The following is a 55,499-nucleotide window of genomic DNA, read 5'->3' as shown; positions in this document are numbered from 1 at the left end:
TGACCAACGGAGAGGTCGGCTCGAGCCGCGTCAAGCGCGGACTCGCCGAGATGCTGAAGGGCGGCGTCATCATGGACGTCGTCACCGCCGAGCAGGCGCGAATCGCCGAGGACGCAGGGGCGGTCGCCGTCATGGCGCTCGAACGTGTCCCTGCGGACATCCGCGCCCAGGGCGGCGTCGCTCGCATGAGCGACCCCGACCTCATCGACGAGATCATCGCGGCGGTGTCGATCCCCGTCATGGCGAAGGCGCGCATCGGCCACTTCGTCGAGGCGCAGGTGCTGCAGGCGCTCGGCGTCGACTACATCGACGAGTCCGAGGTGCTGTCACCCGCCGACTACGTCAACCACATCGACAAGTGGAACTTCACCGTGCCGTTCGTGTGCGGCGCCACCAACCTCGGCGAGGCGCTGCGACGCATCAACGAAGGCGCCGCGATGATCCGATCAAAGGGCGAGGCCGGCACCGGCGACGTCTCAGAGGCGACCAAGCACATCCGCAAGATCACCTCTGAGGTGAACGCGCTCAAGTCGATGACGAAGGACGAGCTCTACGTCGCCGCCAAGGAGCTGCAGGCGCCCTACGAGCTCGTCGCCGAGATCGCCGAGACCGGCAAGCTTCCGGTCGTGCTGTTCACCGCGGGGGGCGTCGCCACCCCGGCCGATGCCGCGCTCATGATGCAGCTCGGCGCCGACGGTGTCTTCGTCGGCTCCGGCATCTTCAAGTCGGGCGACCCGGCGAAGCGCGCGGCCGCCATCGTCAAGGCGACCACCATGTACGACGACCCGCAGACGATCGCCGAGGTCAGCCGCGGGCTGGGCGAGGCGATGGTCGGCATCAATGTCGCAGATCTCGCCGCGCCGCACCGACTGGCCGAGCGCGGGTGGTGAGCCCGGCGCCTCGCGTCGGCGTTCTCGCCCTTCAGGGTGACTTCCGCGAGCACCTGGCGGTGCTGCGCGAGCTCGGGGCGGAGGCGGTTCCTGTTCGCCGACCCGATGAGCTGGTATCCGTCTCTGGTCTCGTGATCCCCGGCGGCGAGTCGACCGTCATGGACAAGCTCTCGCGCGCTTTCGGCCTGCGCGAGCCGCTGCTCGATGCGATCGCCGCCGGGCTTCCGGTCTACGGCACCTGCGCCGGCCTCATCATGCTGGCCGACCGGGTGCTCGACGCGACCCCGGGCCAGCAGACGCTCGGCGGCCTCGACGTCACCGTGCGGCGCAACGCCTTCGGCTCGCAGCTCGACTCGTTCGAGACCGACCTCAAGATGCCGGTGCTCGGCGACCCGCCCGTGCACGCCGTGTTCATTCGCGCACCCGTGGTGGAAGCACTGGGCGAGAAGGCGGCCGCTCTCGGCTCGCTCGACGACGGCCGCGTCGTGGCCGTCGAGCAGGGCAATCTGCTCGGCACGTCGTTCCACCCCGAGGTCACGGGCGATCTCCGCTTCCACGACCACTTCCTCTCGAAGGTGCGCGCCGCCTAGCGTTGGGGCATGCCCTCGTATGTCGCTCTGCTGCGCGGGGTGAATGTCGGTCGCATCACGATCAGGTCCGCCGACCTCGCCGAGCTGTTCCGCTCGCTCGGGTTCGCCGCAGTGCGCACGGTGCTCGCAAGCGGCAACGTCGTCTTCGAGAGCGACGAGACGGATGCCGCAGCCCTCACGTCCCGCATCGAGGGTGCTCTCCGCGACCGTTTCGGCTACGACGCGTGGATCGTGCTGGTGACGCGCGATCGGCTTGCTCAGATCGTCGAGGCGTTCCCGTTCGATGCCGAGCGCGAGGGGTGGCATCCCTATGTCCTGTTCGCATCGGACGCGGCGCACCTGGCCGAGCTCGCCGCGCACGCTCCCGAGCTGGACCCGGCAGAGGAAGCGGTCGAGCCGGGGGAGGGGGTTCTCTACTGGCAGCTCAACATCGCCGTCGGAAGCACGAACACCAAGCTCGCGAAGATCGTCGCGAAGCCGCGCTTCAAGCCGACCACCACGAACCGCAACCTGCGAACGCTGAGGAAGCTGCTCTAGCGGCGGGCGTTCGCCGCCCAGTGCTCGCGCACGATCGCGGCCACCGCGTCGGGGTCCTCGAGCGGCGCGATGTTGCGCACGCCGTGCAGCGTGCGGGTGCGCGCGTTCTGCATGCGATAGGTGACGGCCTCGGCCTCGGCCGGCCCCCAGCCCGTGCGCGCGTCACCGGCGACGAAGACCGTAGGCGCCTCGACGGCGAGGGCGGCTTCGTCGAGCGAGGGGCGGTCGAGCACGAAGGAGCGAGCGGCCCGCACGAATGCCCGGCGGTCTGCGCTCAGGAATCCGTTCTTCACGATCCGCACCGCCTCCGGATCGACCGCGATCGTGCGCTCGGTGAGAATCGAGCGCAGCAGCCGCGTCTGAAGGGGCCCCGGGAAGCCGAACAGGCGGATGAGCGGCAGCGCGGCCGCGAGATCGCGGCGCTCGGTGCCGCCGAGCGGCTCGGTCGGCGCGCCGATGGACACCAGCGAGCGGATGCGCCGGGGTCGCTCTACCGCGGCCGCGATACCGACCTGACCGCCCCACCCGTTGCCGACCCAGTCGACGCGGTCGATGCCCAGCGAGTCGAGCACGTCGAAGGTCGCCAGCGCGCACTCGGCGATGGTCGACGGGCGGTGCAGCGGCTCACTGGCGCCGAAGGACGGGCCGTCGATCAGCACGACGGTCCGCAGGCGCGTGAGTACCGGAAGGACGCGGTCCCAGCTGTGCGAATCCACGAAGAAGCTGTGCCACAGCACCGCGACCCGCTTCGGGCCCTCTTCCACCCGCACGCCGAGCCGCCCGAGGCGCGTCGCGAGCTTCACCGGCATAGCTCAAAGCCTAGGCGCGCCGAGCGGGCCTTCGCGCACGGCCCGGCGCCGCGCCGCCCCGGTAGAATCGAACGAACGCTATTTCAACCAGGAGACGTATGTCCGGGCATTCCAAGTGGGCAACGACCAAGCACAAGAAGGCCGTCATCGACCAGCGCCGTGCCAAGTCGTTCGCGAAGCTGATCAAGAACATCGAGGTCGCGGCCAAGATCGGCGGCGCCGACCTCACCGGCAACCCGACCCTTGCCGACGCGGTTCAGAAGGCGAAGAAGACCTCTGTCCCCAACGACAACATCGATCGCGCGATCAAGCGTGGCGCGGGTCTCACCGGCGAGACCATCGACTACTCGACGATCATGTACGAGGGCTACGCCTCAGGCGGCGTCGCGCTGCTCGTCGAGTGTCTGACCGACAACAAGAACCGCGCGGCCGCTGAGGTGCGCACGGCCATGTCGCGCAACGGCGGCACTCTGGCCGACCCGGGCTCTGTGGCCTACAACTTCAGCCGCAAGGGCGTCATCGTGGTCCCCGCAGAGGGCACCACCGAAGACGACGTGCTGGCCGCCGTGCTCGACGCCGGCGCAGAAGAGGTCACCCCGCAGGGCGACACCTTCGAGGTGCTGACCGAGGCGAGCGAGCTCGTCGCGACGCGCACCGCCCTGCAGGAGGCCGGCATCGACTACGACTCGGCCGACGTCGAGTTCGTGGCATCCGTCAAGGTCAACGCCGACGCCGAGACCGCTCGCAAGGTCTTCCGCCTGATCGACGCGCTCGAGGACAGCGACGACGTGCAGAACGTCTACACCAACCTCGACCTGTCGCCCGAAGTCCAGGCCGAACTCGAGGAAGACGAGGACTAAGACCTCATGGCGCTGCGCGTGCTCGGGGTCGACCCCGGGCTCACACGCTGCGGTTATGGAGTCATCGACGCCGACCGCGCACCGAAGCTGGTGCGGGTCGGCGTCGTGCGTACGCCCGCCGACCTCGAGCACGGCCAGCGCCTCGTCCGGATCCTGGCGGGGTTGCGCGAGGTGATCGACGAGACGAAGCCCGACGCGCTCGCCCTCGAGCGCGTGTTCGCGAACAATCAGCTGAACACCGTGATGGGCGTCGCGCAGGTGTCCGGCCTCGTGATCCACGAGGCTGCGAGCCGCGGCCTCCCGCTCGAGCTGTTCACGCCGAGCGAGGTGAAGAACGCGATCACGGGGTACGGCGGCGCAGACAAGCCGCAGGTGGGCGAGATGGTACGGCGCATTCTGCGCCTGGAGGCCGTGCCGAAGCCGGCGGATGCCGCGGATGCGCTCGCGCTGGCGATCGCCGCGTCCTGGCGAACGGCGCGGGGGATTCCCGGCGCGGCGGCGCCCCGCGCGGCATCCGGCGCCCTCACGCCTGCACAGCAGGCCTGGCTCAACGCCGAGAAGGCGACCAGAAAGCAGTTCTGAACAGATGTTCTAGTGTCGCTGCCGGTGAATGTCTGCAGAGACACATAGCCTGACTGCATGATCAGCTCACTGCGCGGCACCGTTCTGCGCGCCTCAGGCGCCGAGCTCGTGATCGAGGTGGCCGGAGTCGGCTACCTGGTCAGCGTCACGCCGGAGCATGCGCTCAGCCTGCGGGTGGGTGACGAGGCGCTCGTGCACACGGCGCTCATCGTGCGCGAAGACGCGCTCTCGCTGTTCGGCTTCCAGGATGCAGATCAGCTCGAGGTCTTCCAGCTGCTGCTCGGTGTGAACGGCGTCGGGCCGAAGTCTGCGCTCGGCGTGCTGTCGGTGATGACGCCCGACCAGATCGCGGCGGCGGTGCAGGCCGATGATGACGCCGCCTTCCGCAAGGTGAGCGGCATCGGGCCGAAGACCGCGAAGCTCATCGTGGTGCAGCTCACCGGGAAGCTGCACGCCGTCGCGCCGGCCGCGGCTGCGCCGGCGACGAAGCAGAAGAACACGGTCGGCGACGACGTGCGCGTCGCGCTGGTCGGGCTGGGCTGGCCGGAGAAGGTCGCAGCGGATGCCGTGGCCGAGGTCCTTGCAGAGCTGGGTGAGGCCGCGGCCGACGCCTCCGCCGCCTCGGTGCCTGCGCTGCTGCGCCGCGCGCTCGCCCTGCTCGGGCCCGCGCCACAGCATCAGACCGCGGGGGCCGGCCGATGAGCGACGACCTCACGACGCCCCAGGCGCAGAACGAGGCGGAGCTCGCCTTCGAAGGGGCGCTGCGCCCCAAGTCGCTCGGCGAGTTCGTCGGGCAGTCCAAGGTGCGCGGCCAGTTGCAGCTGCTGCTGACTGCGGCGCGGATCCAGGAGCGCACGGCCGACCACATCCTGCTCGCCGGGCCGCCCGGGCTCGGGAAGACGACGCTCGCGATGATCGTCGCCGCGGAGAGCGACCGGCCGCTGCGCATGTCGAGCGGGCCGGCGATCCAGCATGCGGGCGACCTCGCGGCCGTGCTGTCGTCCTTGGTCCCCGGCGAGGTGCTCTTCATCGACGAGATCCACCGCATGGCGCGCTCGGCCGAAGAGATGCTCTACCTCGCGATGGAGGACTTCCGCATCGACATCATGGTGGGCAAGGGCGCCGGCGCCACCAGCATCCCGCTGGATCTCGCCCCCTTCACGCTCGTCGGCGCGACCACGCGCTCTGGCCTGCTGCCCAATCCGCTGCGTGACCGCTTCGGGTTCACCGCGCACCTCGAGTTCTACTCCGACGATGAGCTCGAGAAGGTGCTCGACCGCGCCGCCGGAATGCTCGAACTCGACATCGACCGTGAGGCGCTGGCCGAGATCGCGGGCCGCAGTCGCGGCACACCGCGTATCGCCAACCGGCTGCTGCGCCGCGTGCGCGACTACGCGCTCGTCCACACCGGGCGGGCCGACCTCGCCGCCGTCCGCGCGGCGCTCGAGCTCTACGACGTCGACGCGCTCGGCCTCGACCGACTGGATCGCGCCGTGATGGAGACCGTGCTCAGGCGGTTCGACGGCGGCCCCGTCGGACTCTCGACTCTTGCCGTCTCGGTGGGGGAAGAGGCCGAGACGATCGAGTCGGTCGTCGAGCCGTTCCTCGTACGCATCGGGCTGATCTCACGCACGCCGCGTGGTCGAGTGGCGACCGCGCAGGCCTGGCGGCACTTCGGGCTGGAGCCCAGCCGACCGACAGGCGGCGCCCAGCAGGCCCTTTTCACCGATGACCTATAATCCAACGAAGGCCCGCTCTGGGTCGCAGCACCCGCGTGAGGTGAGTGTTTCCCTCACATCGAAAGGACTTCCCCTTTATGGGTAACAACCCGACTCTGCTCATCGTGATGGTCGTCATCATCGGCTTCTTCTTCTTCTGGTCGTGGCGTGGCAACCGCAAGCGCCAGGCGGCCGAGGCCGAGAAGTCGGCGCAGCTCGTCAAGGGCGTCGAGGTCATGACGAACGCCGGCATCTTCGGGACCGTCGAGTCGGTCGACCTCGAGAACAACAAGGTGGTGCTCGAGACGAGCCCGGGCAACTTCCTCACCGTGCACCGCCAGGCGATCTCGCGCATCGAGACTCCGGCCGAGTCATCCGTCGACTCCGCGTCCACCGACGCGGCCGGAACGGCGACGTCCGCGAGCGCGATCGACGCGGCCAACGCCGAGGCCCACGCTCAGGCGGCGAACACCGCCGACCAGAAGCCCGCGTTCGGCGAGCGCGTCGACCAGCCCAAGAACGACGAGTAAGCCCCGCCCGACCCCGTAGCCGCGCGGCGACCCCTTCGCCGCCCGGAAGAAAGCTGAGTTCCGCCTGTGGCCAAGACGTCACCCGTTCGGCACGCGTCCCGCTCCCTGATCTGGCTGGGCGTGCTCGTCGTCGCCCTGGCAGCCGCCCTCACGAGCGGCGTGCTCTGGGGCAGCGCGACCGTCGCACCCAAGCTCGGCCTCGACCTGCAGGGCGGCACCGAGGTCATCCTGACCCCGGCGCTCGAGGGCAACAGCCAGATCACGAGCGACGAGCTCAACCAGGCGGTCTCCATCATCCGCCAGCGCGTGAACGCCTCCGGCGTCTCCGAGGCCACTGTCTCGACCCAGGGCAACACCAACATCGTCGTCGATGTGCCCGGGCGCCTCGACGATGCGACGAAGCAGCGCATCGAGGCCTCGTCGAAGATGGAGCTGCGGCCCGTGCTGCTCGCGCAGAGCCCGGCCACCACCTCGTTCACCGGCCAGGACGGCAAGCAGACGCCGTACCCCACGCCGGCACCAACCCTCGCGAACACGCCGACCGCGAAGCCGACCGACGCGAGCGACACGAACTGGGTCACTCCGTACCTGCAGGCGAAGTACGACGCCTTCGACTGCGCGAGCCTCAAGACCGCGACGACGAACGTCGCGCCCGCCGACGAGCCGCTCGTCACCTGTGACGACGCCGGGCAGACCAAGTACCTCCTCGGCCCGGTCGAGGTGCAGGGCAGCGACATCACCAACGCCACGGCCGGCATGATCTCGAGCCAGCAGGGCGTGAACACCGGCCAGTGGGGCGTCAACCTGACCTTCAACTCGGCGGGTGCCAAGGCGTTCGACAAGGTGAGCCAGCGCCTCAACGGCTACTACGCCGCCGCCCAGAGCGCCGGTACGTCAGACCCGCGTTCGCAGTTCGCCTTCGTGCTCGACGGCCGGGTGCTCGAGGCGCCGCAGATGCAGGGCGTCATCACCGGCAACACCTCGCAGATCACGGGCAACTTCACCCAGGAGAGCGCGCAGACGCTCGCCAACCAGCTCAAGTTCGGCGCGCTGCCGGTGAGCTTCAAGGTGCAGAGCTCCAACACCATCTCGGCGACGCTCGGTTCCGCCCAGCTCCTCTCCGGCATGATCGCCGGCGCCATCGGCCTGCTGCTGGTGTTCATCTACACGCTGATCCAGTACCGCACGCTCGGCTTCGTGACGATCTTCTCGCTCGTCATCGCCGCGGCGCTCAGCTACCTGACGATCGCGCTGCTGTCGTGGCAGATGGGCTACCGTCTCTCGCTCGCGGGCGTCGCGGGTCTGATCGTGGCCATCGGCTTCACGGCAGACTCGTTCATCGTCTATTTCGAGAGAATCAGGGACGAGCTGCGCGAGGGCCGCGGCCTCGAGTCGGCCGTCGAGGCGGGCTGGAAGCGCGCCCGGCGCACCGTGTACGCGGCGAAGACGACGAACCTGCTGGCCGCGGTCGTGCTGTACATCTTCGCCGTCGGCGACGTGCAGGGCTTCGCCTTCACTCTGGGACTCACGACGATCCTCGACGTGATCATCGTGGTGCTCTTCACCCACCCGATCATGCAGCTGTTCGCGCGCACCGAGTTCTTCGCCTCGGGCCACCCGCTGTCGGGCCTCGACCCGACGGCTCTCGGCGCGGTGTACCGCGGCGCGGGCCAGTTCCGCCCCGCCAGCACCGTGGGCTCCGCCAAACTCGCGTCGAGCAGTCGAGAGGCCGCAAAGCGCCAGACCATCGCCGAGCGGAAGGCCGCAGAGCTCGCGGCCGCCGGCACCCGTCGTAACGGAAAGGACGACTGATGGCCTCCCCGTTCCAGCGGTTCGGAAACGACCTCTTCACCGGCGCCCGGTCGATCAAGTTCGTCCAGCGGCGCAAGCTGTGGCTCGGCATCTCGGCCATGCTGATGATCGTGTGCATCCTCATCCCCGTGGTACGGGGCTTCAACTGGGGCATCGACTTCCGCGGCGGCTCGCAGTTCCAGATCTCCGACGTGCACTCGACCGACCAGAACATCGCGACGGAGGCCGTGCAGAAGGTCGACTCGGACGCGATCGTGCAGGTGTCGGTCGTCAACCGCACCGGCATCCGCGTCACGACCGACCAGCTCACCACGACCCAGACGAAGCAGGTCACCAACAACCTCGCCGACGCGTACGGCGTGAAGGCCGACGACATCACCTCCGCGTACATCGGGCCCGCCTGGGGCCAGGATGTCTCACGCAAGGCCCTCGAAGGTCTCGGTGTCTTCCTCGCGCTCGCCTTCATCGGCATGGCGCTCTACTTCCGCACGTGGAAGATGTCGCTCTCGGCGATCATCACGCTGTTCCACGACCTGATCTTCACCGCCGGCGTGTACGCGCTCAGCGGCTTCGAGATCACGCCGGCCACCGTCATCGGCTTCCTCACGATCCTCGGCTACTCGCTCTATGACACCGTCGTCGTCTTCGACAAGGTCCGCGAGAACACCACAGAGGGCGCCGACAAGCTCACGCGCACCTTCGGCGAGTCCGTCAACCTCGCGGTGAACCAGACCCTGGTGCGGTCGATCAACACCGCGGTGATCGCGGCGCTGCCCGTCGCAGGCATCCTGTTCATCGGTGGCTTCGTGCTCAACGCGACGACCCTCGAGGACATCTCCCTCGCGCTGTTCGTCGGCATTCTGATCGGCACCTATTCGACCGTGTTCGTGGCCGCGCCGCTCTATTCGTGGCTGCGCGACGGCGAGCCGGCGATCGTCAAGCACAGCCGCCGCGTGCTCGCAGCGCGCACCAAGGCGCCCGTCGACACCGAGAAGGCCGTCACCGCCTGATAATGGTGGGAAGGAGGCGGCGCTGATGGTCGATACGACGACGAGCAACAATCAGACCGCCTCACTGCGCCGTCTGGTGCCCCGCCTGTTCTCGCGGTCTGTGCAGAACGGCGCGCTCGACACGCTGCTGCGCACGGTGCGCCAGCACCACCCGCGCGCGGACATCGCGCTGATCGAGCGGGCGTATGCCACGGCCGAGCGGGCCCACGCGGGGCAGACCCGCCGCAGCGGCGAGCCCTACATCACGCATCCGCTCGCCGTCGCCCAGATCCTCGCCGATTTGGGCATCGGGTCGAAGACGATTGCCGCGGCGCTGCTGCACGACACGGTCGAAGACACCGACTACGCCCTCGACCAGCTGACCGCCGACTTCGGCACAGAGATCGCGATGCTGGTCGACGGCGTCACGAAGCTCGACAAGGTCAAGTACGGCGACAGCGCGCAGGCCGAGACCGTGCGCAAGATGATCATTGCGATGTCGAAGGACATCCGCGTGCTCGTCATCAAACTGGCCGACCGCCTGCACAACGCGCGCACCTGGGGCTTCATGCCCTCGGCCAGCGCCGAGCGGAAGGCGAAGGAGACCCTCGAGATCTACGCGCCGCTCGCGCACCGGCTCGGAATCCAGACCATCAAGTCCGAGCTCGAGGACCTGAGCTTCGCGGTGCTGCAGCCGAAGCTCTACGTCGAGATCGAGAACCTCGTGAAGCAGCGCTCGCCCGAGCGCGAGCGGGTCGTTCAGCAGGTCATCGACGCGATCGACGACGACCTGCGGTCGGCGCGCATCCGCGGCAAGGTCGTCGGGCGGCCGAAGCAGTACTACTCGATCTACCAGAAGATGGTCGTGCGCGGGCGCGAGTTCGATGAGATCTACGACCTCGTCGGCATCCGCGTGCTCGTCAACACGGTGCGCGACTGCTACGCCGTGCTGGGGCAGATCCATGCCAGGTGGACGCCGATGCCCGGCCGCTTCAAGGACTACATCGCGACCCCGAAGTACAACCTCTACCAGTCGCTGCACACGACGGTGATCGGGCCGGGCGGCCGCGCCGTCGAGATCCAGATCCGCACGGAGGAGATGCACCAGCGCGCCGAGTACGGCGTCGCGGCGCACTTCAAGTACAAAGAGCGCGCAGCGGGCGGCAAGGACGACAAGACCAGTGCGGATGCCGACCTGACCTGGCTCGCGCACATCACCGACTGGCAGGCGGAGACCGAGGATCCGAGCGAGTTCCTCGACTCGCTGCGCTACGAGATCGGCGCGAAAGAGGTCTACGTCTTCACGCCGAAGGGCAAGGTCATCGGCCTTCCGCAGGGAGCGACGCCGGTCGACTTCGCCTATGCGGTGCACACCGAGGTCGGCCACCGCACGATGGGCGCCAAGGTCAACGGGCGGCTCGTTCCTCTCGACTCGGGTCTGTCGACGGGCGACGTCGTCGAGGTCTTCACCTCGAAGAACCCCGACGCGGGCCCCAGCCAGGACTGGCTCAACTTCGTCAAGAGCCCCAGGGCCCGCAGCAAGATCCGCCAGTGGTTCACCAAAGAGCGCCGCGACGAGGCGATCGAGCAGGGCAAAGACGCGATCGCCCGCGCGATGCGCAAGCAGAACATGCCGCTCACCCGGCTGATGAGCCCCGAGTCGCTGGCCGAGGTCGCGCACACGTTGCACCTCGAGGGCGTCGAGGCGCTCTTCGCGGCCGTCGGCGAGGGCCATGTCTCCACCCAGTCGGTGCTCGAGAAGCTCGTCGCCGGCCTGCAGACCGAGCCCGAGAGCTCGGGCACCGAGGTGACGCAGGCCGTGCGCGGCCGTCGCCCGCGCAGCTCGAGCGACTCCGGCGTGCTCGTGCGCGGCGCGCCCGACATCCTGGTGAAGCTCGCGAAGTGCTGCACGCCGGTTCCCGGCGACGAGATCGTGGGATTCATCACCCGCGGCGCGGGCGTCTCGGTGCACCAGGCGAGCTGTCAGAACGTGAAGAGCCTGATGGACCAGCCCGAGCGGATGATCGAGGTCGAGTGGGCCGAAGAGAACAAGGGCGTCTTCCTGGTGCAGATCCAGGTCGAGGCGCTCGACCGCTCAGGCCTGCTGTCCGACATCACCCGCGTGCTCTCCGAGCATCACGTCAACATCCTGTCGGCGTCCGTGAACACCTCGCAGAACCGCCTGGCGCTGTCGCGCTACGTATTCGAGATGGGTGACACCACGCACCTCGACCGTGTGCTGAACGCGGTGCGACGCATCGACGCGGTCTATGACGTGTACCGCGTGAGCGCGGGATGATCGGCTGACTGCGCACTCCATTCGCGCAGACGGCTGACCGCGCGCAGCTTTCCACGGGTGTGCCCGAGCTGCAGCGCGATCGTCACCGCTTCGGCCGCGACCACGGGCGCCGCCAGCAGCTCGCGCACCGCCTCTTCCCGGGCGGGCGGCACCTCGTCGAGCAGGGCGACGTCGACCGCGGTGCGCGGCTTGGAGGTGATGCGGATGCCTGCGAGCAGCACGATCTCTTCATCGGGAACCACCGTCTCACGCACGCTCACACGCATCGTGGACAGAAGACGACCACGGACGTCTCGGCGCACCGCACCGGTGTGGACGACGGGCGGCCGGCTCAGGCATCCGTACACCCATAACGCCGTGTCGAGCTCGGCGACCATCCGCGGCGTGAACAGGCCGGCGAGTGCGGCCGCCCGGTTCACGGAGAGCTCGGGCTCGTCAACGGCGATGACCGCCTCGTCGATCGCGAACGCTTCGCCGTCGAGCCGCAGCGCCGACAATTCGGCCACCGGGAAGTCGAGCCTGGTCAGCACGGGGGAGTAGCGCATGACAGCGAGTGTCGCAGGAACGCGGAAGGCCCGGGCGGACCCGGGCCTTCCTGTGGACAACCGCCTCAGCGCAGGGCGTTGAGCCACGCCTTGCGTGCGTCGATGGCTTCCTGCGCGTCGGCGATCGCTTTGGGATCTCCGGAGGCCTGCGCCTCGGCGAGCTCGGCCTCGAGGCGCTCGATGGCCTCGCTGAGCTGGGCGGCGAGGCCGGCGCTGCGCGCCTGCTTCTCGGGATTGTTGGCACGCCAGTGCTCTTCGTCGAGCTTGCGCACCGCAGCCTCCACGCGGCGTAGGCGGTCTTCGATCGCGCGCACCTGGTCGCGGGGGACCCGGCCGATCTCGTCCCACCGGCGCTGGATGTCGATCAGCTTCGACTTCGCGACATCGCGGTCGGTCTCGGTGAGCAGCGGCTCCGCCTCGTCCAGCAGCGCGAGCTTCGCCTCGAGATTCGCCGAGTACTCCTCGTTCTCGACGGCGACCTCCTGCGCCTTGGCGGCGTAGATCGCGTCGCCCGCGGCCTTGAAGCGCGCCCACAGCGCGTCGTCGTCGCGGCGGCCGGCGCGGCCGGCGCGCTTCCATTCGTCGAGCAGCTCGCGGTACTGGGGGATTCCCTCTGTGCCGCGCGGCACGAGCGCCTCTGCCCGCTCGATCAGCGCCGTCTTCACGGCACGTGCGTCGCGGTGCTGGGCGTCGAGCTCGGCGAAGAACGCCTTGCGGTTGCGCTCGATCACCGAGCGCGCGGCACGGAATCGCTTCCAGAGCTCATTGGCCTCGTTCTTCGGAAGGCGCGGGCCCTCCTTCTGGTGCTGCTGCCAGCGGGCGAACAGCTCGTCGAGCTGGGCGCTCGTGCGCTTCCACTGGGTCTTCGCGGGGTCCTCGGCGGCCAGCGCCTCGACCTCGACCACGATCTGCTCGCGCACGGTCAGCGCCTCTGCCAGGGCCGCCTTGGCCTCGGCGGTCTGCTGCTCGGTGAGCTCGTCGACGGCGCCGCCGAGTTTGTCGAGCCGCGCCGCAAGCGAAGCCAGATCGCCGACCGCACTGGCGCCGACGATGCTCGACTTCAGCGAGGCGACGGACTTCGCGATGTCTGCCGCGGGTGCGCCACGCCGCGCACGCTGCTCGAGGATCGACACCTGGCCGGCGAGATCGGCGAACTTCCGCTCGTAGTAGGCCAGCGCCTCTTCGGGCGTTGCGCCGGGGAACTCGCCGACGGCGCGCTCACCGTCGCCTTCGCGCACGTAGACGGTGCCGTCCTCGGCCACACGGCCCCAGGGCTGCTGTTCGGAATCGGACAAGATGCTCCACCTTGCTCACGGGTCGACCCAGGGGAAGGTCGATGCTGACACTCGCTGGTCAGCCTATTGCAACCCCGCGCGAGGCGTGCCGATCTACTTGAGCGTGAAGCCGGTGATGGTCGTGGCGACCTTCGGCGTGCCGTCGTCCGAGCCGTCCGAGGTTCCCTTCGACGCCACGGAAGAGACGAGCTTGTCGAGGCCGCTCGTGACCTTGCCGACGACGGTGTAGCCGCCCGCGGAGTCGTTCGGGATCGTCGTGTCGCCGTACACGATGAAGAACTGGCTCCCGTTGCTGTAGGCGTTGTCTCCCTGTCGCGCGAGCGCTATGTCGCCCTTCGCGTAGAGCGATGATCCGTACGGGTTGTCGCTGGTCTTAGAGCCCGACGCCACCGCGGGCGCGTTCTCGATCGGCCCGAAGCTGAAGCCGGGGCCACCCGTGGGGCCGTCTGCCACGGTCTTCGCGCCGCCGCACTGCAGCACCTTGAAGGTGTCGCCGGTGGTGAGGCGGTGGCACACGGTGCCGGTGTAGAAGCCCTTCTGGACGAGGCTGATCACGGCCGACGCACCCTGCGGCGCCGCCTTGCCGTCGATCGTCACGCCGAGCGGAATGCTCTTGTTGAGCGTCAGCGTTCCCGTCCAATCGCGGCCAGCGGCCAGCGACTTGTCGGGCACGTCCCCCTGGTTCGCGCCCGTCGCGGTCGGTGACGGCGTCGGCGTCGCAGTGGCGGTCGACTTCGGCTTCGCCGCCGGCTTGCCGGGCCCGACGCCGAAGTAGGCGAGCTGGGCGCCGACGGCGGCTGCGGCGACGACGACGATCGCGATTCCCGCGATCAGGTTGTCGCGGCGCCGGCGCTTCTTGCCGGTCTCGTGCACGGCCTGCCTGGCTTGGTAGGAGCGCAGGCGCTCACGCGCGATACGTGCTTCGCGGTCGTTCTTCGAGGGGGCCACCCGCGCACTTTATCGGGTGCGCTTATGTCGATCGAAATCGATGAAGAGAGCGGATGCCTGCAGCTCGCCTCACCGCAATGTCGGCGGAGTCTCGTAGGCTTGTTCTATGAGTGACACGCGGGTGGGTCTGCGCAGCGGCGCGACTCCGCTCGCCGTGCGCATGCGGCCAAAGAGCCTCGACGAGGTGGCCGGCCAGCGCCACCTGCTCACGCCCGGCTCACCGCTCGTCGCTCTCGCGAACGACAAGACGGGCGAGCGCGGCTCGGTCTCCGTTATTCTCTGGGGTCCGCCCGGCACCGGGAAGACGACGCTCGCGCAGGTCATCGCGCATTCGTCGGGGCGGCGCTTCGTGGAGCTCTCCGCGGTCACCGCCGGCGTGCGCGACGTGCGCCAGGTGATGGAAGAGGCGATGTCGAACCGCGACCTCTACGGCATCTCGACGGTCCTCTTCCTCGACGAGATCCACCGCTTCACGAAGGCGCAGCAAGACGCGCTGCTGCCCGGCGTCGAGAACGGATGGGTCATCCTCGTGGCGGCGACGACCGAGAATCCGTCGTTCTCCGTCATCTCGCCCCTGCTCTCGCGCTCCCTGCTGCTCACCCTCGAGACGCTCACGGAAGACGACCTCGGCACGCTCATCGACCGCGCCGTCGCCGACCCGCGCGGGCTCGGCGGCCGCTTCGAGCTCGAGCCGGAGGCCCGCAGCGCGATCGTGCAGCTCTCCTCCGGCGACGCGCGCCGCGCGCTGACCGCGCTCGAGGCGGCATCCATCACCGCCGACTCAGAGCAGCAGACGACCATCACCGCCGAGCAGGTCTCGCGCGCCGTCGACCGGGCGCTGCTGCGTTACGACCGCCAGGGCGACGAGCACTACGACGTCATCAGCGCGTTCATCAAGTCGATCAGGGGCTCAGACGCCGACGCGGCGCTGCACTACCTCGCGCGCATGATCGAGGCGGGCGAGGACCCGCGCTTCATCGCGCGCCGGCTGATCGTCTCGGCCTCAGAAGACATCGGCATGGCCGACCCGACGGCGCTCGGCGTCGCGGTCGCCGCGGCCGACGCCGTGCAGTACATCGGGATGCCCGAGGGGCGCATTCCCCTCGCACAGGCGACCGTGCACCTGGCCACCGCGCCGAAGTCGAACGCCAGCTACCTGGCGCTCGACGCTGCCCTCGCCGATGTGCGCGCAGGCAAAGCTGGCCGAGTGCCCAAGCATCTTCGCGACGCGCACTACGCGGGCGCGAAGAAGCTCGGGCACGGCAAGGGCTACGTCTACCCCCATGACGACGAGCTCGGCGTGGTCACTCAGCAGTACCTGCCCGACACGCTGAAGAACGTCGAGTACTACCGGCCGACCGACCACGGGAACGAGCGCGACATCGCCTCCCGGTGGGAGAAGCTGAAGCGCATCATCAGGAGACGCTGAGCAGCTCCAGCGTGTCGACCACACGGTTCGAGAAGCCCCACTCGTTGTCGTACCAGGCGACCACCTTCACGTGGCGGCCGTCGACGCGCGTGAGGGCGGAGTCGAAGATCGAGGATGCCGCGACGCCGACGATGTCCGACGAGACCAGCGCGTCCTCCGAGTACTCGAGGATGCCGACGAGCGGGCCGGCTGCCGCGGCGCGGTAAGCGGCGAGCACCTCGTCACGCGTGACGTCGCGCGCGACGACAGTGTTGAGCTCGACGATCGAGCCGACGGGAACCGGCACACGGATCGAGTCGCCAGACAGCTTCCCGTCGAGCTGCGGCAGCACGAGGCCGATCGCCTTTGCGGCCCCCGTCGTCGTCGGCACGATGTTGACGCCGGCGGCCCGGGCGCGGCAGGCGTCGCGGTGCGGGCCGTCCTGCAGGTTCTGCTCCTGCGTATAGGCGTGCACGGTGGTCATGAAGCCGTGCTCGATGCCGGCCAGCTCGTCGAGCACCGCCGCCAGGGGAGCCAGCGCGTTCGTCGTGCACGACGCGTTCGACACGATCGTGTGCGCCGCCGGGTCGTAAGCGGAGGTATTGACGCCGTAGGCGAGGGTGACGTCGGCCCCGTCGGAGGGCGCGCTCACGAGCACGCGCTTCGCGCCGGCCTCGAGGTGCGCCCGGGCGGCCGCAGCCGAGGTGAAGCGCCCGGTCGACTCGAGCACGAGGTCGACCTCGAGCTCGGCCCACGGCAGCTGCGCCGGCTCGCGCTCGGCGGTGACGCGGATGCGGCGCCCGTCGACCACGAGGGTGTCGCCGTCGACCGACACCGGGCGGCCGAGGCGGCCTGCCGTCGAGTCGAACGCCAGCAGGCGGGCGAGGGTCGCCGGCTCGGTGAGGTCGTTCACGGCGACGACCTCGAGCGCGGAGTCGCGCTCGAGCAGAGCGCGCAGCACGTTGCGGCCGATGCGTCCGAAGCCGTTGATGGCGATGCGGGTCATGAAGATTCCTTCCACGTGAGATCGTTCTGAGGCTCGCGCTCGGCGCGCCCCCAACGATCGTCAGCCGAGTCAGGCATCCGTGACATAGGCGTGATCGCCAAGCTGCGCAAGGATCGCGCCAGGGGCCGCGACCGCCTACACGCCGCGCGAGAACGTGCGCCGGTACTCGCTCGGCGTCGTGCCGAGGATGCGCTGGAAGTGAAGCCGCAGGTTCGCTGCAGTGCCGAGTCCGACGCCGGCGGCGATCTGCTCGATGCTCTGCTCTGACCGCTCGAGCAGCTCGCGCGCCACGTCGATGCGCGCCCGCATGACCCACTGCATCGGCGTGTAGCCGGTGTCGTCGACGAAACGGCGCGAGAAGGTGCGCGGCGAGACCGCCGCGTGCCGCGCGAGCGCCTCGAGCGTCAGCGGGTCGCCGAGGCGGCGCAGCGCCCACTCCCGCGTCGCGGCGAACCGCTCGCCGAGCGGCTCGGGGACACTGCGCGGCACGTACTGCGCCTGGCCGCCGCTGCGGTACGGCGCGGCGACCAGCCGCCTGGCTGCGTGATTCGAGACCGCGACTCCCTGCTCCCCACGCAGGATGTGCAGGCACAGGTCGATACCCGACGCGGCGCCGGCGGAAGTGAGCACGTCGCCTTCGTCGACGAACAGCACGTTCTCGTCGACCGTGACGAGCGGATGCTTCGCCTTCAGCGCCCTCGTGTAGTGCCAGTGCGTCGTCGCGCGCTTGCCGTCGAGGAGGCCGGTCGCAGCCAGCGCGAAGGCACCGGTCGAGATCGCCGCGAGCTTGGCCCCGCGATCGTGCGCAGCCCGCAGCGCCTCGACCGCCGCGGCGAGCGGCTCGTCGCGGTCGGGGAAGCGATAGCCGGGCACGAACACGATGTCGGCCCACGCGAGCGCCTCGAGGCCGTGGGCCACGTGGTACGAGAGCCCGTCGCCGCCGGTGACCAGGCCGGGCGCCGGGCCGCACACGCGCACCTCGTACGGCATGCTGGCTCTGGTCGTGAACACCTGCGCAGGAATCCCGACATCCAGCGGCTTGGCGCCCTCGAGCACGAGCACGGCGACGCGGCGCAACGGTTCGGCCACGTCTGGTAATCTAGTCAGGTTGTGTTGGAGTCCCTCGGACCCCGCGACAGTCCCATTAGACGATGACCGGGCCACACGGGCCCGGTTCACGTGCGCATTCGAAGCACGCGCTCCTCAGCGGAGATCACAGAATCGAAAGGAAACACGTGTCCTCACAGTCACGTAGCAAGACCCGCCTCTCCCGTGCCCTCGGTATCCCGCTCACCCCGAAGGCTGCGCGCTACCTCGAGAAGCGCCCCTACGCCCCGGGCGAGCACGGCCGCACCAAGCGCAAGGCCGACAGCGACTACGCCGTCCGTCTGCGTGAGAAGCAGCGTCTCCGCGCCCAGTACGGCCTCGGTGAGAAGCAGCTCCGCATCGCGTTCAACGACGCGCACCGCCGTGCCGGCATGACCGGTGACAACCTGGTCGAGGCCCTCGAGACCCGTCTCGACGCCCTCGTGCTGCGCGCCGGCTTCGCCCGCACCACCGCGCAGGCCCGCCAGTTCGTCACCCACCGCCACATCCTCGTCGACGGCAAGATCGTCGACCGCCCGTCGTTCAAGGTGAAGCCGGGCCAGCTCATCCACGTCAAGCCCAAGTCCGAGGGCACCGAGCCCTTCCAGGTCGCGGCAGCCGGCGGTCACGTCGACGTCCTGCCCAAGACCCCGGCCTACCTCGAGGTCGAGATCGACAAGCTGCAGGCCCGCCTCGTGCGCGAGCCGAAGCGCGCCGAGGTGCCGATCCAGTGCGAGACCCAGTTGGTCGTCGAGTACTACGCGGCCCGCTAGGGCTGCGCCCTGTGCCGCCGAAGCGGCGGCACAGGGCAACACAGCTCGCTGAGTAGCAGCACCGATAGTCTGGGGAGCGGATGCCATGCGGCATCCGCTCTTCGGCTTTAAATCACGCGGACAACGGAGCTAACCCATGAAGACCTTCCTCGCGCTAGTTTTCGGCGTCGTTCTCGGATTCGTCGCGGCCCACCAGTTCAACCGCACTGAGCAGGGCCAGCGCTTCTTCAGCGACCTCGACGCGAAGGCCCGCGAGTTCGGCGCGGCGGTGGCCGACGGGTACCACGCCCGCGAGGCCGAGCTGCGCACGCCAGAGGCCTGAGCCGCGCGCTCCACCCGTTTCGCACATTCGCTTTCGCACCCCAGGTAGAACCCTCTCTCGATGCTCACCTCTGAGATCCACCGCCGCTTCCTCGACTTCTTCGCGCAGCGCGACCACACGATCGTGCCCTCCGCCTCGCTGATCAGCGACGACCCCTCGCTGCTGTTCACGGTGGCCGGAATGGTGCCCTGGGTGCCGTACCTGACGGGCGTCGTGCCGCCGCCGTACCCGCGCGTGGCCGATGTGCAGAAGTGCATCCGCACCCTCGACATCGAAGAGGTCGGCAAGACGCCGCGCCACGGCACCTTCTTCCAGATGCTGGGCAACTGGTCGTTCGGTGACTACTTCAAGGCAGAGGCGATCGCGTATGCCTGGGAGCTGCTGCTGACGCCGGAGAGCGCCGGCGGTCTCGGCTTCGACGAGAAGGACCTCTGGTTCACCGTCTATGAGGACGACGACGAGGCCTTCAACGAGTGGGTGAAGGTCGGGGCATCCCCTGATCGCATCCAGCGCCTCGGCAAGGACACGAACTACTGGTCGACCGGCCTGCCGGGGCCCGCCGGCCCCTGCTCGGAGATCTTCTTCGACCGCGGCCCCGCCTACGGTGTCGACGGCGGCCCCGCCACCGACGACGACCGCTACGTCGAGATCTGGAACCTCGTGTTCATGCAGTACCTCATCAAGGACGTGAAGTCGAAGTACGACTTCACCGTGGTGGGCGAGCTGCCGCAGCGCAACATCGACACGGGCGCCGGGCTCGAGCGCATCGCCTTCATCAAGCAGGGCGTCGGCAACTTCTACGAGATCGACCAGGTGCGCCCCGTCCTCGACCGCGCGGCCGAGATCGCGGGCAAGACCTACGGCGCGAACCACGACGACGACGTGCGCCTGCGCGTCGTGTCCGACCACGTGCGCTCGTCGCTCATGCTGATCGGCGACGGGGTCACCCCGTCGAACGACGGCCGCGGCTACATCCTGCGCCGCCTGCTTCGCCGCACGGTGCGCGCCATGCGCCTGATGGGCGTCGACACCGCCGTCTTCCCCGAGCTGTTCACCGCCAGTCGGGATGCCATGAAGGGGGCGTACCCCGAGGTCGAGACGGACTTCGCCCGCATCTCGCACGCGGCGTATGCGGAGGAGGAGACGTTCCTGCGCACGCTCGCCGGCGGCACCACGATCCTCGACACGGCGGTCGCCGAGACGAAGGCCGCGGGCAAGTCGCAGCTCTCGGGCGACACCGCGTTCCTGCTGCACGACACCTGGGGCTTCCCGATCGACCTGACGCTGGAGATCGCCGACGAGGCCGGCCTCGCCGTCGACCGAGCCGCCTTCGACTCCCTCATGCAGGAGCAGCGGCAACGCGCGAAGGCCGACGCGAAGGCGAAGAAGGGTGCCATTGCCGACCTGACCGTCTACAGCCAGTTCCGCACGCTCGGCGAGACGGTGTTCACCGGCTACACCGACTTCACCACCGACTCCGAGGTGCTCGGCATCATCGTCGACGGCGTCTCGGTCGACCGCGCCCGCGAGGGCCAGACGGCCGAGGTGATCCTGAAGGAGACCGCGCTCTATGCGGAAGCGGGCGGCCAGGACGCCGACCAGGGCACCATCGTCGGACCCGGCTACGAGCTCGAGGTGCTCGACGTACAGCGCCCCGTCGCGGGCCTCATCAGCCACACCGTGCGCGTCAGCGTCGGCGAGGTGGGCGTGGGGTCGAAGGCGACGAGCATCGTCGACCAGGACTACCGCCGCGGCGCCAACCAGGCGCACTCGGGCACGCACATCGTGCACGCCGCGCTGCGCCAACTGCTCGGCCCGAACGCGCATCAGTCCGGCTCGTACAACAAGGCCGGCTACCTGCGCCTCGACTTCTCGTGGAACAAGCCGCTGTCGGCCGAGACCCGCAGCGAGCTCGAGGAGATCTCGAACAACGCGATCCGCGAGAACCTGCAGGTGACGACCCGCGTTCTGCCGCTCTCGGAGGCCAAGGCGCTCGGCGCCATGGCGCTCTTCGGCGAGAAGTACGGCGACCAGGTGCGCATGGTCGAGATCGGCGGACCCTGGAGCCGCGAGCTCTGCGGTGGCACGCACGTCGCCGGCAGCTCGGAGATCGGCATGATCAACCTGATCGGCGAGTCGTCGGTCGGCTCGACCAACCGCCGCGTCGAGTCGCTCGTCGGCATCGAGGCGTTCCGCGACCTCGCCGCTGAGCGCGCGATCGTCACCGAGCTGACCACGAACCTCAAGACCCCGCGCGAGAAGCTGCCTGAGCGCATCTCCGAGCTGGTCGCGAACCTCAAGGCAGCCGAGAAGAAGATCGCCCAGTTCGAGGCGAAGCAGCTGCTCGAGCGCGTCCCCGCGCTCGTCGAGACGGCTCACCGCGTCGGCGCCGTGCGCCTCGTCGCACAGAACGTCGGGGAATTGCGCGGAGGCGACGAGCTGCGCCAGCTCGCCATGAGTGTGCGCGAGCGCCTCGGCAGCGACCCGGCCGTGGTCGCGCTCACCGCGACCGTGTCGGAGCGCCCGATCGTTCTCGTGGCCGCGAACCAGGCCGCGCGCGACGCGGGGGCCAAGGCGGGCGCGCTCGTCTCGGTCGCCGCAGGTGCACTCGGCGGTCGCGGCGGCGGCAAGGACGACCTCGCCCAGGGCGGCGGCTCAGACGCCTCTGCGATCCCGGCCGCGCTCTCGGCGATCGCCGACGCGCTGGCCGCGTAGGGGAGCCATGCGCACCGGCATCCGTCTCGGCATCGATGTCGGCACCGTCCGCATCGGCGTGAGCCGGTCGGATCCGTCCGGCTTGCTCGCGTCGCCGCTCGAGACCGTGACGAGATCGGATGCCGGAGCCGATGTGGCCCGCATCGGCCAGCTCGTCACCGAGCACGACGCGATCGAGCTCGTCGTCGGGCTGCCGCTTGCGCTGTCGGGGCGGCGCACCGCCAGCACCGAGGACGCGGTCGCGTTCGCCGAGCGGCTCGCCGGCACGGTGGCGATTCCCGTGCGGCTGGTGGACGAGCGGCTGTCGACCGTGACCGCCACGGTGTCGCTGCGCCAGTCGGGGAAGAACTCGAAGAAGTCGCGTAGCGTGGTAGACCAGTCTGCGGCTGCGGTTATCCTGCAGCACGCGCTCGACGCCGAGCGGTCGACTGGCCGGCCGGCGGGCAGCGAAGTCCTGCCGCCGAGCGTCTGACCCGAAGGAGCGCCCCCACGTGACTTTCCGAGCCACGCCCTCCGATCAGCACGGCCCCGGCCCTGAGCCGGGCCGGCCTGAGACGGGGCAGCCGCGGCAGCCCATGACGCGGCGCGAGGCACGCGAGCTGGCCCGTGCCGAGGCGGAACGCGCTGCGCGGGGGGCGCACGCGACGCCCCCGGAGGCGGCGCCTGTCGAGGAGCCGCAGGCCGAGGCATCCCCGGCCCCTACCGGTGCGGCGGTGTGGGCGGCTTCGCCCGTCACGGCGCAGACCGAGGTTCAGCGGCCGGTCGCGGCGGCGCCAGCTGCGCAGGAGACACAGGCCGAGGAATCCGCCGATGACGCAGACGCCGACTTCTCATGGCTGCACGCCGCAACCCACGATCACGACGGCGGCCGTGGCGGCCGTGGCGGTCGGAAGCCGCCGAAGCCTCCGCGCAGCGGCGGCGGCGGCCGGCGCGCCCTGACCTGGATCATCTCGACCGTCGTGATCCTCGGCCTCATCGGCGGCGGTGCCCTGTTCGCGTGGAACACTTTCCAGCCGCAGGTGAAGGCGGTGCTCGGGCACTTCGACAACAAGCCCACCGACTACAAGGGCGACGGCACGGGCACGGTGCGCATCACGATCAACCAGGGCGACACCGGCGAGTCGATCTCGAAGACTCTCGCGACCTCAGGCGTCGTCATGACGCCGCAGGCGTTCTACTCGCTGCTGCTGCAGACCCATCCCGACCCGGTGTTCCAGCCCGGCGTCTACCAGTTGCGCAAGAGGATGAGCGCGAAGAGCGCCCTCGCGCTGCTGCAGGACCCGAAGTCCAGGCTCGAGCACACGCTGCTCATCCGCGAGGGCGATCGCGAGGCGACCGTGCTGCAGAACGCGGCGACGGCCACCGGCATCCCGCTCGCGCAGCTGCAGGCGGCGGCCAAGAACCCCGCGTCGTTCGGACTGCCGCCGCAGGCGAAGACGCTCGAGGGCTTCCTGTTCCCGGCGACCTACAACCTCGACCCCGGCTTGACGGCGCAGCAGGTGCTCACGAAGCTCGTGGACCGCACGAAGCAGGCGTTCCAGGAGGACGGGATGCCGACCGATCCGGCGAAGCTGTGGAGCACCGTCATCCTCGCCTCGGTCGTGCAGTCCGAGGCCGGTCCGAACCCCGACGATCTGCCCAAGATCGCGGGTGTGTTCCAGAATCGGCTCAACAAGGGCATGCTGCTCGAGTCCGACGCGACCGTCACCTACGGCCTCGGCAAGCACGCCGTCTTCACGACGCCCGAGCAGCGCGCCGACGCGTCGAACCCGTACAACACGTACGTGCACAAGGGCCTGCCGCCCGGGCCCGTCGGCAACCCCGGCGACGGCGCGCTGAAGGCCGCCGCGAACCCGCAGGGCGACTACCTGTTCTTCACCGTGGTGAACCTGCAGACCGGCGAGACGGCGTTTGCGAAGACCGCCGACGAGCAGAACGCGAACGTCGCGAAGCTGCAGGCGTGGTGCCAGGACTCCGCGAACAAGGCGTACTGCCAATGACGCGGGCACCGGACACGCGCCTCGCGGTTCTCGGCAAGCCGATCGCGCACTCGAAGTCGCCGCTGCTGCACGCGGCCGCCTACGACGTGCTCGGGCTGCAGTGGATCTACGAGCGGGACGAGATCGACGAATCGCAGCTGGCCGCCTTCGTCAAGTCGCGGGATTCCGCCTGGCGCGGTCTCTCGCTGACGATGCCGCTCAAGCAGGCGATCCAGCCGCACCTCGATCGCATCGATCGCATCGGCGAGCTCACGGGCGCCGTCAACACCGTGCTGTTCGAGTGGGGCGGCGACACCGTGCATCGCGCCGGCTTCAACACCGACGTGCCCGGGATCGTGCGGGCCCTCGGCGCCGCGGGGGTCGAGCGGGTGCGGCACGCGCACATCCTCGGCGGGGGAGCGACGGCGGCGTCCGCCATCGTCGCCGCGAGCGAGCTCGGCGCAGAGAGCGTGCTCGTGAGCGTGCGGGCGCCAGAGCGCGCCGCAGGGCTCGTGCCGCTTGCGGCATCCGTCGGCCTCACCATCGACCTCGCGACGTTCGACGACCCGCGTGACGATGACGCGACGGGACTGGTCGTGAGCACGCTGCCGGGGGGCGTGGACGCGCCCGTCACGTTCGACGCGGATTTCCGCGCGCGCGTTCCGCTTCTCGACGTGGCCTACGAGCCGTGGCCGACGACGCTGGGGCAGGCGTGGACGGATGCCGGGGGAGTCGTGCTCAGCGGCCTGGCCATGCTCGTTCACCAGGCGCTGCTGCAGGTGCGCATCTTCGTCGCAGGCGACCCGTTTGCGCCGCTGCCCGACGAGGACGCCGTGCTCGCGGCGATGCTCGGCGCGGTGGGCCTCGCGGCCGATGGCACCCCGCGCGGCCAGTAACCTTTTCATATGCTTCGTTGGCTCACCGCAGGGGAATCGCACGGACCCGAACTGATCGCCATGCTCGAGGGTCTTCCCGCCGGTGTGCCGGTCAAGCTCGACGAGATCCAGGGCGACCTGGCGCGGCGCAAGCTCGGCTACGGCCGCGGTGCCCGCATGAAGTTCGAGCAGGATGAGCTGACGCTGTCGGGCGGCGTGCGTCACGGCTTCAGCATGGGCAGCCCCGTCGCGCTGCGCATCGGCAACACGGAGTGGCCGAAGTGGGTCGACGTCATGAGCCCCGAGCCGGTCGACCCTGCGGTGCTGAGCGGCGGCCGCGGTGCGCCCCTGACTCGCCCGCGCCCCGGCCACGCCGATCTCGTCGGCATGCAGAAGTACGGCTTCGACGAGGCACGCCCCGTGCTCGAGCGCGCGAGCGCGCGTGAGACCGCGGCCCGCGTCGCGCTCGGCGCGATCGCGAAGTCGTTCCTGCGCGAGCTCGGCATCACGACCGTCGCGCACACGCTGTCGATCGGCCCGGTGCGCGTTCCGGAAGGCGCGGCGCTGCCGCTGCCCTCCGACGTCGATGCGCTGGATGCCGACCCGCTGCGGTGCTTCGACCCCGCCACGAGCGCGCTCATGGTCGCCGAGGTGGACGCCGCGCACAAGGCGGGCGACACCCTCGGCGGCATCGTCGAGGTGCTCGCGTACGGCGTTCCGGTCGGCCTCGGCTCGCACGTGCAGTGGGACCGCAAGCTCGACGGCCGCCTCGCCCAGGCTCTCATGAGCATTCAGGCGATCAAGGGCGTCGAGATCGGCGACGGCTTCGAGACCACGCGCCGTCGCGGTTCGCAGGCGCACGACGAGCTGGTCGTTGAAGACGGCCTGATCGAGCGCACGAGCGACAAGGCGGGCGGCACAGAGGGCGGCATGTCCACCGGAACGGTGCTGCGCGTCCGCGCCGGCATGAAGCCGATCGCCACCGTGCCGCACGCGCTCAAGTCGATCGACGTGTCCACGGGCGAGGCCGCACCCGCGCACCACCAGCGCTCCGACGTCTCCGCGGTTCCCGCCGCAGGCGTCGTCGCCGAGGCGATGGTCGCGCTGGTGCTCGCCGACGCCGTTCTCGAGAAGTTCGGCGGCGACTCGCTCGCCGAGACGAAGCGCAACCTCGAGGCATACCTCGCCGCGATCCCGGCCACGCTTCGCACGGCCGTCGCGAGCGCGCAGCCCGCAACGGGCGCCGAGGCCTAGGCATGGCGATCGTCCTGATCGGGCCGCCGGCCGCGGGCAAGTCGAAGATCGGCAAGAAACTCGCCAAGCTGCTCGGCAAGTCGTTCATCGACACCGATGCGATCATCGTGCGCGACCACGGCGCCATCACCGACATCTTCAGAGAGCACGGCGAGGCGCACTTCCGGCGCATCGAACGCACCGCGGTGATCGAGGCGCTCAGCCAGGACGCGATCATCGCGTTCGGCGGCGGCGCGGTGCTCGACGAGAACACCCAGCGCGACCTCGAGCAGCACATCGTCGTGCTGCTCGACGTCGACGCGGAGTCGGTCGAAGGCCGCATCAAGGCAGACGGCAAGCGCCCTCTCGTGCCGGACATCGACGCATGGAAGGCCCTCGTGGCTGCGCGCCGGCCGCTCTACGAGCGCCTCGCCGATCGCCGGGTCGAGACCGCGAACCGCCCCCGCGACGAGATCGCCCAGGAGCTCGCGGACTGGGTCCACAACGGAGGAGCTTTCACCGAATGAGCAGCGACATCACCCAGATCCAGGTGCCGGGAGCCGACGCCTACACCGTAACCGTCGGCTACGGCGTGCGCGAGAGCCTCGCCGACAAGCTCGGCGGCGACGTCTCGAAGGTGCTGATCGTGCACGCGCCGACGCTCGCCGCAGCCGCCGCCGAGCTGCGCGAGACGCTCGCCGACCGCTACCAGGTGCTGCTCGCCGAGGTGCCCGACGGCGAGGCTGCCAAGCGCGTCGAGGTCGCCGCGTTCTGCTGGCAGATCATGGGCCAGGCCGACTTCACGCGCTCCGACGCGGTCATCGGCTTCGGCGGGGGAGCCACCACCGACCTCGCGGGCTTCGTCGCGGCGACGTGGCTGCGCGGCGTGAAGCTCATCCAGGTGCCCACCACCGTGCTCGGCATGGTCGACGCCGCCGTCGGTGGGAAGACCGGCATCAACACGGCAGAGGGCAAGAATCTCGTCGGCTCGTTCTACGCGCCGTCGGCGGTCATCGCCGACCTCGAGACGATCCCGAGCCTGCCGCGCAACGACCTGCTCGCGGGCTTCGCCGAGATCGTGAAGTGCGGCTTCATCGCCGAGCCCGAGATCCTCGAGATCGTCGAGGCCGATGTGGACAAGGCGACGGATGCCTCCTCCGACGAGTTCCGCCGCGTGGTCGAGCTGTCGATCGCGCTCAAGGCGCGCGTCGTGGGCGAGGACTTCAAAGAGGCCGGGCTGCGCGAGATCCTCAACTACGGCCACACACTCGGCCACGCGATCGAGCACGCCGAGCGCTACCAGTGGCGGCACGGCGCCGCGATCTCCGTCGGCATGGTCTATGCGGCAGAGCTCTCGAGGCTTGCGGGGCGACTGTCGGATGCCGCGGCCGATCGGCATCGCAGCATCCTCACGTCCTTGACCCTGCCGACCACCTACCCGCTCGGCCGCTGGCAGACGCTGCTGGCGACCATGCGGCGGGACAAGAAGGCGCGCGGCGCGATGATGCGCTTCATCGTGCTCGACGAGATCGGGCGCCCTACGGTGCTGCGCGGGCCGGACGAATCGCTGCTGTTCGCCGCCTATCAGGAGGTCGGCGTCTAACGCGCCCGGCGGGGGTACCGTCAGGGCATGACCGCCCCCACGCCGCCGCGACGGCATTCGCGGCACCCGCTGGTGGTGGTCTGGGTCATCGTCGGCGCCGCGATCGTCGCAGTCGTGGCGCTGCTGGCGAGCGGGCGGCTCAATGCCAATGTGCTGCCGAAGGCGGCCGAGAAGCCGGTGCCGCTGAGCGTGGAGTGCTTCGATGCGGGCGGCGACCCACTGTCGGGGTGGTCGGCGACCGCGGCTGAGGCGTCCGCGCACCCGCGCGTCGACCCGACCGCGGTGTGCGCAGGACTCTATCGGGATCATTCGGCGACCGCGACGATGGATCGCATCGCCGCCCAGCAGCAGAGACTCGGCCACGACTGCGTCGAGTTCGACACGAGTGACGGCGAGCACTGGTTTCTGACCGAGCTCGTGGTCTCGCCCCAGGGCACCTACTTCGCCAGCGGTGGCCCGGCACCCGGGCACGTGCCTGACTTCGGGACGGTGCAGCAGCCGGCCCCGCTCGAGTCTGCGTCGCCACGACCGGTGCCTGCCCCCTCGGGCAGCTGCGCGGTGCTGCCGACCGTGACGTGGGACCTCTCGGTGCCGCCGATGGCGGCGTGCACGAGCGACGGCACCGCCGTGTCGGTGTACGTGCGCGAGGGGTCGCGGTCGGCGGCGGATCTCTGCGCAGCGAAGGGTCTCGTCGTCGCGGGCTGAGCGGTGGGATCGGGTCGATACGCAGAGATGATTCGCTACGCAGAGCAGATCGAGCCGGAGGTCTGCGTATCGGCCCATCTCTGCCGATCGGCACGCGGCACGGGGCCGATCGCGGTAGGTTCGGCGCATGGCCGACACCGTTGCCGAGCATCTGCAGGTGAAGAAGGGCGAGAAGATCGCCATCGTCGAAGCGACCCCCGAGCAGCGGGCGCTCCTGCTTCCTCTTCCGGAAGGCTCGGTCGAGGCATCCGTCGCCGAAGCGGACGCCGTGTTCGCGTTCGCGACGTCCCTCGAGCAGCTGCACGCCGAATTCGCCGAGCTGCTGCCGCAGCTCGCGGATACCCGCGTCGTCTGGTTCGGATATCTCAAGGGCGGCAAGGGCGAGCTGAACCGCGACGTGATCGCGAAGGCGGTGCTCGAGCACGGCTGGCGCGCCATCGGCAACCGGCCGTTCAACGACGAGTGGTCGGGCATCCGGGTGCGTCCGCTCAAGCCGGGCGAGGCCGAATCGCTAAAGTGAGCGCGTGACCCACGTCCTCGTTCTGAACGGCCCCAACCTCGGCACCCTCGGCACTCGCGAACCCGAGATCTACGGTAGCGAGACGCTCGACGACCTGCGCGCGCTGCTCGAAGCCGACGCGACGGCCACCGGCGCCACCGTCGAGGTGCGCCAGACCGACCACGAGGGCGAGCTGCTGGGCTGGCTGCACACCGCGGCGCAGCAGAAGACCCCGGTCGTGCTGAACGCCGGCGCGTGGACGCACTACTCGATCGCCGTGCACGACGCCGTGCAGTACGTGACGAGTTCGGGCGTGCCGCTCATCGAGGTGCACATCTCGAACCCGCACGCGCGCGAGGAGTTCCGGCACACCAGCGTCATCACCGCCGTCGCGACCGGGGTGATCGCCGGCTTCGGCTTCGACTCGTACCGTCTAGCCCTCGCGCAGCTGACCCGATAGGGCAATGATTCTCCTGTGAGCCACCCATCAGGGGGCCAGCGACAGTGAGGGGACAGCATGCTCGGCACGATTCTCTGGATCATCATCGGCGGCATCATCATCGGCCTGATCGCGAAGTGGATCGTGCCCAGCAGGCACGATGACATTCCCTTCTGGCTGACCGCCATCTGCGGCATCCTCGGCATCATCGTCGGCAACTGGATCTATGCGGCGATCTTCCACAACGGCCAGTTCGTGGGCACGGGCGGCTTCGACTGGTGGCGGCACATCTGGCAGGTGGCCGTCGCGATCGTCTTCGTGATCATCGCCGCCTCGATCTCGGCGAGCATGCGGGGGCGGCGCCGCGCCTGACCCGGCTCGGCCGAGCCTGAACGGATGCCTCGGGCCGCCCGTGCCCGCGCTGGTAGGCTCTTCGGGGCCCGGTTTCGAGAGAGACCGAGGCCTCGCAGCTTCCTTCCAGCGCCATTGCGCGTTGTCAAACGACCTGAACGGATCCATCCATGGCATCTACCGCTGACATCAAGAACGGCGTCGTGCTCAACATCGACGGCCAGCTCTGGAGCATCATCGAGTTCCAGCACGTCAAGCCGGGGAAGGGCGGCGCGTTCGTCCGCACCAAGATGAAGAACGTGCTCACGGGCAAGGTCGTCGACAAGACCTACAACGCCGGCACGAAGATCGACATCGAGACCGTCGACCGCCGCGACTTCCAGTACCTCTACAACGACGGCGACTCGTTCGTCTTCATGGACCAGACGGACTACGACCAGATCAACGTGCCCGCCGCCACCGTCGGCGACGCGGCGCACTTCATGCTCGAGAACCAGATCGTGACGATCGCGATGAACAACGGGAACCCGCTGTACGTCGAGCTTCCCGCGTCGGTCGTGCTCGAGGTCACCTACACCGAGCCGGGCCTGCAGGGTGACCGCTCGAGCGCCGGCACGAAGCCCGCGACGGTCGAGACCGGCTACGAGATCCAGGTCCCGCTGTTCCTCGAGACCGGCACCAAGGTCAAGGTCGACACCCGCACGGGCGAGTACCTCGGCCGCGTGAACGACTAGGACTCATGAGCGCACGCACGAAGGCCCGCAAGCGGGCCCTCGACATCCTGTACGTCGCCGACCTGCGGGGCATCTCGATCCCGCAGGCTCTGGCGGCCGAGGCCGAGCGCGCGGCGAACGAGCCCGCGCGCGAGGCATCCTGGCTCTACGCCCGCGAGATCGTCGACGGGGTCAACGACCACCGCGACGAGATCGACGAGCTGATCGAGACGTATGCACACGGCTGGACGCTCGCGCGCATGCCGATCGTCGACCGCGCGATCGTGCGCATCGGGGTGTGGGAGCTGCTGTTCAACCCCGAGGTGCCGACCGGCGTCGCCATCTCCGAAGCCGTCGAGGCCGCGACCGTGCTGTCGACCGAGGACTCGTCGGGCTTCATCAACGGACTGCTCGCCAAGATCGCGCAGACCGTCGGCGACGATGACGCGAGGGATGCCTCACGCGCAGCTCGCGAGGAATAGCCGGCTCGCCCGTCAGGGCTGCACGGGCATCGTCGCGCAGTTCGAGCCGGCCGTGATGCCGTCGACCCGTTGCGTGAGCCACGCGATCGCCGCGCCCTGGTCCGCCAGCAGCGGGCTGATGTGGTTCGTCAGCAGCCCGTCGCCGAGGTTCGGCACCGGAATCGGCACGTAGCTCACGTCGCCGCCGCGCTTGCACCAGTCGACGGCGAGCTGCCGCGCCTGCGCGTGCGGCACGATGTCGTCGGCGATGCCGGTGGCCACGCGGACCGGCCCTGACGGCGCGAGCGTGCCGAGCTTCTGCGCGGCCAGCGCCTGCTGGATGGCCTGCTCCTTCGCGGCGATCTGCATCAGCGTCTCGCCGTCGTTCGTCCACCCGCTGCTCTTCTGGAAGGCGAAGCCCGCGAGACCGTCGCCGATGCACGCGGTCGCGAGGTCCGTGAGGGCGGCGCGGCCCGCGTCGTTCACGTGCGCCGCGACGATCGGGGCGAGCGACGGGTACGACTGCACGAGGCTGTTCAGCGTCCACCCAAGGGCGCCGGCGAGGGCGCTGCCGTCGATGCCCGCCGCAACGGCGGCGAGGTCGGCCGGCGGGGCGCCGACGTAGCTGCCGGCGAGGTTCACGTCGGGGGCATACGTGCTGCGCAGTTCCGCTGCGGCTGCCGTCGCGCCGCCGCCCTGGCTGTAGCCGTAGAGCCCGACGCGCGAGCTGCGGGTCACGGAAGCCCCGGGCACCTGGAGCGCCGCCCGCGCGGCATCCAGCACCGCGTGCCCCTCATCGACGCGGTTGACATAGGTGTGCACGCGATCGGTCGTTCCGAACCCGAGGTAGTCGGTGACCATCACCGCGACGCCCTCCGCCAGCAGGCGGTAGGCAGCGACGTCTTCGTAGCCGACCGACACGGTCTGCCCGTTGAAGGTGATCGGATGCTGCAGCGCGAGTGAGGGCGCACACTGATCGCCCTGGCCCATCGTTCCCGGGGCCAGCACCACGAGCGGCCGCGCGCCGACGCCGTGCCACCTGGCGGCCGGCTCGATGTAGGCGCCCGTGACCGCGGCGCGCACGCCGTTGCTGTCGGTGGTCGTGTACATGACCCGCGTGGCCGTGCCCGGCAACGCCCCGACGGCGGGCAGAGTGAGCCCCGCGCCGAGGGCGAGCGGCTCGCTGCGGATCAGCGCGCCGTTGCGCGCAGGCAACGCCGCCGGCGGGTTGTAGAACGCGGGAATCGTGACTCCGCGTGACACCTCGAGCTGCGTGCTGCTCTCGGCCGCATGCGCCGGTGCCGTGGTCATCGCCGCCGCGGCCACCGCCGCCGCCGCTGCCACCGCGGCGAGCATTCGCGAGCGCCCGCCCCGCGCCTGTGAGCTGGACTTCGACCGGATCATCTGTGCCCCCACACTGCCGGCTCCGTTGCCGGCTCCTTATTGAACCTAGAGTCAATAGCGGGGATTCGGCAAGTGACGACGGTCGGGCGCGCCGCTTACGCTCGAGGCGATGGACGATGACGAGCGGCTGCAGGCGAACGGGGCGCGGCGCGAGCCGCTCGACTACGACGCGTTCCTCGCGCACCGCACGGTGAGCCGCCTGCGGGGTGTCGTGCGTGTCGACGGCGCCGCCGTGCCGGGGTCGCTCATCGAGAAGTCGACGGACCTGGCTCACGCCTCGCCGTATCTGCGCGCCAACGCCCAGCGCGAGTTCCAGGCGTATGCCTCAGGGCTGCTCGACGAGCTCGCGCCGGCCGTTCGGGCGCCACGTCTCCTCGGTTCTCGGGCGGTGCCCGACGGCGAGCTGACGCTGTTGCTCGAAGAGGTCGTGCACGACGGAACCCGGCCGCTCGACGCACCGGCGCTGCTCGCGGCGGCGCACGACCTCGGCACCATGGCGGGACGGTGGTGCGGCCGAGTGCCGGGGGAGCCGTGGCTCTTCACGGGCTGGATCGACCGGCACAGCCAGCCGGAAGCTGCCACCACCGGGCGACAGGTGCTCGGGCAGCCGAGCGCCGACGCCATGACACTGCTCGGCGATCGCCTCGCCGCCGGACTGCGGCTGATCGAGGCGCAACCGCGCCTTCGCACCACCCTCGATTCCCTGCCGCAGACGCTCTGCCATCACGACGCGGTCGGCGCGAACGTCTTCATCTCGTCGGGGCAGACGGTGCTCATCGACTGGGAGTCGGTCGGGCCGGGCCCGGTCGGCGCGGATCTCGCCTCGCTGCTGTTCTCTTCCGTGCGACGCGGTGATGCCCAGGCATCCGTCGTCGCCGCGATCGTCGACGACGCGGTGGCGAGCTATGCGGCGGGCGTGCGCGCAGAGGATCCGGCCATCACGGAAGGCGACGTCCGACTCGGCTTCGATGCCGCCGCCGGCCTGCGGTGGAAGCTCATCGCCGACCTCGCGGTGGCGGTCGAGACGGGACGCCCGGTGCGGCGGGGGAGCCTCCCCGACGAGTCGCCCGCGCAGGCACAGGCCGAGCTCGTCGCGCTCAGCGACCTGCTGCTGGCGTCGGCACGCCGTGCGCTCAGCGCGGGCGGGTGACCGTCACCTCGACGGCCTCCGCGAGCCGGGCGACGGCAGCTGCGTCGGCCGCGCTCGCGCCGAGCCCTGCGGAGGCCACCGCGATCGCACCCGCCGCTGAGGCCTCGGCCAGGGCCTGCGGCACGACGGCGCCGCGCGACAGCCCCATCAGCAGCCCGGCCACGAACGCGTCACCGGCGCCTTCGGTGTCGACGACCTCGTCGGCCGGGGCCGGCCCGACGTCATACCAGCGCTCGCCCGTCTCGTCGGCGTGCACCGCCCGTGCCCCGTCGCCGCCGCGGGTGCACACGGCCAGCTGCGCCCCCTCGGCGATGCGATCGCGCAGGTAGGAATCGACGTCGGCCAGGCGCACCTCGCTCGCGACGACGACGTCGGCCGCAGCGGTGAACGGGCGGGCGTAGCCGTCTGCCGCGCCGTCGTCGTCGTGCACATCGCACCAGACCGGAACGCCGATCGAGCGGTAGGCCGAGAGCAGCGGAACGCTGTGGTCGCAGAGATCGAGCACGGCGGCCGTGACATCGGGGTCGACGGTCGGCGGCGCGGCCTGGTGCACCTGTTGCGCCTGCGGCAGCTCGAGGTAGATCGAGACCCGGCCGCCCGAGGCATCCAACAGGTTCAGGTGGCGCTCCGTGCGCCTGGAGACGCTCCCGGTCGCGCGCACCTCGACGCCCGGGACCTCGAGCGCCCGCAGCACCTGACCGGCGACCTCATCGACGCCCACCACCGTCTGCAGCACCACCTCAGCGCCGAGGGCGGCGAGGGTGAGCGACTTCCCGGCCGACGTGCCGCCCACACCCTCCGACCAGCGCTCGGCGAACAGGGTCTGCGACACCGGCTCGGGCAGCGCCCCGACCCGCGCGGTGACATTCCACGAGGCCGGCCCGTTCACGAGAACGCGCACTCGGGCATCCCCGACCTTGTTGATGAGCATCAGACGGTTATATCCGACGGGGCGCACTCAGCCCGTTCGACACTTCGCCGCCGGCGCGCTGATAGGGTTGAGCCATAGTTAGGCACTCTTTAAGACCGTCCCGTGAGGCGGAGAAGGGAGTCGGCGGATGAGCACGAGAACCGTGCTGAGTGAGGCTGACATCGCCCGAGCGTTGACTCGGATCTCACACGAGATCCTTGAGTCCAATCGGGGAACGGAGGGCCTCGTGATCCTCGGGATTCCCACCCGCGGCGTCACGCTGGCCCAGCGAATCGCCGCGAACATCGCCAAGATCGAGCCGGACAGCCGCGTCTTCGCCGGCAGCCTCGACGTCACGATGTACCGCGACGACCTGGCCCACACGCGCACCCGCACGCCCGGGCGCACGAGCGTGCCCGCGTCGATCGACGGCGCCACGGTGGTGCTCGTCGACGACGTGCTGTTCTCGGGTCGCACGATCCGCGCCGCCCTCGACGCGCTGAACGACATCGGCCGCCCGGGCATCGTGCGCCTTGCCGCGCTCGTCGACCGCGGCCACCGCTCGCTGCCGATCCGCGCCGATTTCGTCGGCAAGAACCTGCCGTCTGCGCTCGACGAGCGCATCAACGTGCACCTGAACGAGGTCGACGGCGACGAGTTCGTCGCGATCGAGTCCAAGCGCAGCGACAGCCAGGGCGAGGTGGATGCCTGATGCGGCACCTCCTCTCGACGAAAGACCTCTCCCGCGAGGCCGCGATCCGGCTCCTCGACATCGCCGAGGACATGGCCGACGTGCAGAACCGCGAGGTCAAGAAGCTGCCGACGCTGCGCGGCAAGACGGTCGTGAACCTCTTCTTCGAGGACTCGACCCGCACGCGCATCAGCTTCGAGGCCGCCGCGAAGCGCCTGTCGGCCGACGTCATCAACTTCAGCGCGAAGGGCTCGAGCGTCTCGAAGGGCGAGAGCCTGAAGGACACCGCGCAGACGCTGCAGGCGATGGGGGCTGACGGCGTGGTCATCCGGCATCAGGCATCCGGTGCGCCCTTCACGCTCGCGACCAGCGGCTGGATCGACGCCGGCGTGATCAACGCGGGCGACGGCATGCACGAGCACCCGACCCAGGCGCTGCTCGACGCCTTCACGATGCGCCGCCGGCTGCACGGCGCCGCCAGCCGCGGCAAGGCGCTCGACGGGGTCGCGGTGACGATCGTCGGCGACATCCTGCACTCGCGCGTCGCGCGCTCGAACGTGTGGCTGCTGAACACGCTGGGCGCCGAGGTCACACTGGTCGCGCCGCCCACGCTGGTGCCGGTCGACACCTCGAGCTGGCCGGTCACGGTGGGCTACGACCTCGACGCGGCGATCGACGACGGCGTGCCCGACGTGCTCATGATGCTGCGCATCCAGGGCGAGCGGATGCATGCCGCGTTCTTCCCGAGCGAGCGCGAGTACGCCCGCACCTGGGGTCTCGACGACGAGCGCCTCGCGCGCCTCGCCGACGACACGATCGTGATGCACCCCGGCCCGATGAACCGCGGCCTCGAGATCTCGGCGGCAGCCGCCGACTCGCCCCGCTCGACCGTGCGGGAGCAAGTCGCGAACGGGGTATCGATCCGCATGGCCGCCTTGTACCTGCTGCTCGCCGGCGAAGAGGAGAACTGATGTCAGAGAGCTTTCTGATCGCCGGAGCGACGCTTCCCGACGGGTCGCGTGCCGACCTGCTCATCGAGGACGGCACAGTCGTCGAGCTGGGCGCGAGCGTGAGCGCAACGGATGCCACGCGCGTCGACGCGGACGGCCTGATCGCCCTTCCCGGGCTGGTCGACCTGCACACGCACCTGCGCGAGCCGGGCTACGAGCAGTCCGAGACGGTGCTCACCGGAACGCGCGCCGCGGCCGCAGGCGGCTACACCGCGGTCTTCGCGATGGCGAACACCTCGCCGGTCTCCGACACCGCCGGCGTCGTCGAGCAGGTGCTCTCGCTCGGCGAGGCCGCCGGTTACGCGACCGTGCGCCCGATCGGCGCGGTGACCGTGGGGCTGGGGGGCGAGCAGCTCGCCGAGCTCGGCGCCATGGCCGCGAGCCGCGCGCAGGTGCGTGTCTTCAGCGACGACGGCTTCTGCGTCTCCGACCCGATGCTGATGCGCCGTGCCCTCGAGTATGTGAAGGCCTTCGACGGCGTCATCGCGCAGCACGCGCAGGAGCCGCGGCTCACGCAGGGGGCCCAGATGAACGAGGGCGTGCTCTCGGGCGAGCTCGGCCTCGCGGGCTGGCCCGCGGTCGCCGAGGAGTCGATCATCGCCCGCGACGTGCTGCTCGCCGAGCATGTCGGCAGCCGCCTGCACGTGTGCCATGTCTCGACCGCGGGGTCGGTCGAGGTCATCCGCTGGGCGAAGTCGCGCGGCATCCGGGTCACGGCCGAGGTCACCCCGCACCACCTGCTGCTCACCGAAGACCTCGTGCGCGGCTACGACGCCCGCTACAAGGTGAACCCGCCGCTGCGCACCCGCGACGACGTCGAGGCCCTGCGCGAGGCGCTCGTCGACGGCACGATCGACATCGTCGCCACCGACCACGCCCCGCACCCCGTTGAGGCGAAGGACACCGAGTGGGATGCCGCGGCCAACGGCATGGTCGGGCTCGAGTCCGCGCTCTCGGTGGTGCACGCGGCGCTCGTCGCCGACGGCCGCCTCGACTGGGCGGACGTCGCGCGGGTCATGAGCTCGAAGCCGGCCGAGATCGGGTCGCTTGCCGGCTACGCCGACGGGCTCGTCGTCGGCGCGCCCGCGAACCTCACGCTCTACGACCCCGAGGCCAGCCGTTCGTTCTCGACCGAGGACCTCGCGGGCAAGGGCGTCAACTCGCCCTACCTCGGCCTCGAACTGCCGGGCCGCGTGCTGCACACCTTCCACCAGGGCCGCCGCACGGTCGCCGACGGGACCGTGGTCGATGTCGCGGAGGTGGCCCGTGCCTGAGTGGGCCTCGACGATCATCGTCGTCCTCGTCCTGCTGCTGATCCTGTTCGGCATGTGGCAGGGCTGGCGGGCGCTCGTGCGGCGCTCAGCCCACCTCGAGCCGTCGCATGACATGCCGGCCGGGCTGGGGGAGCCGCTCGTCGAAGCGCGCGTGCTCTACGTCGCGACCACGGCGCAGGGCAGGCCGCTCGAGCGCCTCGCGATCACGGGGCTGGGCTTCCGCGCGCAGGGCGTGCTTACCGTGCACGGCTCGGGTCTCGTGGTGTCGCTGGACGGGGCAGAGGATGTCTGGATTCCGGCATCCTCGATCGACTCGGCTCAGCCTGCTCAGGTCGTCATCGACAAGGCCGTGGAAAAAGACGGGCTCGTCGTCGTGACCTGGGGTCTCCATTCGCTTCGCGAGTCGACCGGCGAAACGGTCCTCGTCGACAGCTACTTCCGCGTTCTCGAGCCAGAAAAGACCGGCTCGCTGTACAACGCGATCGATTCTCTCACCGCACAAGAAAGCGAGGTCTGACGTGCCTGTTCCTTCCCCCGCCGTCCTGGTGCTCGAAGACGGGACCCGCTACGAGGGTCGCGCCTACGGCGCCCAGGGCCGCACGCTCGGCGAACTGGTGTTCGCCACGGGCATGACCGGCTACCAGGAGACGCTGACCGACCCGTCCTACGCGGGCCAGATCGTCATCCAGACCGCGCCGCACATCGGCAACACGGGCATGAACGACGAGGACATGGAGTCGCGCCGGATCTGGGTCGCCGGCTACGTCGTGCGCGACCCCAGCCGGGTCGTCTCGAGCTTCCGCTCGATCCGCAGCCTCGACGACGAGCTCGAGTCCACGAACATCGTGGGTATCTCAGGCATCGACACCCGGGCGGTCACCCGTCACATCCGCGACCTCGGCGCCATGCGCGCCGGCATCTTCTCGGGCGAGGACGCGGCGCTGTCGCAGTCCGAGCAGCTCGAGATCGTGCGCGCGGGCGCCGAGATGACCGGGCTCAACCTCTCTGCGCAGGTCTCGGTGACCGAGGACACGGTGACGCCCGCCGTCGGCGAGAAGATCGGCAACCTCGCCGTGCTCGACCTCGGCGTCAAGCAGTCCACCCTCGACAACCTCGCGAAGCGCGGCTTCGAGGTGCACGTGCTGCCGCAGGACTCGACGCTTGAGCAGATCCTCGCCATCGACCCGGTCGCCGCGTTCTACTCGAACGGCCCCGGCGACCCGGCGGCCTCAGAGGCCCAGGTGCAGGTGCTTCGCGGTCTGCTCGACAAGGGCCTGCCGTTCTTCGGCATCTGCTTCGGCAACCAGCTGCTCGGTCGCGCGCTCGGCCTCGAGACCTACAAGCTGCCGTTCGGCCACCGCGGCATCAACCAGCCGGTGCGCGACAAGCAGACCGGTCGTGTCGAGATCACGGCGCACAACCACGGATTCGCGGTCAAGGCGCCGAGCAACGACGAGCCCTTCGACTCGCCGAACGGCTACGGCCGCGTCGAGGTCAGCCACGTCGATCTGAACGACGACGTGGTCGAGGGCCTCAACGCCCTCGACATCCCGGCCTTCTCGGTGCAGTACCACCCCGAGGCCGCGGCCGGCCCGCACGACGCCAACTACCTCTTCGACCGGTTCCGCGACCTGGTCGTCTCGCACAAGACCAACGACCAGAAGGACGCCGAGTAAGACATGCCCAAGCGCCCCGACATCAACAGCGTCCTCGTCATCGGCTCAGGGCCGATCGTCATCGGCCAGGCGGTCGAATTCGACTACTCGGGCACCCAGGCGTGCCGCGTGCTGCGCGCCGAGGGCGTGCGCGTGATCCTCGTCAACTCGAACCCGGCGACGATCATGACCGACCCGGACTTCGCCGACGCGACCTACGTCGAGCCGATCACCCCCGAGGTGATCGAGTCGATCATCCAGAAGGAGAAGCCCGACGCGATCCTGCCGACCCTCGGCGGCCAGACTGCGCTCAACGCCGCGATCGCGCTGCACGAGCGCGGCATCCTCGAGAAGTACGGCGTCGAGCTGATCGGCGCCAAAGTCGACGCGATCCGCAAGGGCGAAGACCGGCAGATCTTCAAGGAGCTCGTCCTCGAGTCGGGGGCAGACGTCGCGGCATCCGTCATCTGCCACTCGATGGACGACCTGCTCGCCGGCGCCGAGAAACTCGGCTACCCGCTCGTCGTGCGCCCGTCGTTCACGATGGGCGGCCTAGGCTCAGGCTTCGCGTTCAACGAAGAGGACCTGCGCCGCATCGGCGGCGCCGGCCTGCACGACTCGCCCACCCACGAGGTGCTGCTCGAGGAGTCGATCCTCGGGTGGAAGGAGTACGAGCTCGAGCTCATGCGCGACACGGCCGACAACACGGTCGTCGTCTGCTCCATCGAGAACGTCGACCCGGTCGGCGTGCACACCGGCGACTCGATCACGGTCGCGCCCGCGCTCACGCTGACGGACCGCGAGTACCAGAACCTGCGCAACATCGGCATCGAGATCATCCGCCGCGTCGGCGTCGACACCGGCGGCTGCAACATCCAGTTCGCCGTCGACCCGAGCAACGGCCGCGTCATCGTCATCGAGATGAACCCGCGCGTCTCGCGGTCTTCCGCGCTCGCGTCGAAGGCGACCGGATTCCCCATCGCGAAGATCGCCGCCAAGCTCGCCATCGGCTATCGCCTCGACGAGATCCCGAACGACATCACCCGCGTGACGCCGGCGAGCTTCGAGCCCACGCTCGACTACATCGTCGTGAAGGTGCCGCGCTTCGCCTTCGAGAAGTTCCCGGCGGCCGACCCGACGCTGACCACGACCATGAAGTCGGTCGGCGAGGCGATGGCCATCGGCCGCAACTTCTCGAGCGCGCTGCAGAAGGCGCTGCGCAGCCTCGAGAAGCGCGGTTCGTCGTTCCACTGGGACGAGGAGCCCCGCTCGATCGACGAGCTGCTCGACGTCGCCAAGACGCCGACCGACGGCCGCATCGTGGTCGTGCAGCAGGCGCTGCGCAAGGGCGCGACGGTCGAGCAGGTCTTCGAGGCCACCAAGATCGACCCGTGGTTCCTCGACCAGATCGTGCTGATCAACGAGGTCGCCGAAGACATCCGCAACGCGCCGACCCTCGACACCGCGACCATGCGGTGGGCCAAGGAGCACGGCTTCAGCGACGTGCAGATCGGGCAGCTGCGCGGCTTCGGCGAGGCGGATGTGCGCGAGGTGCGGCACATCCTCGGCGTTCGGCCGGTCTACAAGACGGTCGACACCTGCGCGGGCGAGTTCCCGGCGCTCACGCCGTACCACTACTCGAGCTACGACTCCGAGACCGAGGTCGCGCCGAGCGACAAGAAGAAGGTCGTCATCCTGGGCTCAGGGCCGAACCGCATCGGGCAGGGCGTCGAGTTCGACTATTCGTGCGTGCACGCCTCGTTCGCCCTGCACGACGCGGGCTTCGAGACGATCATGATCAACTGCAACCCCGAGACGGTCTCGACCGACTACGACACGTCCGACCGCCTGTACTTCGAGCCGCTCACGCTCGAGGACGTGCTCGAGGTCATCCACGCGGAGTCGCAGTCGGGCGAGCTGGTCGGCGTCGTCGTGCAGCTCGGCGGCCAGACCGCGCTCGGGCTGGCGACCGGCCTCAAGGAGGCCGGCGTCCCGATCCTCGGCACGAGCCCGGAGGCGATCGACCTCGCCGAGGAGCGCGGCCTCTTCGCCGGCATCCTCGAGGACGCCGGCCTGCTCGCGCCGCGCAACGGCACCGCCTACGAGCTCGACGGCGCCAAGCAGGTCGCCGGCGACATCGGGTACCCGGTGCTCGTGCGCCCCAGCTACGTGCTCGGCGGCCGCGGCATGGAGATCGTCTTCAGCGAGGAGCAACTCGTCGACTACTTCGACCGCATCGACGGCCAGGGCATCGTCGGCCCCGGCCACCCGCTGCTCGTCGACCGCTTCCTCGACGACGCGACCGAGATCGACGTCGACGCCCTCTACGACGGCGAGCGGCTCTACATCGGCGGCGTCATGGAGCACATCGAAGAGGCCGGCGTGCACTCGGGCGACTCGAGCTGCACCCTGCCGCCCGTGACGCTCGGCCGCTCGGACGTCGCGAAGGTCATCGAGGCCACCGGCAAGATCGCCGCAGGCATCGGTGTGCGCGGCCTGCTCAACGTGCAGTTCGCAATCGGAGCCGGCGTGCTCTACGTGCTCGAGGCGAACCCGCGCGCGAGCCGCACCGTGCCGTTCGTGAGCAAGGCGCTGGGGATTCCCCTCGCCAAGGCGGCGAGCCGCGTGATGGCCGGCGCCAAGATCGACGAGCTGATCGCCGAGGGTCTGCTGCCAGAGGCGGACGGCTCCAGCATCCCGCTCGACGCCCCCGTCGCCGTGAAGGAGGCCGTGCTGCCCTTCAAGCGCTTCCGCGACAATGCCGGCCACGTCGTCGACTCGCTGCTCGGGCCCGAGATGCGCTCGACGGGCGAGGTCATGGGCATCGACCGCGACTTCCCGCGCGCCTTCGCGAAGAGCCAGGCCGCCGCGTACGGCGGCATCCCATCCTCCGGAACCGCCTTCGTCTCGGTCGCCGACCGCGACAAGCGCAACATCGTCCTCCCGGTGCTGCGCCTGACCGAGCTCGGCTACCGTGTCGTCGCCACAGAGGGCACCGGCGAGGTGCTCGCGCGCAACGGCATCGCGAGCGAGACCGTGCGCAAGTTCAGCGAGCGCGACAAGGAAGGCGAGTCGGTCGTCGACATGCTGAACCGCGGCGAGGTGGACATCGTCGTGAACACGCCGACCGGCGGAGCGACGCGGCACGACGGCTACGAGATCCGCGCGGCTGCGGTCGCCGCCGACAAGCCGCTGTTCACCACGATCAGCGAACTGTCCGCCGCTGTCGCCTCCATCGAGGCGGTGCGCGCCGGCTTCGACGTGAAGAGCCTGCAGGACTACCAGCGCGAGCGCGACGCTCGGAAGCAGGAGGCGGCCGAGGGAGGCGCGGCGTGAGCGACGCGACCTTCGGCATGGGCTTCGGCTTCGGCGGCGTCCTGGGCTCCGCGCTCGAGGCCTTCGGGCCGCTGTGCGTCGGCATCGACCCGCACGACTTCCTGCTGGAGGAGTGGGGCCTGCCGTCGTCAGCCGCGGGCGTTCGCGAGTTCGGACTGAGGGCGGTGGATGCCGCGGCCGGCCGCGCCGGAATCGTGAAGCCCCAGGTCGCGTTCTTCGAGCGCTTCGGGTCCGCGGGCTACGCCGCCCTCGAGGAGGTGCTGCGCGCCGCGCGCACGGCGGGTCTGATCACGATCGCCGACGCGAAGCGCGGCGACATCGACACCTCGCTCGCGGGTTACACCGAGGCCTGGCTCACGCCGGGGTCGCCGCTCGAGGCCGATGCCGTCACGATCAACCCCTTCCAGGGCGTCGGGTCGCTGGAATCCGCCATGGAATATGCGGCCGACAACGGCAAGGGGATCTTCGTGCTGGCCGCGACCTCGAACCCCGAGGCGGCCGGGCTGCAGAGTGCCCGCGTTGCCAGCGTGACCGTGTCTCGTGCCATCATCGATGGTGTGAGCGCCTTCAACGCAGGTCGCGCAGGGGAAGGGCCGATCGGCTCGATCGGCGTCGTCCTCGGCGCAACGGTCGACTTCACCGCGCTCGGCGTCGACGTGCACACGCCGCACTCGCCGGCCCTTCCGGTGCTCGCACCGGGCTTCGGTCACCAGGGCGCGAAGGCGACCGACGTGCGCCGCCTCTTCGGGGCCCTCGCGCCGTTCACGCTGGTGTCCGAGTCGCGCAGCCTGCTGCAGGCCGGCCCGCGCGGGCTCGCCACGGCGATCGATGCCCGCGCCGCGGAGTTGCGAGCCGCTCTTGGCTGAGCAGGCGCGGCCCACGCCGCCCGATGTCGACCGCGCGGCGGCGTCACGGGCGGCTGTCGCGGCGCGCCGCGCCAGGGCAGAGCTCAAGGCGCAGATCACCTCGGGGGCGCGCAGCGCGGAGTCCGTGCTCGACGAGGGCGCCCGCGAGCCGAACGGCCCCGCAGGCACTCTGCGGGTGACCGATTTCCTGCTCGCGATCCCCGCGATCGGCGTGACGAAGATGAAGGCGACGCTCGACCGCCTCGAGATCTCTCAGGTCAAGCGCGTCGGCGGCCTCGGCCGGCATCAGCGCGAGCGGCTGCGGGAGTTCCTGCGCGAACGCGCCCGGCTGTCGTCGAAGGCGCGCGGCGCCGCGCGCCTCATCGTGCTCGCCGGCCCGACGGCGGTGGGCAAGGGCAGCGTCTCGACCTACATCCGCGAGAACTATCCCGATGTCGTGTTCTCGGTGTCGGCGACCACCCGCAAGCCGCGCCCGGGCGAGATCCACGGCGTGCACTACTACTTCGTCGACGACGCGGAGTTCGACCGCATGATCGCCGCGGGGGAGTTCCTCGAGTGGGCGACCGTGCACAACATGAGCCGGTACGGAACGCCCCGCGGCCCCGTGCGCGAGGCGCTCGCGGCCGGCCGCAACGTGCTGCTCGAGATCGACCTGCAGGGCGCCCGCCAGGTGCGGGCCAATGACCCCGACGCGCTGCTCGTCTTCCTCGCCCCGCCGTCGTGGGACGAGCTGGTGCGCCGCCTCATCGGCCGCGGCACCGAGAGCCCCGAAGAGCAGCGCCGCCGGCTCGAGACCGCCAAGATCGAGCTGGCCGCCGAGGGGGAGTTCGACCGCACCGTCGTGAACACCACCGTGCCGGAGGCCGCGCGCGAAGTCGTAGACTTGATGTCTGTGCCATTGCGCGCGAATCCGCGTGACTGACCGCGGACCCCAGAACTTTTTCGTTAGGAGAACCCCATGGCGACGTCCCAGAAGGGCATCATCGACCCGCCCATCGACGAGCTGCTGAGCAAGGTCGAGTCGAAGTACGCGCTGGTCATCTTCGCGAGCAAGCGTGCCCGCCAGATCAACGACTACTACGCAGATCTGCACGAGGGCAGCCTGTTCGACAACGTCGGCCCGCTCGTCGACTCGTCCGTCGAGGACAAGCCGCTGTCGGTCGCCCTCCACGAGATCAACGAGGACAAGCTCGTCGTCAAGCCGATCGCCGAGCAGCAGTAGCGCACGCCGGCTGACCGTGAGCAAGGATGCCGCCGGAGCGCCCCGTCTGACCATCGTCGTCGGGGTGACCGGCGGCATCGCCGCGTATAAGACGGTCTCGCTGGTGCGCAGCTTCGTGCTCGAGGGCCATGACGTGCACGTCGTTCCCACCGAGGCCGCCCTCAAGTTCGTCGGCAAGCCCACCTGGGAGGCGATCAGCCGCAACCCGGTCACCTCCGACCTCTACGACGGCGTCGACGAGGTCCGGCACGTCGCCCTGGGCCAGAAGGCCGACCTCATCGTCATCGCCCCCGCGACCGCGAACACCCTCGCGAAGCTCGCGCACGGCATCGTCGACGACCTGCTCACCAACACGGTGCTCGCCTCGAAGGCCCCGCTCGTCGTCGCCCCCGCGATGCACACCGAGATGTGGCAGGCGCCCGCCACGCAGGCCAACGTGAAGACGCTGCGCGAACGCGGGGTGTTCATCATCGGCCCCGCCAGCGGTCAGCTGACCGGCAGCGATTCGGGGCCCGGCCGCATGGAAGAGCCCGACACCATCGCCCAGGCGGCGCTCAAGAACGTCATCGGGGTGGGGGCTCCCTCAGGAAGCGGTGCGGCGCAGGCATCCGTCGCCCGTGCTCGACGCGCGCGCGTGGACGACGTGAGCGACGGCGCGCGACTCGACCTCGACGGACTCAAGGTGGTCGTCACGGCCGGCGGAACGCGCGAGCCGTTCGACCCCGTGCGCTTCATGGGCAACCGCTCGAGCGGCAAGCAGGGCATGGCGATCGCCGCCGCTGCGGCCGCACGCGGCGCCGACGTCACGCTGATCGCGGCGAACATCGGCACGGATGCCGTGCCGAGCACCATCGCCGTGGAATCCGTCGGCACGACGCTCGAGCTCGAGAAGGCCGTCACCGACGCTGCGAAGCGGGCGGATGTCGTGATCATGGCGGCCGCGGTCGCCGACTACCGGCCCGCGCAGGTGCAGCAGGGCAAGATCAAGAAGGAGCACACGGGCGACAAGCTGACGGTCGAGTTCGTGGTGAATCCCGACATCCTGGCCGAGCTGTCGTCGTCGCGTCGCGAGGGCCAGATCGTGATCGGATTCGCCGCCGAGACCGAGCCGGACCCGGCGACTCTGCTCGAGCTGGGCCGCTCGAAGATCGCCCGCAAGGGGTGCGACTTCCTCGTCGTCAACAACGTCGGCTGGAACCACGGCTTTGCCACAGATGACAACGACGTCATCGTGCTCGACCGCTCCGGCGATATCGTGATGGAGGCCTCCGGAACGAAATTGTCGGTGGCCGACCGTATTCTCGACGCGACGCTTTCGAACGTCTGAACCACGGTTCCTGCACCACCCGATCGCCTGACGCGAACCAGACGCTTCCGGCCCTACCAAGGGAGAAATATGTCCGCTTTGCGCCTGTTCACCTCTGAGTCCGTCACCGAGGGGCACCCCGACAAGATCTGCGACCAGATCTCCGATGCGATCCTCGACGCTCTGCTGACCGTCGACCCGAAGGCGCGCGTCGCCGTCGAGACCATGGTCACGACCGGCCAGGTGCACGTCGCCGGCGAGGTCACCACCGAGGGCTACGTCGAGATCCCGCAGATCGTGCGCGACAAGATCACCTCGATCGGCTACACGTCCTCAGACGTGTGGTTCGACGGCCGCTCGTGCGGCGTGTCGATCTCGATCGGCGCCCAGTCGCCCGACATCGCGCAGGGCGTCGACGACGCGTTCGAGACGCGTGAGGGCGCGAGCGCCGACGCGCTCGATCGCCAGGGCGCCGGCGACCAGGGCATCATGTTCGGCTTCGCGGCGACAGAGACGAAAGAGCTCATGCCGCTGCCGATCTGGCTGTCGCACCGCCTCTCCGAGCGGCTCGCCGCCGTGCGCCAGTCGGGCGAGCTCGAATTCCTGCGCCCCGACGGCAAGACCCAGGTCACGATCGGCTACGACGGTCTCACGCCGAAGTCGGTCGACACCGTCGTGCTCTCCACGCAGCACGCGCCCTCGATCGGCCTCGCGGCACTGCGCGATGCGGTCGAGAAGACCGTGATCCGCCCCGTGCTCGACACGGTCGACCTCGACCAGTCGCAGCTCAAGCTGCTGATCAACCCGACCGGCAAGTTCGAGATCGGCGGCCCGCACGGCGACGCCGGGCTCACCGGCCGCAAGATCATCGTCGACACCTACGGCGGCGCCAGCCGCCACGGCGGCGGCGCGTTCAGCGGCAAGGACCCGTCGAAGGTCGACCGCTCGGCGGCCTACGCCATGCGCTGGGTCGCGAAGAACGCGGTCGCGGCGGGGCTCGCCGACCGGCTCGAGGTGCAGGTCGCCTACGCGATCGGCGCGGCGCACCCCGTCGGCCTCTACGTCGAGGCGTTCGGCACCGAGAAGGTGCCGCTCGAGACGATCACGACCGCGATCCGCGAGGTGTTCGACCTGCGCCCGGCCGCAATCATCCGCGACCTCGACCTGCTGCGCCCGATCTACTCGCAGACCGCCGCCTACGGCCACTTCGGCCGCGAGCTGCCCGACTTCACGTGGGAGCGCCTCGACCGCGTGGACGACCTGCGCAACGCCGCAGGCCTCTAGATCGGGGCGCACGGTGGCCTCCGTCGCGAGGGTGCTGATCGACACGCCGCTGCCACAGCTCGACCGGCTGTTCGACTACGCGATTCCGCCCGCGCTCGCCGACCAGGCCGTCCCCGGCGTGCGGGTGACGGCCCCGCTGCGCGTCGAGGGTCGGCTGGCCGACGGGCTGGTCGTCGAGGTCGGCGACACGAGCGACTTCGACGGCGCCCTCGCGCCACTCGAGACCGTGGTGTCGCCGGCGCGTGTGCTCGCGCCCGAGGTGTGGGCCCTGGCACGACGCATCGCCGACCGCCAGGCCGGCAGCGCGAACGATGTGCTGCGGCTCGCCATTCCCCGGCGATCGGTGGCCGTCGAGCGGAAGTGGCTGGAGCGCGGAGCGCCGGGTGAGGCGCCGCGGGCGAGGTATCCGATCGCGGGCTACGAAGCCGGCGTGATCGAGTCGGCCGTCGACGACGCGGGAAGGCTCGCCCTGCGCTCGCTGCCCGGAGTGGCCGAACTCGGCGACGGCACCTGGGTCGGCCGCTGGGCCGTGACGCTCGCCCAGGCCGCGGTGCGCGCCGTGGCCGGCGGGCGCAGTGCGATCCTGGCGGTGCCCGACTACCGCGACCAGGAGCAGCTCGAAGCTGTGCTGCACACCCTCGTTCCAGAAGGGGTGGTCGCCTCGCTCGACGCGCGGCGCACGAACGCGCAGCGCTACGCAGCTTTCCTCGCGTGCCTCGACCACCCCGACGAGAAGCGGCACGTTCCGCGCATCATCGTGGGCAATCGCTCGGTCGTCTATGCGCCCGCGGCCGAGCTGGGGCTCATCGCGCTGTACGACGACGGCGACCCGCTGTTCGCCGAGCCGCTCGCGCCGTACGCGCACGCGCGCGACGTCGCCCTAGTGCGCCAGCAGCAGCAAGGCGGCGCCCTCGTGTTCGCCGGCCACACCCGGTCGGTCGAGGTGCAGCGCCTCGTGGAGCTCGGCTATCTGAGAGACGTCGGGCCCGTGCCGCTCGTGACGCCGAAGGTCGTGCCGACAGCCGCTCAGCAGCGCGAGACCGGCCCCGACGGCGGCCGGGTGCCATCCGCCGCGTTCCGCACCGCGACCGAGGCGCTGCAGGCGGGGCCGGTGCTCGTCCAAGTCGCGCGGCCGGGCTACGTGTCGTTGCTCGCCTGCCGCCGCTGCGGCCAGGCCGCCCGGTGCACGAACTGCGCCGGTCCGCTGCAGCTCGCGTCCTCGCACGCCGTGCCCAGCTGCGCCTGGTGCGGCCGACTCGCGGGGGACTGGTCGTGCTCAGAGTGCAACAACACGACGTACCGCATGGTGACCCGCGGCTCCGGCCGCACCGCCGAGGAGCTCGGTCGCGCGTTTCCCGGCACCAGGGTCATCGTGAGCGACGGCGAGCGGCCGCTGACGCAGGTCTCGGGCGAGCCGCGCACCCTCGTCGTCGCGACGCGGGGCGCCGAGCCGATCGCGGCGGGCGGGTATGCGGCGGTGATCCTGCTCGATGGCGAGCGGATGCTTCAGCGCGAGAGCCTGCACGTCGGCGACGACTGCCTGCGCTGGTGGTCGAATGCGGCCGCCCTCGCCGCACCCGGCGCCTCGACCGTGCTCGTCGGCGTGGGCGGCCCGCTCGCCCAGGCGCTGACTCTGTGGCAGCAACACAGCTACGCGTCGGCGCAACTGCTTGATCGGCGAGCGCTCGGTTTCCCTCCGGCGCTGCGGGTGGCATCCGTGACCGGCAAGCCAGCATCCGTCCAGGCCGCGCTCGAGGCGCTCGAGAACGTGCCCATCCGCGACGTGCTCGGTCCCGCTGCGGTGCCCGCCGATGGCCCGCGCTCGCTCGACGACGGATCGGTGCGCGCCGTGGTGCGCTTCGACTACGCCCACGGCGACGAGGTCGCCTCGGCGCTGCGCGGCGCGATCGTGCGGCAGGCGACCGGCGGCCGCAGACCGCCGGCGGGGCGCCGTCGGGGGCGCCCGGCTCCTACACTGAGAGTCAAGCTGGACGACCCCGAGATCCTCTAGGAACAGCAGCACATGCCCTCCGTCGCACCTTCCCTGCGCATCGTCTTCGCAGGCACCCCGGCCGTCGCCGTGCCGACCCTCGACGCCCTCGCGGAGAGCCGCCACGAGCTGGTCGGCGCCGTCACCCGCGCCGACGCGCCTCTCGGCCGCAAGCGCACGCTGACGCCGTCTCCCGTGGCCACGCGCGCCGCCGAACTGGCCGTGCCGGTCATCAAGGCGAACCGTCTGCGCGATGACGAGACCGAGGCGGTTCGGGCGCTCGCCCCGGACCTCGGCGTGATCGTCGCCTACGGCGGGCTGCTGCGCGCCCCGATGCTCGCGGTGCCGCGGCTCGGCTGGATCAACCTGCACTTCTCGCTGCTGCCGCGCTGGCGAGGCGCCGCCCCCGTGCAGCGGGCCGTCATGGCCGGGGACACCGAGACCGGCTCCGCGGTGTTCCAGCTGGTCGAAGAACTCGACGCCGGCGACGTGTTCTCGCTCGAGCGCCGGCCGATCGGCCCGGACGAGACTGCGGGGCAGGTGCTCGAAGCACTCTCCTTCTCAGGCGCCGCGCAACTGGCATCCGTCGTCGATGCAATCGCGGCAGGCGAAGCCGTCGCGGCTCCTCAGCAGGGCGAGCCCACGCTGGCCGCCAAGCTCACGCTCGATGACGCGCGGCTCGCACTGACGGATGCCGGCGACGCGGTCTACGCGCGACTGCGCGGCGTCTCGCCCGAGCCGGGTGCGTTCGTGGTGCTCGGCGGCGAGCGGTTCAAGATCCACGCGGCGCGTCTCGCGAAGGGCGCCGACCGGCTCGCGCCCGGCGCGTTCGGGTCGCGCGGTGGCCGGGTCTACCTCGGCACCGCGACGCACCCCCTCGAGCTGCTGATCGTGCAGCCGGCGGGGAAGAAGGCGATGGCTGCCGCCGACTGGTGGCGTGGCCTGCAGAATCCGGAAGGGATGGTCGCGGAATGAACGACGCCGCCCATACGCCGAACCCGCGGCGCATCGCCTACGACGTGCTTGCGGCGGTGCGCGAATCGGATGCCTATGCCAATCTGCTGCTGCCCGTGCGGCTCGAGCGCTCCGGCATGTCGAGCGCCGATGCGGGGCTCGCCACCGAGCTGACCTACGGCACGCTGCGCATGCAGGGGTACTACGACGCGGTGATCCGCATCGCGGCGCACCGCGAGATCGACCAGATCGAGCCGGCGGTGCGCGATGTGCTGCGCCTCGGTGCGCACCAGTTGCTGTCAATGAGGGTGCCGTCGCATGCCGCCGTCAATGAGACCGTGCGGGTGGCGGCGCAGGCGATCGGCCGCGGCCGCGTCGGCTTCGTCAACGGGGTCCTTCGCGGCATCGCCCGCACCAAGCCCGACAAGTGGCGCGAGCGGGTGCTCGCCGATGCGACGACACCCGACGACGCGATCGCCGCGCTCGGCTCGCACCCGGTCTGGATCGTACGCGCGCTGCGGCAGTCGCTCGCGGCCGAGCGTCGGCACGACGTTGATGTCGCGGCTGAACTCGAGGCGCTGCTTGCGGCCGATAACGCAGCACCGCGGGTGAACCTGGTCGCGCTTCCCGGCGGCGGCACAGTGCCAGAGGGCGCTGAGCCGAATCCCTATTCGCCGTATGGGTTCACGCTGCCCGGCGACCCGTTCCGGCTCGTGCGCGAGTCGGAAGGCTGGGTGCGCGTGCAGGACGAGGGCTCGCAGCTCGCCGCCCTCGCACTGGTCGCGGCGCGGCCCGTGCGAGCCGGGGAGCGCTGGCTCGACCTGTGCGCGGGCCCGGGCGGGAAGGCGGCGCTGCTCGGCGCCGAGGCGCGCCGTGCCGGCGCGACCCTCGTCGCCAATGAGGTCGTGGCCGCACGGGCGGGCCTGGTGCGCAACGCGGTCGCGCCGCTGGGGGATGCCGTCGAGGTGGTCGAGGGCGACGGCCGAGGCATCCCGACCGAGCACGCGGGGGAGTTCGACCGCGTGCTGCTCGACGCACCGTGCACCGGCCTCGGCGCGCTGCGGCGGCGACCCGAATCGCGGTGGCGCAAGCAGCCACGCGACGTCGCGGAACTCGAGCGCCTGCAGTCCTCACTGCTCGACGCGGCAGTCGAGACGCTGCGGCCGGGCGGCATCCTTGCCTACGTCACCTGTTCGCCGCACCTCGGCGAGACGCGCATCGCCGTCGCCGAGGCGCTCAAGCGCCACCCGGGCGAGCTCGAAGAGCTGCCGACCCAGGAGATCCTGCAGGGCGCGGTGAAGACGCCGCTCGACCTGTCGGGCGACCCGGCGCAGGTGCAGCTGTGGCCCCATCGTCACAACACCGACGCGATGTTCATCGCCCTGCTGCAGAAGGCGTAGGCACGCCGCGCTCCACGGCCGTCGCGCCGCGCCGTGCCGAACTGCCGTCAATGCCGCAGCACGACGACATCACGGCACTTCTCGGCGACGGTCACTCCTCCGCGAGCGCGTAGGACGACCCCGAGCGGGTGCGCACCAGCAGGCCGAAGTCGACCAGGTAGCGCCGCAGCACGGCGACGTCGTCGTGGAACGATGCGAGGCGCTCGTTGACCTCGCGCTCATCGAGCACCTCGCCCGAACGGAACGCGCGCCCCGCGATCAGAGCGAGAAGCTCCCCACGCTCGGTCTGCGACGCCGGGTAGCGGTCGATGCGGCCGCCGCGCAGGAACCGCTCGGGCCCGGTCGGCTGGGGCGCCACCGGCGCGGCCGCGAGCACCTCGGCGAAGACCGCAGAGCGGGGCGCGGATGCCTCGTCGATGAGCCCCGCGCCGCGTAACCCGTCGAGCACGCGGCGCCGACGCGCGGGGGAGAGGCCGGCCGTGGCATCCGTCTCACCTGCGCCGCAAACGAGCCGCGCCCACGTGAGCCGCATGTCGGGGTTCGCCAGTGCCGCGACGACGCGTCGCCATTCCTCAGCCATGCCCTCACGGTAGCCCGCGCCAATAGGCTGAACTCATGGCCGCGCGCATCAATCCGAGCATCCTGTCCGCCGACTTCGCGAACATGCAGCACGACCTCGAGCGCATCGCGACAGCCGACTACGTGCACGTCGACGTGATGGACAACCACTTCGTGCCGAACCTCACCTTCGGGCCGCAGATGGTCGAGCGGGTGCAGGCGACGAGCCCGGTTCCGCTCGACGTGCACCTGATGATCGAGGACCCCGACCGCTGGGCACCGCAGTATGCCGAGATCGGATGCTTCAGCGTGACCTTCCACGCAGAGGCAGCCACCGCGCCCATCACCCTCGCGCGCACCCTGCGCAAGCTCGGCGCCCGGGCAGGCGTCGCGCTGAGCCCCAAGACCGACGTCGGCGCCTACCTCGATCTGCTGCCCGAGTTCGACCAGGTACTGGTCATGACCGTCGAGCCGGGCTTCGGCGGCCAGTCGTTCCTGCCGCACGTGATGCCGAAGCTCACGCAGCTGCGTGAGGCGGCGACCCGCCTCGGCACGGATGTCTGGCTGCAGGTCGACGGCGGCATCTCGACCGAGACGATCGCGACCGCGGCGCAGGCGGGGGCCGACACCTTCGTCGCCGGCTCGAGCGTGTTCGGCGCCGATGACGCGGCAGAGGCGATCGCGGCGCTGCGGGCGGCGGCGTCGGCCCACGTGCACGCCTAGTAGCCTGGTCTCGTGAAGACCTTCGACGACCTTTTCGCCGAGCTCAGCGAGAAGGCCCAGTCCCGCCCTGAGGGCTCCCGCACGGTCGCAGAGATCGACGCCGGAATCCATCAGATCGGGAAGAAGATCGTCGAAGAGGCCGCCGAGGTGTGGATGGCCGCCGAGTACCAGAGCGACGACGAGTTCGCCGAAGAGGCGAGCCAGCTGCTCTACCACCTGCAGGTCGCGCTGATCGCGAAGGGCCTCACCCTCGAGGACGTCTACCGACATCTGTGATCGGATGCCTCGCCCAGACGACCACCTCGACCCCGAAAGCCCTCACCCATGCTCAGAATCGCCGTGCCCAACAAGGGCGCCCTGTCGGAGACCGCCGCCGAGTACCTGAAGGAAGCCGGCTACAACGGCCGCCGCGACCCCAAGGAACTGATCGTCGCCGACCCCAAGAACGACGTCGAGTTCTTCTACCTGCGCCCGCGCGACATCGCGACGTACGTCGGCTCCGGCGCCCTCGACGTCGGCATCACCGGCCGCGACCTGCTCATCGACTCGGGCTCGAACGCCCACGAGGACGAGCCGCTCGGCTTCGCCGCCTCGACCTTCCGCTTTGCAGGCCCCGCCGGGAAGTTCCGCGAACTCGACGACCTGCGCGGCAAGCGCGTCGCCACGAGCTACACCGGTCTGGTCGGGGGATTCCTCGCCGAGGCGGGCATCGACGTCGATCTCGTGAAGCTCGACGGCGCGGTCGAATCGGCCGTGCGCCTCGGCGTCGCCGACGCGATCGCCGACGTGGTCGAGACCGGAACGACCCTGCGCAAGCAGGGCCTCGAGATCTTCGGCCCCGTCATCCTCGAGTCAGAGGCCGTGCTGATCGCCGGGCCGAACCCGGCCCCTGGGCTCGACACGCTGCACCGCCGGCTCGAAGGCGTCATGGTCGCCCGCCGCTACGTGCTCATGGACTACGACCTGCCGAGCGAGCTCATCGAGCAGGCCACCGCGATCGCGGCCGGCATGGAGTCGCCGACGATCTCGCCGCTGCGCGACCCGGCCTGGGTCGCCGTGCGCGTCATGATCCCGCGTGACGAGATCAACCACATCATGGACGCGCTCTACGAGCTCGGGGCCCGCGCCATCCTCGTCACGCCGATCCACGCGGCACGGCTCTAGGGGAGCGATCAGATGAGCGTCGCAGTCCGCGTCATCCCGTGCCTCGACGTGGCAGACGGCCGCGTCGTCAAGGGCGTCAACTTCCTGAACCTGGCGGATGCCGGTGATCCGGTCGAGCTCGCGAAGCGGTACTACGAGCAGGGCGCCGACGAGGTCACCTTCCTCGACGTCACCGCCACGGTCGAGGGCCGCGCCACGACCTACGACATGGTGCGCCGCACCGCTGAGCAGGTCTTCGTTCCGCTCACCGTCGGCGGGGGCGTGCGCGCCGCGGACGACGTCGCCAAGCTGCTCGCGCACGGTGCCGACAAGGTGGGTGTCAACTCGGCCGCGATCGCGCGCCCCGCGCTCATCGGCGAGATCGCCGACCGCTTCGGCGCGCAGGTGCTCGTGCTGTCGCTCGATGTGAAGCGCAGCCCGCGCACGCCGTCCGGCTTCGTCGTGACCACGCACGGCGGCCGCACCGAGACCGATCTTGACGCCCTCGCCTGGGCGAAAGAGGCGATCGAGCGCGGGGCGGGCGAGCTGCTCGTGAACTCGATCGACGCCGACGGCACGAAGGCGGGGTACGACCTCGAGCTCACGCACGCCATGCGCGAGCTGTCGAAGGTGCCGGTCATCGCGAGCGGCGGCGCCGGGAAGCTCGCCGATTTCGTGCCGGCGATCCAGGCCGGCGCAGACGCCGTGCTCGCAGCCTCCGTGTTCCACTACGGCGAGCTGACCATCGGCGACGTCAAGGGCGAGCTGCGCGCCGCCGGGCTGGAGGTCCGATCATGACCGAGAACATCAACACCACGGCGCCCGACGTCGACGCGATCCTCAGCAGGGTGCGCTTCGGCGCCGACGGCCTGTTCCCCGCGATCATCCAGCAGCACGACACCCGCGAGGTGCTCATGCTCGGCTGGATGGATGCGGAGGCGCTGCGCCGCACCCTCACCGAGGGCCGCGTCACCTTCTGGTCGCGCTCACGGCAGGAGTACTGGCGAAAGGGCGACACCAGCGGCCACGTGCAGTACGTGCACCAGGCCGCCCTCGACTGCGACGGCGATACCCTGCTCGTCGAGGTCGACCAGATCGGAGCCGCGTGCCACACCGGCGACCGCACCTGCTTCGACGCCGACGTGCTGAACCCGGTCGAAGGGTCGGCGACAGCCCAGTGACGACGACTTCGCGCGAGGCGTTCGACGCGCTGCTGCCCGGCCACCGGGTCGTGCCGGTCGTTCGTGAGCTCTTCGCCGACGGCGAGACTCCCGTCGGCATCTATCGCAAGCTCGCGGCGGGCCGCCCGGGCACCTTCCTGCTCGAGTCCGCCGAGCAGGGCGGCATCTGGTCGCGCTATTCCTTCGTCGGCGCGAACGCCTTCGGGGTGCTGACTCAGGAAGGCGACCGTGCGACCTGGCAGAGTGGCGGCCTCTCTGCAGAGCGCGCGCTGGGGCAGGCATCCGTCGATCTCACGGCCACGCCGCTCGACGTGCTCGCCGCGCTCTACGCGCGCTGGCAGACGCCGCGCATCGACGGCCTGCCGCCGCTCACCGGCGGCCTCGTCGGCTTCATCGGGTGGGAGGCCGTGCGGCAGCTCGAGCGCCTGCCGAACCAGCCGCCGGCTGACTTCGACGTGCCCGGGCTCGCCTTCAGCTTCGTCGCCGACCTGGTCGTCGTCGATCACCGCACGGGTGTCGTGCAGCTGATCGCGAACGCACTGAACGATGGCGAGGCGGATGCCGGCGAGCTCTGGCACGACGCACAGGAGCGGCTCGACGCCCTGCAGTCGCAGCTGGCGCAACCGCTCGAGGCGCAGCTCGCGGTCGTCGACCTCGGCGTAGAGCCGAACCCCGAGAACCGCACGTCGCGCGACGAGTACCTTGCCGCGGTCGAGCGCTCGAAGGACTACATCACGGCGGGCGACGTCTTCCAGGTCGTCATCTCGCAGCGCTTCCAGCAGCCGGTGACGGCCGACCCTGTCGACGTCTATCGCGTGCTGCGCAGCCTGAACCCGAGCCCGTACATGTACCTGCTGCAGCTAGAGACGC

57 protein-coding genes (2 of these 57 running past the window's edge) are annotated in these 55,499 nt (G+C 70.1%); 48 read left to right on the top strand and 9 right to left on the bottom strand.

Annotation, left to right across the window (positions count from 1 at the left end; all coding sequences use genetic code 11):
* The 3 genes in view from pdxS to ABD736_RS02250 are tightly spaced (at most 9 nt apart) and all read left to right on the top strand, a layout consistent with a single transcriptional unit that may run on beyond the window.
* Positions 1-890, top strand: the 3' portion of a protein-coding gene (gene pdxS / locus ABD736_RS02260; protein ID WP_344790115.1) for a pyridoxal 5'-phosphate synthase lyase subunit PdxS. The gene continues 1 nt to the left of window position 1, outside the view; 890 of the gene's 891 nt are visible here — the last part of the coding sequence; the start codon is cut by the window's left edge — 2 of its three bases fall inside, at positions 1-2; the stop codon is at positions 888-890.
* Entirely contained in the window at positions 887-1,480 is a 594-nt protein-coding gene (pdxT, locus tag ABD736_RS02255; protein ID WP_344790114.1) for a pyridoxal 5'-phosphate synthase glutaminase subunit PdxT, read from the top strand. The genes pdxS and pdxT overlap by 4 nt, the downstream gene beginning before the upstream one ends.
* Before the next feature lie 9 nt (positions 1,481-1,489).
* The gene (locus ABD736_RS02250) at positions 1,490-2,017 is read left to right on the top strand and encodes a DUF1697 domain-containing protein (protein WP_344790113.1); all 528 of its coding nucleotides are present in this window, start codon (positions 1,490-1,492) and stop codon (positions 2,015-2,017) included.
* Here ABD736_RS02250 and ABD736_RS02245 read toward each other — a convergent pair.
* A complete protein-coding gene (locus tag ABD736_RS02245) occupies positions 2,014-2,826 on the bottom strand; it encodes an alpha/beta fold hydrolase (protein ID WP_344790112.1) in 813 nt (270 codons plus the stop codon). The genes ABD736_RS02250 and ABD736_RS02245 overlap by 4 nt on opposite strands.
* 98 nt (positions 2,827-2,924) lie before the next feature.
* Between ABD736_RS02245 and ABD736_RS02240 the strand changes: the two genes are divergently transcribed.
* The 8 genes from ABD736_RS02240 (at position 2,925) to ABD736_RS02205 (ending at position 11,616) form a co-directional block, all read left to right on the top strand.
* Positions 2,925-3,686: a YebC/PmpR family DNA-binding transcriptional regulator gene (locus ABD736_RS02240; protein ID WP_344790111.1), complete on the top strand. Its 762-nt coding sequence runs from the start codon at positions 2,925-2,927 to the stop codon at positions 3,684-3,686.
* A gap of 6 nt (positions 3,687-3,692) precedes the next feature.
* The gene (gene ruvC, locus ABD736_RS02235; protein ID WP_344790110.1) at positions 3,693-4,268 is read left to right on the top strand and encodes a crossover junction endodeoxyribonuclease RuvC; all 576 of its coding nucleotides are present in this window, start codon (positions 3,693-3,695) and stop codon (positions 4,266-4,268) included.
* Between the two features lie 57 nt (positions 4,269-4,325).
* Positions 4,326-4,970, top strand: coding sequence for a Holliday junction branch migration protein RuvA (ruvA, locus tag ABD736_RS02230; protein ID WP_344790109.1), 645 nt, complete (start codon positions 4,326-4,328; stop codon positions 4,968-4,970).
* The gene (ruvB, locus tag ABD736_RS02225; RefSeq protein ID WP_344790108.1) at positions 4,967-6,007 is read left to right on the top strand and encodes a Holliday junction branch migration DNA helicase RuvB; all 1,041 of its coding nucleotides are present in this window, start codon (positions 4,967-4,969) and stop codon (positions 6,005-6,007) included. The genes ruvA and ruvB overlap by 4 nt, the downstream gene beginning before the upstream one ends.
* A 77-nt stretch (positions 6,008-6,084) precedes the next feature.
* Positions 6,085-6,516: a preprotein translocase subunit YajC gene (gene yajC / locus ABD736_RS02220; RefSeq protein ID WP_344790107.1), complete on the top strand. Its 432-nt coding sequence runs from the start codon at positions 6,085-6,087 to the stop codon at positions 6,514-6,516.
* A gap of 66 nt (positions 6,517-6,582) precedes the next feature.
* Positions 6,583-8,328 (top strand): protein translocase subunit SecD, encoded by a 1,746-nt coding sequence (gene secD / locus ABD736_RS02215; protein WP_344790106.1) that lies wholly within the window; start codon positions 6,583-6,585, stop codon positions 8,326-8,328.
* Positions 8,328-9,338: a protein translocase subunit SecF gene (gene secF, locus ABD736_RS02210; RefSeq protein WP_344790105.1), complete on the top strand. Its 1,011-nt coding sequence runs from the start codon at positions 8,328-8,330 to the stop codon at positions 9,336-9,338. The genes secD and secF overlap by 1 nt, the downstream gene beginning before the upstream one ends.
* Positions 9,339-9,363: 25 nt before the next feature.
* Positions 9,364-11,616, top strand: coding sequence for a RelA/SpoT family protein (locus ABD736_RS02205; protein ID WP_344790104.1), 2,253 nt, complete (start codon positions 9,364-9,366; stop codon positions 11,614-11,616).
* Here ABD736_RS02205 and ABD736_RS02200 read toward each other — a convergent pair.
* The 3 genes from ABD736_RS02200 to ABD736_RS02190 all read right to left on the bottom strand — a co-directional run bounded on the left by ABD736_RS02200 (position 11,586) and on the right by ABD736_RS02190 (position 14,404).
* Entirely contained in the window at positions 11,586-12,161 is a 576-nt protein-coding gene (locus tag ABD736_RS02200) for a hypothetical protein (protein WP_344790103.1), read from the bottom strand. The genes ABD736_RS02205 and ABD736_RS02200 overlap by 31 nt on opposite strands.
* 65 nt (positions 12,162-12,226) lie before the next feature.
* Positions 12,227-13,456, bottom strand: coding sequence for a DUF349 domain-containing protein (locus ABD736_RS02195; protein ID WP_344790102.1), 1,230 nt, complete (start codon positions 13,454-13,456; stop codon positions 12,227-12,229).
* Between the two features lie 93 nt (positions 13,457-13,549).
* Positions 13,550-14,404, bottom strand: coding sequence for a peptidylprolyl isomerase (locus ABD736_RS02190; protein WP_344790101.1), 855 nt, complete (start codon positions 14,402-14,404; stop codon positions 13,550-13,552).
* A gap of 106 nt (positions 14,405-14,510) precedes the next feature.
* On the opposite strand from ABD736_RS02190, the gene ABD736_RS02185 reads away from it, so the two are divergent.
* Positions 14,511-15,833, top strand: a complete 1,323-nt coding sequence (locus ABD736_RS02185) for a replication-associated recombination protein A (RefSeq protein ID WP_344790100.1) — start codon at positions 14,511-14,513, stop codon at positions 15,831-15,833.
* Here the strand turns inward: ABD736_RS02185 and gap are convergent.
* Positions 15,820-16,818 carry a type I glyceraldehyde-3-phosphate dehydrogenase gene (gap, locus tag ABD736_RS02180; RefSeq protein WP_344790099.1) on the bottom strand — a complete coding sequence of 333 codons (999 nt, stop codon included), beginning with the start codon at positions 16,816-16,818 and terminating at the stop codon, positions 15,820-15,822. The genes ABD736_RS02185 and gap overlap by 14 nt on opposite strands.
* 135 nt (positions 16,819-16,953) lie before the next feature.
* Entirely contained in the window at positions 16,954-17,907 is a 954-nt protein-coding gene (locus ABD736_RS02175; protein ID WP_344790098.1) for a GlxA family transcriptional regulator, read from the bottom strand.
* A gap of 146 nt (positions 17,908-18,053) precedes the next feature.
* On the opposite strand from ABD736_RS02175, the gene rpsD reads away from it, so the two are divergent.
* The 15 genes from rpsD (at position 18,054) to nusB (ending at position 30,593) form a co-directional block, all read left to right on the top strand.
* On the top strand, positions 18,054-18,677 hold the full coding sequence (rpsD, locus tag ABD736_RS02170) for a 30S ribosomal protein S4 (RefSeq protein ID WP_344790097.1): 624 nt from the start codon (positions 18,054-18,056) through the stop codon (positions 18,675-18,677).
* A 136-nt stretch (positions 18,678-18,813) separates the two neighbouring features.
* Positions 18,814-18,999 (top strand): hypothetical protein, encoded by a 186-nt coding sequence (locus ABD736_RS02165; protein ID WP_344790096.1) that lies wholly within the window; start codon positions 18,814-18,816, stop codon positions 18,997-18,999.
* A gap of 60 nt (positions 19,000-19,059) precedes the next feature.
* The gene (alaS, locus tag ABD736_RS02160; protein ID WP_344790095.1) at positions 19,060-21,714 is read left to right on the top strand and encodes an alanine--tRNA ligase; all 2,655 of its coding nucleotides are present in this window, start codon (positions 19,060-19,062) and stop codon (positions 21,712-21,714) included.
* Positions 21,715-21,721: 7 nt separating this feature from the next.
* Positions 21,722-22,186 carry a Holliday junction resolvase RuvX gene (ruvX, locus tag ABD736_RS02155; protein ID WP_344790094.1) on the top strand — a complete coding sequence of 155 codons (465 nt, stop codon included), beginning with the start codon at positions 21,722-21,724 and terminating at the stop codon, positions 22,184-22,186.
* A gap of 19 nt (positions 22,187-22,205) precedes the next feature.
* Entirely contained in the window at positions 22,206-23,714 is a 1,509-nt protein-coding gene (gene mltG, locus ABD736_RS02150; RefSeq protein ID WP_344790093.1) for an endolytic transglycosylase MltG, read from the top strand.
* Positions 23,711-24,589 (top strand): shikimate dehydrogenase, encoded by an 879-nt coding sequence (locus ABD736_RS02145; protein ID WP_344790092.1) that lies wholly within the window; start codon positions 23,711-23,713, stop codon positions 24,587-24,589. Before mltG ends, ABD736_RS02145 begins: the two co-directional genes overlap by 4 nt.
* 9 nt (positions 24,590-24,598) lie before the next feature.
* Entirely contained in the window at positions 24,599-25,822 is a 1,224-nt protein-coding gene (gene aroC / locus ABD736_RS02140) for a chorismate synthase (protein WP_344790091.1), read from the top strand.
* A 2-nt stretch (positions 25,823-25,824) separates the two neighbouring features.
* Positions 25,825-26,328, top strand: a complete 504-nt coding sequence (locus ABD736_RS02135) for a shikimate kinase (protein WP_344790090.1) — start codon at positions 25,825-25,827, stop codon at positions 26,326-26,328.
* Entirely contained in the window at positions 26,325-27,404 is a 1,080-nt protein-coding gene (gene aroB, locus ABD736_RS02130; RefSeq protein ID WP_344790089.1) for a 3-dehydroquinate synthase, read from the top strand. The genes ABD736_RS02135 and aroB overlap by 4 nt, the downstream gene beginning before the upstream one ends.
* A gap of 27 nt (positions 27,405-27,431) precedes the next feature.
* Positions 27,432-28,109, top strand: a complete 678-nt coding sequence (locus tag ABD736_RS02125) for a hypothetical protein (protein WP_344790088.1) — start codon at positions 27,432-27,434, stop codon at positions 28,107-28,109.
* A 127-nt stretch (positions 28,110-28,236) separates the two neighbouring features.
* Positions 28,237-28,629, top strand: a complete 393-nt coding sequence (locus ABD736_RS02120) for a hypothetical protein (protein ID WP_344790087.1) — start codon at positions 28,237-28,239, stop codon at positions 28,627-28,629.
* 4 nt (positions 28,630-28,633) lie between these two features.
* A complete protein-coding gene (gene aroQ / locus ABD736_RS02115) occupies positions 28,634-29,068 on the top strand; it encodes a type II 3-dehydroquinate dehydratase (protein ID WP_344790086.1) in 435 nt (144 codons plus the stop codon).
* Between the two features lie 57 nt (positions 29,069-29,125).
* Positions 29,126-29,419 carry a GlsB/YeaQ/YmgE family stress response membrane protein gene (locus ABD736_RS02110; protein ID WP_344790085.1) on the top strand — a complete coding sequence of 98 codons (294 nt, stop codon included), beginning with the start codon at positions 29,126-29,128 and terminating at the stop codon, positions 29,417-29,419.
* 149 nt (positions 29,420-29,568) lie between these two features.
* Complete coding sequence (gene efp / locus ABD736_RS02105; protein ID WP_344790084.1) at positions 29,569-30,132, top strand: elongation factor P; 564 nt, start codon at positions 29,569-29,571, stop codon at positions 30,130-30,132.
* Positions 30,133-30,137: 5 nt separating this feature from the next.
* Complete coding sequence (nusB, locus tag ABD736_RS02100; protein ID WP_344790083.1) at positions 30,138-30,593, top strand: transcription antitermination factor NusB; 456 nt, start codon at positions 30,138-30,140, stop codon at positions 30,591-30,593.
* Between the two features lie 12 nt (positions 30,594-30,605).
* Here nusB and ABD736_RS02095 read toward each other — a convergent pair whose 3' ends face one another.
* On the bottom strand, positions 30,606-31,916 hold the full coding sequence (locus ABD736_RS02095; RefSeq protein ID WP_344790082.1) for a lipase family protein: 1,311 nt from the start codon (positions 31,914-31,916) through the stop codon (positions 30,606-30,608).
* A gap of 169 nt (positions 31,917-32,085) precedes the next feature.
* Between ABD736_RS02095 and ABD736_RS02090 the strand changes: the two genes are divergently transcribed.
* Complete coding sequence (locus tag ABD736_RS02090; protein ID WP_344790081.1) at positions 32,086-33,126, top strand: phosphotransferase family protein; 1,041 nt, start codon at positions 32,086-32,088, stop codon at positions 33,124-33,126.
* Here ABD736_RS02090 and ABD736_RS02085 read toward each other — a convergent pair.
* On the bottom strand, positions 33,110-34,057 hold the full coding sequence (locus ABD736_RS02085; RefSeq protein WP_344790080.1) for a carbohydrate kinase family protein: 948 nt from the start codon (positions 34,055-34,057) through the stop codon (positions 33,110-33,112). The two genes, ABD736_RS02090 and ABD736_RS02085, sit on opposite strands and share 17 nt — an antisense overlap.
* 127 nt (positions 34,058-34,184) lie before the next feature.
* Here ABD736_RS02085 and pyrR point away from each other — a divergent pair, with 127 nt between their 5' ends.
* The 14 genes from pyrR (at position 34,185) to ABD736_RS02015 (ending at position 51,024) form a co-directional block, all read left to right on the top strand.
* Positions 34,185-34,748, top strand: a complete 564-nt coding sequence (gene pyrR / locus ABD736_RS02080) for a bifunctional pyr operon transcriptional regulator/uracil phosphoribosyltransferase PyrR (RefSeq protein ID WP_344790079.1) — start codon at positions 34,185-34,187, stop codon at positions 34,746-34,748.
* Entirely contained in the window at positions 34,748-35,698 is a 951-nt protein-coding gene (locus ABD736_RS02075; protein WP_344790078.1) for an aspartate carbamoyltransferase catalytic subunit, read from the top strand. The genes pyrR and ABD736_RS02075 overlap by 1 nt, the downstream gene beginning before the upstream one ends.
* Complete coding sequence (locus ABD736_RS02070) at positions 35,698-37,011, top strand: dihydroorotase (RefSeq protein ID WP_344790077.1); 1,314 nt, start codon at positions 35,698-35,700, stop codon at positions 37,009-37,011. Before ABD736_RS02075 ends, ABD736_RS02070 begins: the two co-directional genes overlap by 1 nt.
* Positions 37,004-37,528: a PH-like domain-containing protein gene (locus ABD736_RS02065; protein WP_344790076.1), complete on the top strand. Its 525-nt coding sequence runs from the start codon at positions 37,004-37,006 to the stop codon at positions 37,526-37,528. Before ABD736_RS02070 ends, ABD736_RS02065 begins: the two co-directional genes overlap by 8 nt.
* A 1-nt stretch (position 37,529) precedes the next feature.
* On the top strand, positions 37,530-38,687 hold the full coding sequence (carA, locus tag ABD736_RS02060; RefSeq protein ID WP_344790075.1) for a glutamine-hydrolyzing carbamoyl-phosphate synthase small subunit: 1,158 nt from the start codon (positions 37,530-37,532) through the stop codon (positions 38,685-38,687).
* A 3-nt stretch (positions 38,688-38,690) separates the two neighbouring features.
* Positions 38,691-42,002 (top strand): carbamoyl-phosphate synthase large subunit, encoded by a 3,312-nt coding sequence (gene carB, locus ABD736_RS02055; protein WP_344790074.1) that lies wholly within the window; start codon positions 38,691-38,693, stop codon positions 42,000-42,002.
* A gap of 17 nt (positions 42,003-42,019) precedes the next feature.
* Entirely contained in the window at positions 42,020-42,868 is an 849-nt protein-coding gene (pyrF, locus tag ABD736_RS02050) for an orotidine-5'-phosphate decarboxylase (RefSeq protein ID WP_344792191.1), read from the top strand.
* Entirely contained in the window at positions 42,861-43,790 is a 930-nt protein-coding gene (gene gmk / locus ABD736_RS02045; RefSeq protein WP_344790073.1) for a guanylate kinase, read from the top strand. The genes pyrF and gmk overlap by 8 nt, the downstream gene beginning before the upstream one ends.
* Positions 43,791-43,826: 36 nt before the next feature.
* Positions 43,827-44,090 (top strand): DNA-directed RNA polymerase subunit omega, encoded by a 264-nt coding sequence (gene rpoZ, locus ABD736_RS02040; RefSeq protein WP_344790072.1) that lies wholly within the window; start codon positions 43,827-43,829, stop codon positions 44,088-44,090.
* Between the two features lie 46 nt (positions 44,091-44,136).
* Positions 44,137-45,417 carry a bifunctional phosphopantothenoylcysteine decarboxylase/phosphopantothenate synthase gene (locus tag ABD736_RS02035; RefSeq protein WP_344792190.1) on the top strand — a complete coding sequence of 427 codons (1,281 nt, stop codon included), beginning with the start codon at positions 44,137-44,139 and terminating at the stop codon, positions 45,415-45,417.
* 69 nt (positions 45,418-45,486) lie between these two features.
* A complete protein-coding gene (metK, locus tag ABD736_RS02030) occupies positions 45,487-46,680 on the top strand; it encodes a methionine adenosyltransferase (protein WP_344790071.1) in 1,194 nt (397 codons plus the stop codon).
* Between the two features lie 13 nt (positions 46,681-46,693).
* Positions 46,694-48,691: a primosomal protein N' family DNA-binding protein gene (locus ABD736_RS02025; RefSeq protein WP_344790070.1), complete on the top strand. Its 1,998-nt coding sequence runs from the start codon at positions 46,694-46,696 to the stop codon at positions 48,689-48,691.
* A gap of 33 nt (positions 48,692-48,724) precedes the next feature.
* Positions 48,725-49,645, top strand: coding sequence for a methionyl-tRNA formyltransferase (fmt, locus tag ABD736_RS02020; protein WP_344792189.1), 921 nt, complete (start codon positions 48,725-48,727; stop codon positions 49,643-49,645).
* On the top strand, positions 49,642-51,024 hold the full coding sequence (locus tag ABD736_RS02015) for an RsmB/NOP family class I SAM-dependent RNA methyltransferase (RefSeq protein ID WP_344790069.1): 1,383 nt from the start codon (positions 49,642-49,644) through the stop codon (positions 51,022-51,024). Before fmt ends, ABD736_RS02015 begins: the two co-directional genes overlap by 4 nt.
* Before the next feature lie 91 nt (positions 51,025-51,115).
* Here ABD736_RS02015 and ABD736_RS02010 read toward each other — a convergent pair whose 3' ends face one another.
* Entirely contained in the window at positions 51,116-51,604 is a 489-nt protein-coding gene (locus ABD736_RS02010) for a DUF2087 domain-containing protein (RefSeq protein ID WP_344790068.1), read from the bottom strand.
* A 35-nt stretch (positions 51,605-51,639) separates the two neighbouring features.
* Between ABD736_RS02010 and rpe the strand changes: the two genes are divergently transcribed.
* The 6 genes in view from rpe to ABD736_RS01980 are tightly spaced (at most 48 nt apart) and all read left to right on the top strand, a layout consistent with a single transcriptional unit that may run on beyond the window.
* Positions 51,640-52,305, top strand: a complete 666-nt coding sequence (gene rpe / locus ABD736_RS02005) for a ribulose-phosphate 3-epimerase (protein ID WP_344790067.1) — start codon at positions 51,640-51,642, stop codon at positions 52,303-52,305.
* Between the two features lie 12 nt (positions 52,306-52,317).
* Positions 52,318-52,581 carry a phosphoribosyl-ATP diphosphatase gene (locus ABD736_RS02000; RefSeq protein WP_344790066.1) on the top strand — a complete coding sequence of 88 codons (264 nt, stop codon included), beginning with the start codon at positions 52,318-52,320 and terminating at the stop codon, positions 52,579-52,581.
* Between the two features lie 48 nt (positions 52,582-52,629).
* Positions 52,630-53,469, top strand: coding sequence for an ATP phosphoribosyltransferase (gene hisG, locus ABD736_RS01995; RefSeq protein ID WP_344790065.1), 840 nt, complete (start codon positions 52,630-52,632; stop codon positions 53,467-53,469).
* Between the two features lie 12 nt (positions 53,470-53,481).
* The gene (hisF, locus tag ABD736_RS01990; protein ID WP_344790064.1) at positions 53,482-54,246 is read left to right on the top strand and encodes an imidazole glycerol phosphate synthase subunit HisF; all 765 of its coding nucleotides are present in this window, start codon (positions 53,482-53,484) and stop codon (positions 54,244-54,246) included.
* Positions 54,243-54,629, top strand: coding sequence for a phosphoribosyl-AMP cyclohydrolase (gene hisI / locus ABD736_RS01985; RefSeq protein ID WP_344790063.1), 387 nt, complete (start codon positions 54,243-54,245; stop codon positions 54,627-54,629). The genes hisF and hisI overlap by 4 nt, the downstream gene beginning before the upstream one ends.
* Positions 54,626-55,499, top strand: the 5' portion of a protein-coding gene (locus tag ABD736_RS01980; protein ID WP_344790062.1) for an anthranilate synthase component I. 671 nt of this gene lie beyond the right edge of the window; only the first 874 of its 1,545 coding nucleotides appear in the window; it begins with the start codon at positions 54,626-54,628; its stop codon lies off the right edge, out of view. Before hisI ends, ABD736_RS01980 begins: the two co-directional genes overlap by 4 nt.

It is taken from the genome of Gryllotalpicola daejeonensis (genome assembly GCF_039538145.1).
Classification (GTDB): domain Bacteria; phylum Actinomycetota; class Actinomycetes; order Actinomycetales; family Microbacteriaceae; genus Gryllotalpicola; species Gryllotalpicola daejeonensis.
Note: the sequence above shows the minus strand (reverse complement) of the source record. Positions and strands in the feature narration are given on the sequence as shown.

Excerpts from the sequence above, each read along its gene's own strand:
- ABD736_RS02250 (WP_344790113.1), top strand. The coding sequence starts at position 1,490 with ATGCCCTCGTATGTCGCTCTGCTGCGCGGGGTGAATGTCGGTCGCATC.
- ABD736_RS02245 (WP_344790112.1), bottom strand. The coding sequence starts at position 2,826 with ATGCCGGTGAAGCTCGCGACGCGCCTCGGGCGGCTCGGCGTGCGGGTG.
- ABD736_RS02240 (WP_344790111.1), top strand. The coding sequence starts at position 2,925 with ATGTCCGGGCATTCCAAGTGGGCAACGACCAAGCACAAGAAGGCCGTC.
- ruvC (WP_344790110.1), top strand. The coding sequence starts at position 3,693 with ATGGCGCTGCGCGTGCTCGGGGTCGACCCCGGGCTCACACGCTGCGGT.
- ruvA (WP_344790109.1), top strand. The coding sequence starts at position 4,326 with ATGATCAGCTCACTGCGCGGCACCGTTCTGCGCGCCTCAGGCGCCGAG.
- ruvB (WP_344790108.1), top strand. The coding sequence starts at position 4,967 with ATGAGCGACGACCTCACGACGCCCCAGGCGCAGAACGAGGCGGAGCTC.
- yajC (WP_344790107.1), top strand. The coding sequence starts at position 6,085 with ATGGGTAACAACCCGACTCTGCTCATCGTGATGGTCGTCATCATCGGC.
- secF (WP_344790105.1), top strand. The coding sequence starts at position 8,328 with ATGGCCTCCCCGTTCCAGCGGTTCGGAAACGACCTCTTCACCGGCGCC.
- ABD736_RS02205 (WP_344790104.1), top strand. The coding sequence starts at position 9,364 with ATGGTCGATACGACGACGAGCAACAATCAGACCGCCTCACTGCGCCGT.
- ABD736_RS02200 (WP_344790103.1), bottom strand. The coding sequence starts at position 12,161 with ATGCGCTACTCCCCCGTGCTGACCAGGCTCGACTTCCCGGTGGCCGAA.
- ABD736_RS02185 (WP_344790100.1), top strand. The coding sequence starts at position 14,511 with ATGAGTGACACGCGGGTGGGTCTGCGCAGCGGCGCGACTCCGCTCGCC.
- gap (WP_344790099.1), bottom strand. The coding sequence starts at position 16,818 with ATGACCCGCATCGCCATCAACGGCTTCGGACGCATCGGCCGCAACGTG.
- ABD736_RS02165 (WP_344790096.1), top strand. The coding sequence starts at position 18,814 with ATGAAGACCTTCCTCGCGCTAGTTTTCGGCGTCGTTCTCGGATTCGTC.
- alaS (WP_344790095.1), top strand. The coding sequence starts at position 19,060 with ATGCTCACCTCTGAGATCCACCGCCGCTTCCTCGACTTCTTCGCGCAG.
- ruvX (WP_344790094.1), top strand. The coding sequence starts at position 21,722 with ATGCGCACCGGCATCCGTCTCGGCATCGATGTCGGCACCGTCCGCATC.
- ABD736_RS02145 (WP_344790092.1), top strand. The coding sequence starts at position 23,711 with ATGACGCGGGCACCGGACACGCGCCTCGCGGTTCTCGGCAAGCCGATC.
- aroC (WP_344790091.1), top strand. The coding sequence starts at position 24,599 with ATGCTTCGTTGGCTCACCGCAGGGGAATCGCACGGACCCGAACTGATC.
- ABD736_RS02135 (WP_344790090.1), top strand. The coding sequence starts at position 25,825 with ATGGCGATCGTCCTGATCGGGCCGCCGGCCGCGGGCAAGTCGAAGATC.
- aroB (WP_344790089.1), top strand. The coding sequence starts at position 26,325 with ATGAGCAGCGACATCACCCAGATCCAGGTGCCGGGAGCCGACGCCTAC.
- ABD736_RS02125 (WP_344790088.1), top strand. The coding sequence starts at position 27,432 with ATGACCGCCCCCACGCCGCCGCGACGGCATTCGCGGCACCCGCTGGTG.
- ABD736_RS02120 (WP_344790087.1), top strand. The coding sequence starts at position 28,237 with ATGGCCGACACCGTTGCCGAGCATCTGCAGGTGAAGAAGGGCGAGAAG.
- ABD736_RS02110 (WP_344790085.1), top strand. The coding sequence starts at position 29,126 with ATGCTCGGCACGATTCTCTGGATCATCATCGGCGGCATCATCATCGGC.
- efp (WP_344790084.1), top strand. The coding sequence starts at position 29,569 with ATGGCATCTACCGCTGACATCAAGAACGGCGTCGTGCTCAACATCGAC.
- nusB (WP_344790083.1), top strand. The coding sequence starts at position 30,138 with ATGAGCGCACGCACGAAGGCCCGCAAGCGGGCCCTCGACATCCTGTAC.
- ABD736_RS02090 (WP_344790081.1), top strand. The coding sequence starts at position 32,086 with ATGGACGATGACGAGCGGCTGCAGGCGAACGGGGCGCGGCGCGAGCCG.
- ABD736_RS02085 (WP_344790080.1), bottom strand. The coding sequence starts at position 34,057 with ATGCTCATCAACAAGGTCGGGGATGCCCGAGTGCGCGTTCTCGTGAAC.
- pyrR (WP_344790079.1), top strand. The coding sequence starts at position 34,185 with ATGAGCACGAGAACCGTGCTGAGTGAGGCTGACATCGCCCGAGCGTTG.
- ABD736_RS02075 (WP_344790078.1), top strand. The coding sequence starts at position 34,748 with ATGCGGCACCTCCTCTCGACGAAAGACCTCTCCCGCGAGGCCGCGATC.
- ABD736_RS02070 (WP_344790077.1), top strand. The coding sequence starts at position 35,698 with ATGTCAGAGAGCTTTCTGATCGCCGGAGCGACGCTTCCCGACGGGTCG.
- carB (WP_344790074.1), top strand. The coding sequence starts at position 38,691 with ATGCCCAAGCGCCCCGACATCAACAGCGTCCTCGTCATCGGCTCAGGG.
- pyrF (WP_344792191.1), top strand. The coding sequence starts at position 42,020 with ATGGGCTTCGGCTTCGGCGGCGTCCTGGGCTCCGCGCTCGAGGCCTTC.
- rpoZ (WP_344790072.1), top strand. The coding sequence starts at position 43,827 with ATGGCGACGTCCCAGAAGGGCATCATCGACCCGCCCATCGACGAGCTG.
- metK (WP_344790071.1), top strand. The coding sequence starts at position 45,487 with ATGTCCGCTTTGCGCCTGTTCACCTCTGAGTCCGTCACCGAGGGGCAC.
- ABD736_RS02015 (WP_344790069.1), top strand. The coding sequence starts at position 49,642 with ATGAACGACGCCGCCCATACGCCGAACCCGCGGCGCATCGCCTACGAC.
- ABD736_RS02010 (WP_344790068.1), bottom strand. The coding sequence starts at position 51,604 with ATGGCTGAGGAATGGCGACGCGTCGTCGCGGCACTGGCGAACCCCGAC.
- rpe (WP_344790067.1), top strand. The coding sequence starts at position 51,640 with ATGGCCGCGCGCATCAATCCGAGCATCCTGTCCGCCGACTTCGCGAAC.
- hisG (WP_344790065.1), top strand. The coding sequence starts at position 52,630 with ATGCTCAGAATCGCCGTGCCCAACAAGGGCGCCCTGTCGGAGACCGCC.
- hisF (WP_344790064.1), top strand. The coding sequence starts at position 53,482 with ATGAGCGTCGCAGTCCGCGTCATCCCGTGCCTCGACGTGGCAGACGGC.
- hisI (WP_344790063.1), top strand. The coding sequence starts at position 54,243 with ATGACCGAGAACATCAACACCACGGCGCCCGACGTCGACGCGATCCTC.